Genomic DNA, 57671 nt, shown 5'->3' with positions numbered 1-57671 from the left:
TAATGCATGATACCCGTGCTCAATTCCCTTCTGAAATAGCAGGTCAAAAAGTTATCCGTGTTGATGATTATCTTGCACAGACTTCCTATGCTGATGGTTCTGAATCAAAGATTGATCTCCCGAAAGCTGATGTGCTAAAGTTTCATTTTGAGAATGGATGGATTGCACTACGACCATCAGGTACTGAGCCGAAAATCAAGCTCTACATATCAATGATTACAGATGATATCGCATCACTTGCAGAAGAAATGAACCAGGCTTTCTTCAATTAACTACTAAATAAGCACTTGAAACCTTGAAGGTTTCAAGTGCTTATTTAGTACTTTACACAGAAGGAACAAACTTAAAGAAGTTCAGCCAAGGCATGTCTTTAGTAATGTAAATATAGCTCACCATAATGATGATATATAGAATATGCAACGGGAAGACATCAATCTCTATCTTGTTCATCTCCTTATATGTAAAGAACAGTTTGATCGGCACTGTCATAATAATTAAAAATCTTATCGTATAGATGATCATGACGAATTCTGGGCGCAGATATACACAAAGCAGCTCGATAAGCATAAAGAAATTGTACAGCGTATAGTAGCTGATCGTATCTACAAATACTTTATAGAAGTTGTTACTCCGATTTAAAGCAAGCATCTGAATTAAATACGTCATTAAAATAGCGATTAAAGCAAACGTACCCCCGCTGATTACATAATTAATGCCTTCCAGGTTATTAAACGTACGTAGATGAAATGCACCAAGCAGATAGAGCATACACAAGAAGATGCAGTAGTTACTAACCGCAAAATAAAAATATTTACTACTTTTGCTGTTATCTATTATTTTATTCGGCATGACAAATGAGCGATAAGCATAGTTCAAGAAAGAATCGATATGGTAATCAAATTCTTTAATCGGTTGCTTTACTTGTGCGATTAACTTTTTTCTTTTGCTGGTCTTCATATGCTGCCAGTCCAATGAATCATTGACAACATTCTTTTTATCGTCATCTTCTTTAATAAACTTATTAATGTGGTCCCATTTGCCCATTTTCTCACCTCAAAAAAATAAAACTGTTTAATGATAGTATACATTAAACAGTTTCTTTTTGCTTATAAGTTATCACGCCAGTTAATTAATCCTTCAATATCACTTTGTTCAATCTTTCCTGTCTCACTTGCAACCTCAACGAGACTATCGAAATCAGAAAGCGTATAGTATGGATATCCAGCTTGTGCTAATCTTTCTTTCCCTTTGCTTAATCCGTATGTAAATATTGCAACGATGCCTAATACATCCGCACCATGCGCTTGTAATGCATCCGCTGCTTCAATCGCTGATCCCCCAGTAGATATTAAATCTTCTACGACAACAACCTTCTGCCCTTCTAATACACGGCCTTCAATTTGATTTCCTTTACCGTGTTTTTTGCTTGATGAACGCACGTAACTCATCGGGAGATTCATCTTCTGAGATGTAAATGCAGCGTGTGGAATACCTGCTGTAGCAGTTCCTGCTAACACTTCCGCATTACTGAAATGTGTTTCAATCAATGACTTTAAACCTTCAGCAATCTGGTCACGAACTTCCGGATAGCTCATCGTTAAACGGTTATCACAATAAATCGGGCTTTTAATACCAGAAGACCATGTAAACATATCATTCGGCTGTAGTGATACTGCTTCAATTTCAAGTAATGCTTTTGCGATTTCTTTATTTAACATTTGATTCCCACGCTTTCTTAATTTGTCTATATTTTTCTACTGGATTTGCGTCATTAGTAATTGAACGTCCTACAACGATATGCGTTGAACCATTTTCTGCGGCAGATTCAGGCGTCGCCACACGTACCTGATCACCTTTATCATCTGTAAGTGTACGAATACCAGGTGTCACTTTCAGGAATGATGCCCCTAATGCGTCTCTGATCATTGCACTTTCGTTCGCTGAACACACGACACCGTCAAGACCAGACTTCTGTGCTAACGTTGCATAGCTTAAAATACTGTCATTAATGGAAGACTGAATGTTCTGCTCCTGCTGCATCATGAGTTCTGAAGTACTTGTCAGCTGTGTTACTGCAATGAGTGACGCGGTGCTCCCACTATCACGTAACCCTTCCAGTGCACGCTGCATCATGATGGAACCTCCTGCTGCATGTACATTTACCATCTGAATATCAAGTTTTCCTAAACCTTTCATTGCCTGACCAACTGTATTCGGAATATCATGTAACTTTAAGTCCAGAAAGATCTCATGACCTTGATTACGAATTTCTTTAATGATATCCGGGCCATTCTGTAAATAAAGTTCCATCCCTACTTTAACAAATAACGATTCTTCAAAAGGACTTAAAAAGTTTCTGACTGCATCCATATCTTTAAAATCTAATGCAATAATCGGTTTACTCATTTAACTGCCTCCTGTGTGCGACCTTTTAATTCATGAATATGATGAACGCCTAATTTATCCAGAAGGCCTGGTAATGCATCAATGATATCTTTACAAACTGTAGGATTCTGAAAGTTAGCCGTACCTACGGCAACAGCATCTGCACCAACTGAAATATAGTCGATAACGTCCTGTGCTTCTGTAACGCCACCCATAGCAATAATCGGAATATTCGGCAATGCGCGACGCACTTCATAAACCATACGCATCGCAACAGGCTTCACAGCAGGCCCACTTAACCCACCGATAATGTTTGAGATAATCGGAGTCCCTGTTTTTTCATTAACCCTTAGTCCAACCAACGTGTTAATCATCGTAATACCATCTGCATATTCAGCAACTGCTTTCGCCATATCTACAATATTAGTCACGTTAGGAGAAAGCTTGACGTATACAGGGACACTTGAGACTGCTTTAACTTTACGCGTTAATTCCTTCGCAGTGTCAGGGTCTGTTCCAAACTGAATACCGCCTTCCTTAACGTTCGGACATGAAATATTAAGTTCCAGTGCACACACATTCGGAGCCTTTGAAATCTTCTCTGCAACTTCAACGTAATCTTCAACTTTAGAGCCTGCAACATTTGCGATGATGGGTGTTTCAAATTGTTCCAGCCATTTCAATTCATGCTGAATAATATGATCGACACCCGGATTCTGCAATCCTATCGCATTGATCATACCACTTGATGTTTCTGCAACACGCGGCGTCGGATTACCGAATCTGCGTTCAGGTGTCGCAGCTTTAATCATTATTGCACCGAGTTCATTTAAGTCCATAAACTGGGCATACTCCTTACCGAAAGCAAAACAACCACTTGCAGGCATTACTGGATTTTTTAATTTTAAACCTGGCAATTCAACATTTAATCTCATAGTGCCAGCGCCCCTTTCTCAAATACTGGGCCATCCGTACAAATCTTCACGTAGCCATCTTCATTATCCGCTTCACATACACATGCATAACATGCCCCGATACCGCATCCCATACGCTCTTCTAATGAAACATATCCAGGCGTGTTCGGTAGAGTTTCCTGAATCGCCTTAATCATGACGATCGGACCGCATGTGTAGAACGTATCATAGTCGACCGGTATCGCATTTACAACGTCTGTTACAAAGCCTTTCGTACCATAAGTCCCATCAACTGTCGCAACATGCGTCGTACCAAGCGCTTCAAACTGTTTAATATAAAACATATCTTCAGCCGACTGAAAGCCGAGCACGTGGATAGTTTTAATACCACGTGCATTGAGTTGCTTAGATAATTCATATAATGGTGGTACACCGATACCTCCACCGATGAGTAATGCTGTTTTCTGTGCAGCTTCCACCGGAAAACCATTACCAAGAGGAGCTAATATATCTACTGTATCTCCTGATTTCAGTTGTGATAAGTGCGTTGTACCTTTTCCTTCAGCACGATATAAACACGTTAAAGTCTGTGCTTGTTGATCTACTGAGCAGATAGAAATTGGACGTCTCAGCATAAACTCTGAACTATTGCCAACACGCATATGCACAAATTGTCCCGGCTTTGTCATATTTTTTGTAATGCCACCTTGTAAAACGATTTCATATATATTTCTTGCGATACTTGTTTGTTTAACGACTCGCATCTCTTCCTGCATCAATAGACCCCCTACATTTGATTCATATTAAATGTCATGCTTTCAATGACTTCAAGTAATGCTCGTGCTGTATCAAGAGATGTTAGACATGGTACACCGTTATCAACTGAATCACGACGAATCTGGAAGCCATCACGTTCAATTTGTTTCCCTTTCGTCATTGTATTGATGACGATCTGGACATGTCCGTCACGAATAACATCAAGTAAGTTAAATTCGTTACCAATCTTACTCACTTCAACAACCGGAATATCATTTTCTTTAAGCAGCTTCGCTGTACCACTCGTAGCCATAATGCGATAACCTACTTCATGGAAACGTTTTGCAAGCCCTAATGCTTCTGCTTTATCTTTATCAGCAACTGTAATAAGCACAGTTCCATGATCCTTAACTTGAAGTCCACTTGCAACCAGCCCTTTATATAGTGCTTTTTCTAACGTAATATCTTTACCCATCACTTCACCTGTAGATTTCATCTCAGGTCCGAGTGTAATGTCAACGTTTTTAAGTTTAGAGAAGCTGAAGACCGGCGCTTTGACATAAACACCTTCCTTGTAAGGAACGAGTCCGTCTTTGTAACCTTTAGAAATTAACGATTCACCTAAAATTGCTTTCATCGCTAAGTTTGCCATCGGTACGTCAGTAATCTTACTTAAGAATGGTACCGTACGGCTCGCGCGTGGGTTTACTTCAAGTACGAATACTTCATCATTACTAATAACATATTGAATGTTCAGTAATCCTTTAATCTCTAACCCATGTGCTAAACGCTTCGTATAGTCTTCCAGCGTCGCAATTTGCTTTTCAGTTAATGTTTGCGGTGGATATACCGCAATCGAGTCACCAGAGTGAACACCTGCGCGCTCGATATGTTCCATAATACCTGGAATAACGACCGTCTCACCGTCACAAATCGCATCGACTTCAATTTCTTTACCTGTTAAATATCTATCAATTAATACAGGATGCTCAGGACTCGCTTTAACAGCTTGCGTCATATAATTGATCAGTTCTTCTTCGTTATAAACAATTTCCATCGCACGTCCACCGAGTACATATGAAGGACGCACAAGGACAGGATAGCCGATAAAGTCTGCATTTGCTACTGCTTCTTTAACAGAAGTTGCAGTTTTCCCCAGAGGTTGCGGGATTTCAATTCTCTGCATTAACGCTTCAAATTCTTTACGGTCTTCGGCACGATCTAAATTTTCTAAAGATGTCCCTAATACTTTCACACCATATTTCGTTAATTTTTCAGCTAAGTTAATTGCTGTCTGTCCACCAAACTGAACCACAACGCCTTCTGGCTGCTCTAGGTTAATGATGTTCATCACATCTTCTTCCGTTAAAGGTTCGAAGTATAGTTTATCTGAAATAGAGAAGTCTGTTGACACTGTTTCAGGGTTATTGTTAATGATAATTGCTTCATAACCTGCTTCACGAATTGCCCATACGGCATGCACAGTTGCATAGTCAAACTCTACCCCTTGACCGATACGGATTGGTCCAGATCCAAGCACAACAACTTTCTTCTTATCAGAACGAATAGATTCATTTTCCGTTTCATACGTTCCATAGAAGTAAGGCGTATTCGATTCAAATTCAGATGCACATGTATCTACCATTTTGTATACAGGTAAAATATGATTTTCATGACGGATATCATAGATTTCTTTTTCTGTCATATTCCAGCGATGAGCTATCACTTTATCACTGAATCCGTATTTCTTAGCCCAGATTAAGTGATCGATATCACCGACATTGTCCTTTAGGTCATGCTCGATATCAATGATATGCTGGAACTTATTTAAGAAGAAACAATCAATTTGTGTCATCTCATGAATCTCTTCTAGAGTCACACCTCGACGGATTGCTTCACCGATGAAGAAGAGACGTTCATCATCTTGTTCACCGATTCGCTGTTTAATGAAATCAAGTTCAAAGGCTTCACCGTTTGGTAATCCAAGGTGATGTACACCGTACTCTAACGAACGAATTGCTTTAAGCAATGATTCTTCATATGTTCGTCCGATCGCCATAACTTCACCAGTTGCTTTCATCTGCGTACCTAGCACACGTTCACCTTTTTCAAATTTATCGAATGGGAAACGCGGAATCTTAGATACAACGTAATCAAGTGCCGGTTCAAATGCAGCATAGCTTGTACCTGTTACAGGGTTCATCATTTCATCAAGCGTTAACCCTACAGCGATCTTCGCGGCAAGTTTCGCAATCGGGTAACCTGTAGCTTTAGATGCAAGTGCTGACGAACGTGATACACGTGGATTTACTTCTATAATGTAGTAATTGAATGAATGCGGATCCAGCGCTAACTGTACGTTACATCCACCTTCTATCCCTAATGCACGGATAATCTTCAGCGATACGTCACGTAACATATGATATTCTTTGTCTGTCAACGTCTGACTCGGTGCGACAACAATTGAATCTCCTGTATGAATTCCAACTGGATCGATATTCTCCATATTACATACAACGATGGCATTATCATTTGAATCACGCATCACTTCGTATTCAATCTCTTTATAACCTGCTATGGATTTCTCAATCAAACATTGTGTCACAGGTGAATATTTCAGACCATTTGTCACGATTTCAACGAGTTCTTTTTCATCGTGACAGATACCGCCTCCTGTTCCCCCCATCGTGAATGCTGGACGAACGATTACCGGATAACCGATACTTGTCGCAAAATCAATCGCCTGTTGAACCGTATTAACGATATCACTTTCAGGGACAGGTTCATTCAGTTCATTCATTAAGTTACGGAATAAATCTCTGTCTTCCGCTTGTTCTATAGAAGACAATTTCGTTCCAAGCAGCGTAACATTATTTTCTTCCAGAATTCCTGCTTCATGCAGCTGAACCGCCATGTTTAATCCTGTCTGTCCACCAAGTGTCGGCAGTAATGCATCTGGCTGCTCTTTACGAATAATACGTGAGACAAAGTCTAACGTTAATGGTTCGATATAAACTTTATCTGCAATTTCAGTATCCGTCATTATCGTTGCAGGGTTTGAATTCACTAATATTACTTTATATCCTTCTTCTCTTAATGCCAGACATGCTTGAGTACCTGCATAGTCAAACTCTGCAGCTTGTCCAATAATAATTGGACCTGAACCGATTACGAGAATTGTTTTAATATCATTACGTTTAGGCATTTGTGACACGCTCCTTATTTTCTTTCATTAAGTCGATAAACTGATCAAATAAATAGTTTGGATCATGAGGACCTGGTGACGCTTCCGGATGATACTGCACCGAGAATGCAGGTAATGATTTATGCTTCAGCCCTTCTACTGTTCCATCGTTTAAAGCTGTATGTGTAATTTCAAGGTCTGTGTTTCTGATCGATTCCGGATCCACTGCGTAACCATGATTCTGAGATGTGATTTCAATCTTACCTGTTGCTAAGTTTTTCACTGGATGGTTTGCTCCGCGATGTCCAAACTTCATCTTGAATGTCGTTGCACCACTTGCGAGTGCGAATAGCTGATGACCTAGACATATACCAAAGAACGGTACTTTTCCTAATATTCCTTTTATCATTTCGATTCCTTCAGTTACAACTTCTGGATTCCCTGGTCCATTGGATAACATCACACCGTCCGGTCTCAGCCTGATAATCTCCTCAGCTGTTGTCGTATATGGCATTACTGTTACGTCACAGCCACGTGAGTTCAGTTCACGGACAATGTTTTCTTTCTTACCGAAGTCGATAAGCACGACACGCAGATCGTTACCTGTAGACACATATGCACTCTTCGTTGATACTTGTGCGACTTCATCTGTAGGTAGCGTTTCTTCTTTTAAACGTTCAATTGTTGCATCAATATCCTTTTCATCATTGATAAGGGCTGCTTTCAATACGCCGTGCTGACGAATTATACGTGTTAATTTTCTAGTATCTACACCGTCGATCCCCGGAACGTCATAGCTTTTTAACGTTTCATCGAGTGTCGCCATATTGCGAAAGTTACTCGGCAAATCACATGCTTCACGAACAACCATACCTTTAAGAGAAGGGTTTAACGTTTCGAAGTCATCACGGTTAATCCCGTAGTTTCCGATCAACGGATAAGTGAATGTAATGATTTGTCCTGTATATGACGGATCAGATAATGTCTCCTGATAACCTGTCATCGCAGTATTAAATACGATTTCCCCTACTACCTCTTTGTCACTTCCAAATCTATATCCTTTAAATGTAGTGCCGTCTTCTAATACAAGATATCTTTGTTTACGCATGTTGCCCCTCCTGATAAGCGATTTGTCCTTCCACAAGTGTTAGTTTCACATTGCCGTAGACATGTTCTCCAATAAATGGTGTATTACTTGATTTTGATAAGAAGTCTTCTGATTTAATTTCATATTTCTCGTCCAGATCAATAACTGCGATATCTGCGATACTGCCAACTTCTAAAGATTTTCCGTATGGCAATCCAAATACTTGTCCTGGTTTTAGTGCTAAATAATCAATAAGCTGACCTAATGTCCAATCCCCATTTTTAACGAATCTTGTGTACAGCAACGGAAATGCTGTTTCACTGCCAACAATACCGAACGGTGCTTTTGTCATCGGTTGATTCTTCTCATCTGCGGTATGAGGTGCATGGTCTGTTGCGATAAAGTCGATTGTGCCATCAAGTAATGCTTCTATTAAAGCCTGATGATCTTCCTCACTACGAAGCGGTGGATTCATCTTAAGAATCGCATCATCTTCTGTAATTGCAGTTTCATTTAACAACAGATGGTGTGGCGTCACTTCTGCCGTCACCTTAATACCTGCACGTTTTGCATCACGTATGACACGCACACTTTCTTTACTCGATACGTGGCACACATGATAGTGACAATCCGCTGCTTCAGCTAACAGTACATCTCGAGCAATCTGTACAGCTTCACAGATTGAAGGAATACCAGGGATATTAAGGGCTTTTGATACTTTCCCTTCATGCATTGCACCACCGTAAATGAGTGAATTATCTTCACAGTGGGCGACAATCGCCATATTAAGTTGTGCAGCCTGCTGCATCGCTTCATACATGATGGATGCTGTCTGTACACCGACACCATCATCTGTAAAAGCAAATGCACCGTGTTCTTTTAGCGCCTTGAAATCGACTAAGTCTTTTCCAAGTTGTCTTTCGGTGATAGATGCGTACGGTAACACACGCACTTTCGCATGCTGTTTAATCGATTGATTTAATGCCTCAATATGTTCCACACTGTCAGGAACTGGTCGTGTATTCGGCATCGGACATACTGTTGTGAATCCACCGCGTGCTGCTGCACGTGTGCCACTTTCAATCGTCTCCTTATGTTCACCACCAGGTTCACGTAGATGGACGTGTACATCAACAAATCCTTGTGTTACAAACTTACCATCAAGTTCAATAATCTCTGAATTATAGACGTTTAACTTTTCACCCATCTCTACTATTTTCCCGTCTTCTATTCGAATATCCTTTGAAACAAGTTCATCATTAACTAATACTTTTCCGCCTCTTAATAAAGTTGACATATTCAACACTCCTATCGATTATTTTCAATGACTTGACTTAAAATACTCATACGTGTGTAGACACCGTTTTCCATCTGCTTAAAAATACGTGACTTCGGCGCTTCGACAAGCTCACTATCAATCTCGACATCACGATTCACCGGGGCCGGGTGTAATATGATAGCTTCCTCTTTCAACCTATCATACCTTTCTCTTGTTAACCCATACATCCTGTTATAGTTGACTCGAGAAAAGTTTGCAGCATCTTCATCATGACGTTCATGCTGCACACGTAGCAGCATACAGACATCAACCTCTTCAATCGCATCATCAATACTGACATATTTAGCATCCAATGAATGATCCTGCCAAATTTCAGGTGCAACAAATTTAACTTGTGCTCCCAGGCTCGTCAGCGCATGATAATTACTTCTTGCTACCCGAGAATTTAAGATATCTCCACAGATGATTATCTTCAATCCTTCAAACTTCCCATATTCTTCATAGATGGTCATCAAATCCAGTAGACATTGTGTCGGATGCTGGCCACTGCCATCTCCTCCGTTGACTACCGGTATGTTAAGCTCGTGTAACTGCTCGTAATAGTTATTCTCAGGATGTCTGATTACCAGTACATCGCAACCGATACTCTCAAGCGTCTTACAAGTATCATACAGACTTTCACCTTTCGTTACACTTGAAGTACTCGTTTCAAACGGTATGACTTGAAGGGCGAGCTTTCTTTCAGCCATCTCGAATGAGCATTTTGTGCGCGTTGAGTTCTCAAAGAAGAGATTTGCCGTATAAATATTTTCATAGCGTTTTATTTCACCATTCTTAATCATTATTGCACGTTCAATCGTGTGCATAATTTCATCGTTAGATAGTTCAGTAATCGAATGCAGATGCTTCATTGTTCCACCCCTTAATAGTCTTCATGTACTTTTGATTCAGGCAATATCACATTAAGTAATATTCCAGCCAGTGCTGCGAGTGCCATACCTTCGATATTTAAGTTAATTTGACCGATACTGAAGTCAAGATGTGCTTTACCGATACCCAGCACTAATATGACTGAAGCAATCACTAAATTGCGTTTATCCCCAAAATCCACTTTGGATTCGACGAGCATCCTTAAGCCACTTGAAGCGATAATCCCGAATAATAATATTGAGACACCACCCATAACCGGTGTCGGAATACTTGATACGAGAGCTGTAAACTTACCTACAAATCCAAGAATCACAGCAAGCACCGCTGCTCCTCCGATAACCCATATACTATAGATACGTGTAATCGCAAGCACCCCGATGTTCTCACCATATGTCGTGCTCGGGGGTCCACCGATGATTGAAGCGAGCATCGTTGAAACACCGTCTCCAATTAAGCTGCGATGTAATCCCGGATCTTTAAAGAAGTTACGTCCAACAATCTTATTAATCACAACCTGGTGCCCGATGTGTTCACTCACTGTTACGAAGACGATCGGCAGCATAATAAGGACAAGCATCCAGTCAATGCTCGGTGTATAACTTACGAACGGAACATGTACATCTGGAAGCTGGAACCATTTTGCTTTTTGAATGCCGCTTAAATCTACGACACCAAGAACTATTGCTGTGATATATCCGACAATTATGCCAATGAGTACTGGAATGATTGACAGGAAGCCTCGAACGAGCACCGAGAAGATAATCACTGTAACGAGTGTTACGAATGCAATAAATAAATATTTAATGCTATATCCTTCCATTGTCCCACTATTTGTATACATCGCCATGTTGACAGCTACAGGTGCTAGTCCAAGTCCGATGACCATAATAACAGGTCCGACAACAACAGGTGGCAGTAATCTAAGCAGCCAGTTCACACCTACAAACTTGATGACTATTCCGATAATCACATACATCAGACCACTCATAAAAAGCGCCATCAACATTTCACCTAGACTATGTGTTTTTAATCCCACTATAATCGGTGTGATAAATGCAAAGCTTGAGCCAAGATATGCAGGAATCTTTCCTTTAGTAATCAATATATAGAGCAAAGTTCCTAACCCTGAAGCGATAAGCGCTGCTGATACAGGTAGCCCCGTCAGAAAAGGTACAAGTACAGTTGCACCAAACATTGCAAATAAGTGCTGAGAACTTAAGAGTAACCACTCACTTGCTTTCGGTTTCTCATGTACATCTAATATTGGTTCAACTGTTCGTTCATAAATTTCTTCGTTTGTCATAATGTCCCTCCATATAATAAAAAAAAGTCTCTTTGCGTACGCAAAGAGACTTAAGTGTCTGTTATCACTTAAACCCTTTGCTGGTCTCTCGTACCAATTTAAAAGGATTACTTAATATATACTTGTGTTTTGTCGTCAACTTCATCCAGCATCACAACAATTTCTTCACTTAATGCTGTTGGAATATTCTTACCGATAAAGTCTGCACGAATCGGAAGTTCACGATGCCCTCTATCAATTAACGTAGCTAAGCTGATACGTTTTGGACGTACATGATCGAGTATCGCATCAAGCGAGGCACGTACTGTTCTCCCTGTGTAGAGCACATCATCAACGATGACGACATGTCTATTATTCATATCTGTATCAATCTTATATGCAACGACATCCTGTGAGACACGATCTGTGACATCATCACGATATTGTGTTACATCTAATACACCTGTAGGCACAGTAATTCCGTCAATCTTCTCGATCTTAGACTGAATGCGTTGTGCCAGATAAATACCACGCGTTCTAATACCGAGTAATACAAGGTCATGTGCACCTTTATTATTCTCTAATATTTCATGTGCGATTCGTGTCAACGTGCGGTCAATTGCCTTGTCATCAAGAATAATACGCTTATCCATAGTGTCCCTCCTAAAAAACCTCACGTCAAATAGACGTGAGGTTTTCTCGACGCCTTATAAGTCTCTCTGGACTTATTTAAAAGCTTAACGTGATTGATTTAGATTAATATTAACACTCTGAAATATTTTGTCAATCGAAAAAGTAAAATTACATACTATTTTCTTAACTTTGTCAGCAGTTCTTCAAAGTATGCTGGAAGCGGTGCACTGCGTTCAATATATTCTCCAGTAACAGGATGTTCAAAACCTAATACCCCTGCATGTAACGCTTGTCCTCCGATATCCATCGTCTTCTTCGGACCATATTTCGGGTCTCCGACAAGTGGGAAACCGATATGCTTCATATGTACACGAATCTGATGTGTACGACCTGTCTCCAGCACACATTCCACAAGTGTATACTTATCAAATGTCTCGAGGACATTAAAATGTGTCACTGCGTGTTTACCATTGTCAACAATAGCCATTTCCTGACGATCTTTCTGATTACGGCCAATCGGCGCATCAATTGTACCAAATTCATGCGGAATCACGCCATGAACCAATGCTGTATATTTACGCGTGACAGATTTATCCACAAGCTGATCGACTAGACCACGATGTGCGATATCATTCTTGGCAATCATCAATAGTCCTGAAGTATCCTTATCGATACGATGTACGATACCTGGACGAATCTCACCATTGATACCTGACAAATCAGTAATAGCATACATTAAACCATTCACCAACGTTCCATCTGGATGTCCTGGTGCAGGATGTACCACCATACCTTTTGGTTTATAGACAATAGCAACGTCCTTATCTTCATAATAGATTTCCAGACCTAAGTCTTGTGCTACGAGATCAATCTCTTCTACTGGTTTCTCAGTTACTGAAATTTCATCATTTAAACGCAGCTTATAATTCGATTTAATGACTTTGCCGTTCACTAAAACGAGCTCATTTTTAATCCAGTCCTGAATCTGACTGCGTGACCAATCTGGATTTGCATCCGCAAGAAATTTGTCAATACGTATGCCTGTTTCTTCTTCGTTTATTTCAAAATTAAATGTTTCCATGTGATTTCTCCTCTTTTTGGTTAAATAAAAGCTCATAAAGTAAAATAAATACGCCGATTGTCAGACAACTATCTGCAACATTAAATATCGGAAAGTCATAGTTAATAATCTTCGTATCGATAAAATCAACAACATTCCCTCTAAATAATCTGTCGATAAAGTTTCCGATTGCACCTGCAAAAATAAGCATTAATCCACACTGCATCAGTAGGTTATCTGCTGCTTCCTTATAATAAAAATAGATGAGTGCAATGAGTACGATGATAGTAATAATATAGAAGAAGATCATCTGATTTTGAAGCATTCCCCATGCAGCTCCGTAATTACGATGAGAAGTTATTTGTAATACCTCACCGATTACAGATATGCTTTCTCCGATATTCATTGTCTTTACAATAATATATTTTGAAATTTGATCCATCAATATTAATATGGCTGTGTATAAAGTCATTGGCATAATGCGATATTTACGATTCATGTCCTCACTCCAATCTTTGTTATTTTAACACATAAACGTCGTTTCGTCTTCAAACTTATTGGTTTACATAATATTTTTATTTAATTTTAAAACACTAAAAAAAACCAGGAGATCCTGGTTTTAATATTATTTAGATTCAAGTACCGATAAACATCTTGGACACACATGTGGGTGTGCGTGGCTTTCTTCTGTAAGTACTGTAGCATAATTCCAGCAGCGTTCACATTTCTCACCTTCAGCATGCTTTACAAGTACGTTACTCAAGTTATAATCTGTTCCTTGCGGTTCATCAACAACTTCTGCATAAGATGTGATGAAGAGTTGATGCAGATTATCGAATGATTTGAGCAATGCCTGGTCCTCTTCGTTTTTCGCCTGAATATATACAGCCGCTTCAAGTGATTTACCGATTACTTTGTCGTTACGTGTTTCTTCGATTGCTTTTAATACATCATCGCGAATCTCTAGGAAATGATTCCATTTACCGATCAACGCTGTGTCTACAGACTGTACTTCTGGCATATCTGCTAAATGTACGCTTTCTTCAGCCACATGTGGCGTATGGCTCCAGATTTCATCAGCAGTATGCGGAATAATTGGTGCTAATACTTTCGTTAATGATGTTAATACTTCATAGACAACCGTCTGCATACTACGACGGACATGACTATCCTGTGCTTCGATATAAAGGATATCTTTACCATAATCCAGGTAGAAGTTACTTAATTCAACGTTGATAAAGTTCTGTAACTCTTGATACATAAATAAGTAATCGTTATTATCATAATGTTTATGTGCATTATTAACGAATGTATATAATTTATTTAACATAAACTGATCGATCTCTACAAGTTCTGCATAAGGAACGGCATCCGTTGCTGGATTGAAATCATTAACATTTCCTAACAGGAACTTAAATGTATTACGAATCTTACGATATACTTCAGAGACTTGCTTTAAGATATCATCAGAAATACGAACGTCTGCTAAATAATCTACTGACATTACCCATAGGCGGATAATATCTGCCCCCATCTGTTTGACAACTTTCTCTGGTAATACTGTATTCCCTAATGATTTACTCATCTTACGTCCTTGTCCATCCATTACGAAACCGTGCGATAATAACTTCTTATAAGGAGACTTACCACGTGTAGCAACTGCTGTTGTGATCGATGAGTTGAACCATCCACGATACTGATCACTTCCTTCGAAGTACAGATCAGCTGGGAATGATAATTCCGGACGCGCTTCCAATACACCACGGTGAGATGAACCTGAATCAAACCAAACGTCCATGATATCTTTTTCTTTTGTAAATACTCCGTTCGGACTACCAGGATGTGTATATCCTTCTGGTAATAAATCTGTCGCTTCTCTTTCGTACCAGACGTTCGTCCCGTGCTTTTCAACAAGCGTCGCAACGTGTTCAATTACCGCTTTATCCATGATGATGTCACCATTTTCGGCATAGAATACTGGAAGTGGTACGCCCCATACACGCTGACGCGAAATCACCCAGTCGCCACGGTCACGAATCATATTGTAAATGCGTGTCTTACCCCATTCTACTTTAAATTCTGTTTCTTCGATTGCATCCAGAATATCTTGACGCACTTTATTAATCGATGCAAACCATTGAGGTGTGGCACGGAAGATAACAGGTTTCTTCGTTCTCCAGTCATGTGGATATGAATGCTTGAAGAAGTCAAGTTTTAATAGATGACCTGACGCTTCCAGCTTCTCAGTGATCACTTTATTTGCTTTGTCATAGTACATCCCTTCAAATTCACCAGCTTCACTTGTGTAAACGCCTTTACCATCCACAGGTGAGATCACATCTAACTCATATTTCTGACCGACGATAAAGTCATCTTCCCCGTGTCCTGGCGCAGTGTGTACACATCCTGTACCAGCGTCTGTTGTAACGTGATCTCCTAAGATGATTAAAGACTCACGATCGATAAATGGATGACGTGCTTTAACAAATTCTAAGTCAGCACCCTTGAATGTCTTCTCAATCTGAACACCTTCTTTATCCCAGCCAACTGCATCACAAACATTATCTAATAAAGCCTGTGCTACGATATATGATGTATCGTTTACACGTACTTGTACATAGTCTAAATCTTTGTTTAACGCAATCGCAACGTTCGCAGGTAATGTCCAAGGCGTTGTTGTCCAGATAACAAATTTCACGTCATCATCCACTAATCCTTTACCGTCTAACACATCAAATGCAACATAGATTGAAGGAGATACTTTATCTTGATATTCAATCTCTGCTTCAGCTAATGAAGATTCGCTTGAAGGTGACCAATAGACAGGTTTTTTACCTTTATAGATATATCCTTTAGCAGCCATGTCACCGAACAGACGAATCTGCTCAGCTTCAAATTTTTCCTGCAATGTAATGTATGGATTCTCCCAGTCACCATTAACACCTAGTCGTTTAAAATCGGCCTTTTGTAATTCAATTTGTTCTAAGGCATATGCGCGACATAGTTCGCGGAACTCCGCTTCAGACATTGATTTGCGGTCCACTCCTTTTTTCGTCAGTGCCGTTTCAATTGGAAGACCATGCGTATCCCAGCCAGGTACATAAGGCGCATAGTACCCATTCATAGCTTTATAACGCATAATCATGTCTTTAATAATTTTATTTAATGCATGTCCCATATGAATCTGTCCATTTGCGTATGGAGGACCGTCATGAAGAATATAAGGCGTTCTACCTTCGTTCTTCTTTAATATTTTTTCATAGAGCTTCTTTTCATCCCACTGCGCCTGAATTTGAGGTTCTTTGTTCGGTAAACCACCACGCATCGGAAAATCTGTCTTCGGCATTAATAATGTGTCTTTATAATCCATAGTTCTTCTCCTTTAAAAAAAAACGAGTCTATAATCATTAATCAGGACGACAATTGCCGCGGTACCACCTGGATTAACTCTTATAGAGCTCGCTTTGTGTTTAGTATAATTTTTTTGAGTAGACTGATCTGATCAAAGATGGTATGCCAAGGCTCACACTATCCCTCGTTCGCTTTCATAACAGTACTTCAATCCGGTTCTACATATTTGTTATTCCTAATATTAACATGAAACATTAAAAAACGTAAGTCCTAGTTTTCAGAACTTTCATTTTTATCTACTGATCCGCCACCTTGATTTACAGCTGGATCTATTTGAGGGGCAGCATCTTCTTGTAAAGGACGTGTATCCAGTTCATAGTTAAGCAGATAATCCCAGTCTTCAGTTTTAAGAAGGTCTAGCTGCGCTTCAACTAACAGCTGGAAACGTGATCTGAAAATCTTAGACTGGCGCTTCATATCTTCTGTCTGATAAGCAATTTCACGCGCTTTTTGCATGGCATCATTCACGATTAGATCTGCATGACTTTTTGCATCCTTAATGATGACATCCGCCTGCATACCTGCAGCTGCCTTAATTTCATCGCCTGCACGTTGTGCGACCAGGATAGCATCAGAAATTGTATTCTCTACATTCTTAAAACGATTGATATTCTCGTCTTTATCAGCAATCAGCTGTTCCAGCATCTTCTTTTCGCGACGTAACGTTTCAAGTTCATTGCTTAATTCTTCCAGATAGTTACGGACTTCATTTTCATTCAGGCCTTTATGTACTACGTTGAACTGTTTTAACTTAATTTCTTCTGGACTATATTTCATTGTCTCACCTCGTACTATTGATTAAATAATGTTTTATATGTAATTCTGTTTTTATTCTTTTTTGTTAAATCTCCTATTTCAGTGAGCTGTGCACGACCATAGCCTTTAATTGAGAGTGTATCCCCAGACGCAATAACGAAGCTTACTTTATCTATTATAACATGATTTACCTTAATATGACCTGCTTCGATATGCTTTTGCGCTATCGCTCTTGATTTACGCATCATTTCAGCAACAACCACATCGAGCCTTAAGCTAGAAACTGTGGCATGATGTGATTGATATGTTTCAATGGCCTCATTCAATGTATCTGCATCTATAGCAATGAGTTTCACAGTCGATCCTTTAAGTTTTGTCAGATGCTGTACTAGATAATCATTTAAATGAGAAGCAATTACAATCTGTAATTCATCACCTGTAATAATATCGCCGAGATACTCACGTTTAAATCCAAGTTGCATGAGTGCACCAAGAACATTGCGATGGGTTAACGTTACAAACTTCTGTGCATATTTAACTTTAAAGGCACTGACCTCGAAATCTTCTTGCTGTACTTCATAGTATTCTGGATAAATGAGTGCACGGACACGCTCTCTTTCGCCACTTCCACCATAAAAAGCTACGTTTAGATCCGTTCTGTTGACCAGCGTCGTTAAAATAAACTGCTGTCTTGGATCTAAAAAGTGCGTGAGGATTGGTGCGTACTGACTTTCTGCCTGTGCGACCAGGTCTTCCAATACTTTAACAGTTTCAATTTCTTCATATCTGAAATGCTGATAAATACTCATAAATTTCCTTCCCCAAACATAATTTACCGGTCATAATAGTTTATAAGTAACAAAGCTATCATAACCGGTACGACTTATGCCAAACTGTTTAATATGATGGTGAATATCGCTGCGATGCCTTTCATGAAAAAGCGCAAAACAATCAATGCCGCTATTGACGAAATATCAAACATACCTAGTGGCGGAATCACTCTTCTAAAGGGTTCTAGTATCGGCTCATATACCTTACTCATCATGCGACCAATCTTTGATTCTCTTGCTCCTGGCAGCCATGACATAAAGAAGTAGATGATCATACCCCAGTAAAATATTTCTAAAAATAGCATTAAAAATTTAAATAGATTATAAGCAATCATATATGTACTCATTCATTCTCCTCTTCCGGTGCTTCCAGCATTTCTGTAATCGTACCTGCTACTTCAACATTGTCAGGTGTACACAAAAAGATATCCTGACCGATACGCTGTATATCTCCACCAATAGCATACACCGTACCACTTAGGAAATCGATAATACGCTTTGCTGATATTTTATCGATACGCTGGAGGTTTACGAGCGTTGCACGTCTATTCTTTAATTCATCTGCAATATCTTGAGTATCAGAAAATACGCGTGGTTCAAATAAACACACTTTCGAGCTTACATTCACTATATCATCATGCATATTGACAACATTCGCTTTCGTCACTTTTTCTTCATTCACTTTCATCTTAGGTTTCGATTGTTTTTGGAAACTTTCTGTACGTACAACCTTTTTTTCAGGAACATAAGTTTCTTTGACAACCTTTTTTTGCGCAGGTTCTCTTACTTTGTCACTTTGTTCCTCTACATAAACTTCTTCATCTTCATATGCAAAGAATCCTTTAAATACATCTTTAAAAGCCATTATATCCTCCTAACCGACGAGCTTCGTACCGATACGAATAAACGTCGCACCTTCTTCTACTGCAATTTGATAATCATTACTCATGCCCATCGATAATTCTGTACATGGTGCATAAGATAGGTGTGCATTCTGAACCTCTAGCTGCAGCTGCTTCATCGTCTTAAAATATCTTCTTAGTTCTGATTCATCTGCAGCTGCTGGCGCCATCGTCATTAAACCAACCACTTCAATTTGACTATAAGATGCTAAGCCATGAATAAAGTCCATCACTTCATCTCTCTTAATTCCGTGTTTACTCTGTTCATCGCTAACATTTACCTGTACAAAACATTTGATCGTCTTTTCAGCACGTTTGTCAATTTCCTTTGCAAGAGACAATCGGTCAAGTGAATGCAGATAATCCACCTGATTGATGACCTCCTTAACTTTACGTGATTGCAATGTGCCTATAAAGTGCATCGTCGCATCCCCTAAAGCTTCACGTTTTTCAAGGAAGCCTTCAATTCTATTCTCGCCAAGATGACAGATACCTGCTTCCATCGCCTCTTTTGCTCGGTCTATTGTAACATATTTTGTCACTGCAATAATAGTCGGAACTTTGTGATCAGCAGATTTCTGAAGTGCACTTTCAATTTCCTGTTTAATTATGTCAAGATTCTTTCTGACTTCCATTGTTATCCCTCTTTCCGATATAAGCTAACATCCTGCCGGTATTACCTGCTTCTTTTCGATATGAGAAGAAATCCTCATTTCCTGTTGAGGTACAGCGCTGTGAGACATGGATATGCGAAGCGGCAATACCAGCATGCTGCGCGATACGTCTATTGATTTCTTTCAGCTCTATTTCATACATATCACCATTCGGTTTAAAGCAGTCTTCCAGCTGGAGATTCAGTGACATAAACTTTGCTCTGATGTCATCATTAACGACATATGCCTTGCCACTGATTGAAGGTCCGATCACACAATGCAGATGTGTCTTATCACCTTTATATACATTAATGAGCTTTTCGGTGATCATTCCTACAGTACCACGCCAACCCGCATGTCCAAGCGCGATAAAGTTATCGGTCGCACTATAGATATAGATGGGTACACAATCTGCAAAACACATGGTCAATAATACTTCTCTATCATATGTATAGAGGCCATCCACATCGTCCAGGGCAGTGGTCAATTCAGTAATATTTATCCCTCTGTCTTCTAATGAAACTTCTTTAATATGATTTCCATGCTTTTGAATTGGAAATACCCACTTTGAAGTATCAAAATTGATTTCTTGAGCAACACGCTGTTGATTGCGAGATACATTTTCTGGTGCATCTTCTATATATCTTGCCATATTCAAAGAAAACTCTGGATAGTCACTGACACCACCATTGCGACCTGTAATACCAATTATATGTTCATCATCCTTATAGTTAAACGTAACAGCTTTTCTTTTAAATATATCCATAACGACCCCCAATATTGAAAAAGGAGTGGAACATGAGAATGGTCCACTCCTAATATTAAAGCCTTCATTATCTTCTTGATCGACGTGTTCTTGAACCACGATCACGGATAAAGCTTGGTACATCTAGTCCTTCATCACTTGATTGACGCTCTCTTGCTTCCTGCACCGGTGTTTCATTGCGTACTTCACGCTCAGGAGCTGGTGCTGAATGACCAAATGAGCTTGCAGGAGATACCGAACGTGTCGGTTTGTCATTGAATCCTGTTGCAATCACTGTTACAACGATTTCATCTTGCAATTCTGGATTGATCACCGTACCGAAAATCATATTTACATCTTCGTCAGCTGCATCCTGAACGATGTCTGCTGCTTCTTGTGCTTCGAATAACGTTAATGATTCTCCACCAGTAATATTCATTAGAACCCCTTGTGCACCAACGATTGATGTTTCAAGCAATGGAGAAGAAATCGCCTTTTTAGCTGCTTCGATTGCACGGTTTTCACCGCTTGATACACCGATACCCATCAGTGCTGAACCTTGGTTGCTCATGATTGTTTTAACGTCTGCGAAATCTAGGTTTACTTCCCCAGATACTGCGATTAAATCAGAGATACCTTGTACCCCTTGACGTAATACGTTATCCGCTTCTTTAAATGCTTCCATCATTGGCGTTGACTTATCAACAATATCTAATAGACGATCATTTGGGATAACGATTAACGTGTCAACTGCCGCTTTCATGGCTTCAACACCTGCAGCAGCCTGTGTCTGACGTTTACGACCTTCAAATGAGAATGGACGTGTCACAACACCAACGGTTAATGCTCCCATCTCTTTTGCAATCTTAGCAACAACGGGTGCAGCACCAGTTCCTGTTCCGCCACCCATCCCGGCAGTAACGAATACCATATCCGCACCTTGGATTGCATCTTCGATTTGTTCACGTGATTCTTCTGCTGCTTTCTTACCGATTTCAGGGTTAGCGCCTGCGCCAAGACCACGTGTTAACTTTTCACCAATTTGAATCTTTGATTCAGCTTTAGATAAGTTTAAAGCCTGGCCATCCGTATTAATCGCAATAAATTCTACGTTGTTCATACCGTGATCGATCATTCGGTTGACGGCATTGTTACCGCCTCCTCCAACACCGATAACTTTTAAAGTTGCTAAGTGATTAAAGCCTTGTTCAAATTCTAACATTGTTTTTCCTCCTAATATTTTAAATGGCCATTTTAATCAAATAATGATTTCATTATCTTTTTCATCATACTTGGTTTTTCTTCATCATTGTCAAGCGCATCTTGACGACTTTCTGCTGGTACAGCGTTCGTTTCTTCTTTAGAAGTATAGACACGCGTTTCAACATTGTCTTTCTTACGTTTGAATAATCCATCTAATGCGCTTTTCTTCGGTTCAGCTTCAACTGCTTGTTCTTCTGTTTCAGAAGGCACATCATGATTATTAATTGTAACATAATCTAATAATTCATCAAATACTATACCGCTATTGATCGTCGAGATTGCTGAAGTAAATTCAGGCTTTCTAATGCCCATCTGTTGTGGAATATGAATTCTTACCTTCTCGCTTACCATATCGGAAAGTAATTCCTTGATTCCGAGCATATTACTCGTTCCGCCTGTAAGTACAAAGCCACCGTTAATTTTATTTAATCCCATTTCCTGCAGTAATTCAAATACTTCAAGAAAGATTTCTTCTGTTGTACCTTCAATAATATCGCTCAGATCTTTCTGGCTGAAGCTCACGGGCGATTCGGCATCAATCTGTGTAACGTTAAATACATCTTGTTCGCTCGCCAGGTCATAGAACGCATGTCCATATTGTTCTTTAACTTTTTCAGCTTCATCAAATGTAATATTCAGTTCTTCAGAGATATCTTCAGTAATATCACTACCTGCAATCTTAATATGATCTGCATCAAATAATGTACCGCGTTCATAATAAGCCACCTGCGTCAGCTGGTCACCAATATCGATGACACAAGTGCCGAGTTCGATTTCGGTCGGTGACAGGATGTGCTGATAGTTATAAGCGTCCGAATAGACATCCAGAACATGCACGCCACTGCTTTCGACGCATTTTAAGATATTGATAAGTACACTACGCTCGATTGTGATAACGCCTGCATCTACTGCCAGGCTTTGTGTCGCAACCATTTCTTTTGGATCCGTTACTTCATGCAGATCATCAACTTTAAACATCTTCGGATAGACACCGATAATCTCGATATCTTTTGAAGCATTCTTAGCACGAATGCCATCCAGAACATCTTCAATATGTTCACCTGTTATTTCAGTTGAAGCACCTTCAAATTTAATCTCATGCACTACATCATGAATTTCAGAATAAATAATCGGCATCTTTAAGAATACATCCTGAATTTCAATTCCTGAAGCAATCTGTGCCTTTTTAACTGTATCTTTAATCGCATGCTGTGCGACATCAAAATCATCAATCATTCCATTTTTAATACCTGTAGTAAAGGTCTGGCCTGTACCTATCACATTAATGCCATTGTGAAACTTTTCCCCTACCACTACTTTTACACTCGATGAACCGATATCAATTGATACGTAATAATGTTCTTCCATCGATAGGCACCTCCTAAAAACATTTTATTCAGTCATACACTATTCTTATTATAGTCGTTATTTTAAAAACTATAAACTGTTTTATGAATATTAGACTCTTTTTTTTGAAAATTGATACTTTAGCTGTTCTTTTTGACCTGATTTAACTCTTTCTTCAGTTTTTCTACAGATTTTTCAAGTTCAGCTTTATCTTTTTCAGAGCGTTCTTCCATCGCTGCTTCTAATTCAATTCTTCTTTCCTCGGCTTGCTTCGATTCATAAGGGATAAATACCGCTCCTATCTCAAGATCGATAATTCCTGGTTTCAGTATTCGACCGTTACTATCTTTTTTGAGTTTGCTTGCCATTGCCGGGAAGTAATTCAGTTTGTTATCGATGGTACGCATATCACCGATAACTTCCAGTCCATTTTTCATATAGAATTGGACGCGGTTAGAAGCTTCTACTTTCGGTATGAAGTTAATCTCTGAAATTTGATTGATAATTGCTGTATCAGAGGCACGTAAAACTTTAACAAGCTGATTCAGTGCTTTACTGCTAAAGTTATTTATAAGGGGTACTTCTGATGGTTCAGCGTAATTATGCTTATGCAGAATCTGTCCATTTTCTAGCGCAGGATGGTAGTGCTCACCATCCTTAACGACACCAAGCACATCATATTCTTCTACATTGATACTGACCGTATTCGGAAAATGACGTCTGACAGTAACTGATTTTACCCCATCAAGATATTCAATGTTTGACACAATTTGTTTTGTATCCAGACTGTAGATGCGCATATTGGATTGAATACCTGATTTCTCTTTGATTGTCTTTGTACTGTTAATTGATGTATCATTAACTGATATTTTCTTTACATAGCTGATGCTCGTAAACATATAGATAAGAATCAATGACACGATCGCAACGATGCTTAAGAAGATAAATAGCTGCAGTCTCTGACGTTTCTTTCTGCGCATTCTTCTTTGTTCATCAAAACGTGGTGTATGAATAATTTTATCCTCCATCATATCACCTCTAAATTAATTTGACCTGACTGATAAAGTGTTCTCCTCTTACTTCGTACGTTGGATATTGATCCCAGCTGGCACACGCTGGACTGAGTAGCACTACCTCACCGCGCTCAACATATGATGCAGTTTTAAGCACTGCATCTGTCACATCTTTGCATATCGTATAAGGGATATGATGTTGTGCTGCAAAAGCTGTAAGTTTTTCAGTTGTTTCTCCAAAGATATACATGTGCTTTACATGATCAATATGTGTGTCTAATTCTTCAAACCCATTCCCTCTATCTAGTCCTCCTGCTAGCCAATGCGTCGGTTGATGAAATGAATCTAACGCAAAGCTTGTTGCTAATGTATTGGTCGCTTTAGAATCATTGTAATATTTCACACCATCTATCTCAGTTACAAACTGCAGGCGATGTTTAATGCCTTCAAACGTCTTTAATGTATCACAAATATGAATGTTATCTATGCCCGCAAGTTTTGCAGCAGCAATACTAGCCAGCACATTTTCAAGGTTATGTACGCCCGGCAGAACGATGTCTTTCACATCAATGATAAATTCATCATAGAAATAAACTTTATTTTGATCTATGTATGCCCCCTCTACTTTTTCATCGGTAGAGAAATATACGACTTTAGACTTTATATTATAGTTCTGCAACAATGTACGCTGCTTATCATTGAATATAAGGTAATCTTCGCTAGTCTGATTTTTAGTAATTTGCATCTTTGCATCAATATAGTTTTGCTGGTTACCATGATAATCCAGATGAGCAGAATAAATATTTGTAATGAGCGCAATATGCGGTCTGAATTCTTGAATTCCCATCAGCTGGAACGATGATAATTCCATAACAAGTGTATCATGAGCACCTGCATTCTGTGCAACTTTCGAAGCTACAAAACCGATGTTTCCACATAATAACCCTGCATGTTCATGCGCTTTAAACATATCTCCAATGAGGGATGTAACAGTCGTCTTACCATTTGTACCCGTAATACCGAGAATCGAGCTTTCAGTAATTTCATAAGCTAGTTCTACTTCAGTAATAATAGGGATATTCATTGTTTGTGCCTGTTCTATTAACGATAAAGTGTAAGGAATACCCGGATTCTTGACGATGAGTGTCGTATGTTCAAGCAATGAAAGGGGATGATGACCTCCGATAATAGTAATCCCCATCTCTGTCAGTTCGCGATATTGCTCTGTCTGCGATACATCCTTACCATCATTGACAGTAACTTGTGCCCCAAGACGATACAGCAGTTTCGCTGTTTCATAACCACTTTTTCCAAGCCCGAGAACAAGCACCTTTTTCCCTTGATACTTTTGTATGTGTTTCATCTAATTCACTCCTAAATAAATTCCGATGAGTCCAGTTAATATACCGACAATCCAGAACACGGTTACAATCTTCCATTCACTCCAGCCCACCATCTCAAAGTGATGGTGGAGCGGACTCATCTTGAAGATTCTTTTACCCGTAAGCTTGAACGATGTGACCTGCATCATCACCGACAATGTCTCAACAACAAATACAAACCCTATGAAAATCAATGTCAATTCCTGATTCAGCATAATCGATACTGTCGCGATAACGCCACCAAGTGCCAATGACCCTGTATCTCCCATAAACAGTTTCGCCTTGTTCTTATTATAGAGCAGGAATCCGCATAGACTCCCGATTAAGATTGCTGAGAAATAAGCCATTGCTGTAGCACCTTGCACCATTGCAAGATAAAAATAACAGCTGAATGCAATAATTGATAATCCTGTTGCCAGTCCGTCAAGACCATCCGTTAAATTGACTGCATTTGAGAAACCTACTTGCCAGAAGATGATGAAGATAACATAGAATATAGATAATGGGATTCCAATATCCGTAAACGGAATATTAATTTCGTTGCTAAGTGATAGTAATCCAAGGACATTACTTACGACATAGAAAAGAATTGCAATAACAATCTGGAATAGAAATTTCTGTTTCGATGTCAGGCCTTGATTGTTCTTTTTTACAACGATAATATAATCATCGACAAATCCGATAAGTCCAAACCCTACTGTTACGAGTATCAATAGTATCAATGGTCCATTGTCTTCAACGAAGAAGCAGGCGATCGCACTCAATAAGATTGTACTGATTAAAAACGTCAGCCCTCCCATCGTCGGTGTGCCACTCTTAACCATATGGCTTTTCGGTCCTTCTTCACGAATCGACTGACCAAACTTCATTCTTTTTAATAAAGGGATAAACAAAGGGACAAGTATTGCGGTAAGTATAAATGCAATGACTCCAAAATAAATTTCATTCATAATTTTCACATATCAGAATTACTGATTTCCTTTCTTTTAATTCGAATTTTTTTGTTTTTCATCTTTTATCTGTTCTTTTAACACTTCTTTTTCCTGTTGCAGCTGCGCTTTAATAACATCATTGTAGACTGGAGATTGTTTTAGCGGGTCTAATGAATCAAGTTCAACTGTCAGCTTATCACCTTGCTTTATTGGATTATTTACATCAATAGACTGATTGATGGCGTAACCGTTACCTTTGAACTGTATCTCTATTCCGGTCAATGTGCTGAACATCAGGAGATCACGCTTACTCCATCCAGTAATATCCGGCATCACTTTTGCCCCTTCAGTCAGAATAAATACTTTGTCATCAGCTAATAACTTCGTTCCTTTAGCAGGCAACTGGTTCGTCACGGTACGGCCGTTTCCAATTCGAACAGGTTTAAGCGAAGCATTTTCAATCTCAGTAGATGCCTTATCATCCTTGCTTCCGATGACATCCGGTGTATTAAATATAAGCTTTGCATTATCCTTGTCAGGTGATCCTACATTCAAATATTTTAATGTGTTTTCCATAAGGGGTGTATACCCTTTTGAAACCCCTTGTGCATATGCTTCAGCATCATTCTTCTGTGCGAGACTCATACCGTAGTAGATGATAACTTCAGGGTCTTTGGCTGGTGCATACCCCATAAAGCTGACCATATATGGATTAGCCCCTTGGACGTAGCCGCCTTTTTCCGTATCCGGCACTTGTGCTGTACCAGTCTTACCAGCAACTTTATAATCCTTTAGACCATAGTTAATCGCATGCATCTCCTTACCATTTACAACATCGTAGAGCTGCTGCATCGTTTTTTGTGCTGTCGATTTTGAAATCGGTTGTCCAGTAATATCTTTCTTACCTGTATAAATATTATTATTATCCTGACTCTTAATGGACTTCACAAAGTAGGGCTTCAGCATCTTACCTTCATTGACGATTGCACTCTCAGCCTGTAACATCTGAGCCGGAGTTACGGTTGTAGACTGTCCGAATGAGCTTACTTTTTGACTCAGTTCATCATCCCACGAAATATGTCCGCTAGCTTCTGAATCAAAGAGTGATTGCGTCGATCTGCCAAAACCAAACTTTTCATAATATGTCTTCATCTTGTCGATGCCTACCTTATCTTGCAGTTTCATCATCAGCACATTCGACGACAATTGGAACCCTTTGCTCATCGTGATTGTTCCCCACCCAACGTCATTCCAGTCAGAAATCGTTATGCCGTCTATTTCTCGCTCACCTGATTCATACTTTGCTTTTGGGTCATATTGATTTTCTTCAATTGCTGCTGCAAGACCGAATGTCTTAAAAGTAGAACCTGGCTCATATGTATTCTGGTACAGATCGTTCGCCCATTTTTCTCCGAAGCCTTCTCTTGTCTGAGGATTAAACGTTGGTCGTTGACTACTTCCTAATATTTCTCCTGTCTTTGCATCCATCACGACAGCAAAGATGTCTTTCGGTTTATAGCGTTTGACCATCATATCGAGCGAGTCTTCCACAAAGATCTGAATGTTCTTATCAATTGTCAGCGTAACATCATCCCCATCCTGTGCCGGCACGACATTGCCTGACTTAGGCAGTACATAGTTCCATATATCCTGTTTAAAGGTCGTTTTACCTGGTTTTCCCGATAGATAAGAATCGAATATCTTCTCACTACCAAGCATTCCGGTCATCACATTTGTATCTCCATTTTTTTCTGCAAAACCAATTAAATGAGAAGCGAAATTCCCATTTGGATAAAATCTTTTCTTCTCAGAGAAGAATGTGAGTCCAGGCATCTTCAAGTTCTGTATCTTCTGTTTCTGCTCAAACGTCAAGTCTTTACCCGCCTTACCGAATTCGACCTGAAATGCTTTCTTATTGCTCAGCACTTTATAAATATCCTTTTCATCCATATCAATGATGTCAGCTAAAGCTTTAGCTGTCTTCTTCTTATTAACGACATGTCTCGGTTTTTTACTCCCTTCCGAAAATCGTTTATCGAGGATGGCGACGAGTTTATAGGATTCAATATCCTCTGCAAGTACTTGTCCATTGCGATCTAGAATCTTACCACGTTCAGGCTGATTGACAATATTCCGAACATATTTCTCGCTCGCACGCATTTCAAGATCCTGGCCACTAGACTTTCCTGTAAGCATGATCATGCCATATTTAAAAATCAATGAAAAAAAGAGCAGTCCGAATAACATGATCAAGAGGACTGCTCCTATTTTGTTTTTCTTAAGTTTTAGTTTACTTCGTGACATCTTTTTGCACTACCTTTACGTTATCATTTTTCAAGCTTAATCCGTATGATTTCGCTTTACTATAGACACGTTCGTATGAAGACTGTTTCATCACTTCAGAATTTAGTTCTCCATTGACACTTTGCTGGTGTACAATCTTTCCTTCGATTGCTGCAATTTGAGTGTTCATCTGATACGCATCGTATTTCAAAGATAGCATATAGATGCTTACAAACGCAATCAATGACACTAATGTTAAATAAATTAATTTTTCAAGCTTTGAAAGGGAAACAACATGTGTTTTTGGAACAGATTTAACTTTAACTTGTTCATTGACCTGATTGTAATAGTTCGGATTGATATACTCTACTGCCATGTTGTCACCTCTTTATTTTAAAATTTCTACGACTCTAAGCTTTGCACTTCTCGCTCTATTATTATGTTCGAGCTCTTCATTTGAGGATGTAATTGGTTTTCTAGTGATTTTCTTTAGTTTCGGCTGGTATTCAGGGGGAACGACCGGTAATCCACGAGGGATATCTGGTCCTTTACTGTATTCCTGAAAGACCTGTTTACATAAACGGTCTTCTAAGGAATGGAATGTTATCACTGAAATTCTGCCACCCGGCTTAACACTATCAATTGCTTGCTCTATCGATGATTCAAAGGCACCTAATTCATCATTGACAGCAATTCTTATCGCCTGGAAGACACGCTTAGCGGGATGTCCTCCTGTTCTTCTTGCGGGTGCCGGAATTGCTGCTTTAATAATTTCAACTAGTTCAGTCGTTGTTTCGATTGGCTGTACCTCACGTTCAGCTTCAATCTTTCTTGCAATTTGTTTAGAAAATTTCTCTTCACCATAACGGAAAAATATAGAAACAAGCTTTTCGTATGGCCACGTATTGACCACTTCATAAGCTGATAGTGTCTGTGTCTGGTCCATGCGCATATCAAGCTTAGCTTCTTGATGATAGCTGAAACCACGTTCTCCTACATCCAGCTGTGGACTTGATACTCCTAGATCATATAAAATCCCGTCAACCTTCTGAATATCAAGATGTGCAAGGATATCAGAAAGATTACGAAAATTATCCTTAACAAACGTTACCTTATCCAGATAATCTTTTAGTATGATGTGCGCGTTATCAATCGCAGTCTGATCCTGATCAATCGATATGAGGTGCCCTTCCTGCAACTGCTTCACAAGATATAGACTGTGTCCTGCTCCACCTAACGTACAGTCGACGTATATCCCATTTGGATCAATATTCAGCTGATCGACCGTTTCTTCTAATAATACTGTTACATGATGGAACATAGAATCCTCCTAAAAATCAAAATCAATTAATTCTTCTGCAATTGTTTCAAATTCTTCTTCTGTCTCTTCGTAGAAATCAGACCATAACTTGCGATCCCAAATTTCTATCCGACTAGATACACCGATAACTGTAGCTTCCTTAGATAGACCCGCATATTCCATCAGATGTTTCGGAATATTGATACGTCCTTGCTTATCCATCTCGACTTCTACCGCACCGGAGAAGAATATACGCATAAATTTTCTAGCATCTCTTCTTGTGAGTGGTAATGCTTTTAGTTTTTCTTCAATAGCTGCCCACTCGGTTAATGTATATCCAAAGAGACATTTGTCAAGGCCACGTGTAATCACGAAATGTTCAGTTAATTCTTCGCGAAATTTAGCAGGCACAATCATTCGGCCTTTCGCGTCAAGCTGATGCTGGAATTCACCCATAAACATTTCGATTCACCTCGCCTTAAATATAATTTACCACACCCCCCCACTTTCCTCCACTATTTATGCAAATTTTTTTATAATTAATTGTTTGAAATAAAAAAAGCCTGTTACATTGTTGAAATCAATGTAACAGGCTTTGTCTTATTCATTTGTTTTAATTATTAAATGATTAAACTGATATGTTTCAAACGTATCGATAACATCAGAGAACACGTCCAGGCCATAACGGTTCAATAATTGTGCGGGGTGCATGATACGCTCTTGCAGCCCTCCAGGTGTCAGCTCATTGCGCAGCTTATTGAAATGCTTCATCTCAGTATTATGTCTGCGTTTAATCTGCTTGCGATATGTCTCTAGAAAATAGTTGAACTGCCTATGATGATGTTCAAGATTCTTTCGCGCCAGTTCTGTTAGCTCTGCATCATTATCTAGCTGATGAATCGCTTTAAAAGAGACATCCAGCTGCTGCTGCATGGCTTTAATCTCTTGTTCAACCAAATAATTTTCTTTTGACTTCAAGAAGTTTTGCTCAAAATATTCTATACCTTCCTCAAACAGTCCTTCTATTGTTATATCATAACGCGTCATAATCTTTAACAGTTCCGGAGTAATATACGTAATACGCATACGTGGTACAACAACCGGCATGTTAATATCCGCAAGTTCGAATACTTGTGTCAGTTCTCCCCAATATTTAATCTCTGAAGGTCCACCGATAAAAGCGAGCGTATTAAAAACAAGTTCCTGCATCAGCGGTCTTGTCACGACATTGTTTGAGAATATTTCTGGTGACGTGGCAATCATCTGCAAGATTTCTTCTTTATCAAATGAGACCTCTGACTTTGGTAACACATACTTACCCGCTTCATACTTCAGTAACTGACGGATACCATCATACTGCATGAACAAATGAACATTCGTATCCGTGACAATCTGACGTTCCCCTATAGCTTCAGCAAGTTTGTCCTGACCCTCACGGAAAGCACGGTCAATCTCAAGATGGTGTTCAAACTGCCAAGTTAACAGTTCTCGCTCTAACTGTCTCAATTGACTGTAATGACTATCAATAAACACAACACCATAAGCCTTAAATAGCTCGTGTACAATCCTATGAAAGTGTTCTGTCCAGTTATCTGCAAGCTGAGAGAGCATTGCAAAAAGCGGTTTCGTATGTTCAGTTTCATCCAGTAATGAAATCAGCTTGTTTAAGGCTGCATTGAAGGCCTCTGTTTCCATCTGAACGTTACTGACAGAGTCCGTTACCTCTTGTTTCGGATAATATTTCACGCGATGAATAACGCTTTCGTTATCGTAAATATTTGCGTGATTCACTTCATCAAAATCATGATCCTCTCCTGCAATCCAGAATACCGGTACGATATGCTTTCCAAGTCGCTTTGACTGTTCATTCGCCATAACAATAATAGAGATAATCTTATGTATCGTATACATCGGGCTGACAAAGAGTCCCGCTTGCTGTCCACCGATAACGACTTGATGTCCTTCTCTTATTGCTGCAATGTTTGCGCGCTGCGCATGCGAGATGTCATCACCCATATATTGTGCAATGACATCGCTCAGTTCTTGTTCCCTACCATTAGGACGTACGCCACTTCTAGCCTCTAACCCCGTCTCGTTTACTGCATAATGATAGAATGCATCCAAATCTGTATGTATATATCGATCAATAAACGATCCTGATGACTCTTCTAAAAATTTATAATGTTCCACTATCTACACCTCGCATATAATCACTACTTAGTATAATGATTATCATCTTAAAAAACAATTTAACGGCTTATAAATATGCAACCTCAGTCAGCGATGACACAATAAAAGAGACCGGAACGCGTTTCCGGCCTCTTACAATCACTCTTATTTAGATACTACTTCTTTACCATTGTATGAACCACATGATGGACATACGCGGTGAGATAACTTCATTTCTCCGCATGATGGACATTCAACCATACCAGGCACTGATAATTTGAAGTGTGTACGACGTTTTCTTTTCGCTGTTTTAGATGTTCTTCTAAATGGAACTGCCATTGTTTTTGCCTCCTATCACTTATTGTTCAGACATACTGTCTTTTAAAGCTTGAAGTTTCGCTAACCTAGGATCAACCTTAGGTAATTCCTCTTCTAATTGACTTTCATCAATAACTTCCCAACCGTTACCTTTCGTTAATGTCAGATCAACATCATCCTTTACCACACGTGCAGGTTTGTTGAGTACGACTAACTCCTGGATAACAGGTTTAAGGTCAATCACACCATTCTCTAATGGATGTCTGTTATCTTCATAGTCAACTTCAAATTCACTATCATCAAAATACTCAATCGATTGGATATCGAACGGAACAATTACATCTTCAAGTGACCTTGCACACGTCATTACATAATGACCCGTAAGATGTAAGTCAGCGATAACTTCATTAGACTTCGGCGTCAGCTTACCTTCAACATGTATTAGAGATAAATCGACTAAGTCCAGACTTTTGATTAATTCATTTAAGTTGATTTCTGAATCAACTGACAAAGCATTATCACGATGCTTTCTTAATTCAGTTAATGACCATTTCATATGGTTTCACCTCTTACAAACACAAAATTTATTCTACACTTTATATATGTACTTTGTCAAGATATTTTCTTAACAGATAAATCTGTTACAATGTCATTATAAACGCTGAAAAGGAGAAATACTAGTGAAGGCAGTAGCAATCATCGCAGAATATAACCCATTTCATAACGGACATCTATTTCATATCAATAAAATAAAAGCAGCATTTCCTGAGCATGTTATCATCGCAATTATGAGCGGACAATTTACGCAGCGCGGCGAACCGGCATTTGTCAGCAAATTTCAGCGTGCACAGATGGCCATCCATCATTGCGATCTCGTCGTTGAATTACCGCAGTTCTATGCCATGAGCTATGCAGATGATTTCGCCTATGGCGGCGTATCAGTAGCACACATGTTACATGCTGATATATTATCATTCGGAAGTGAAAGCAATGACCTACAAGCGCTCACTCATGAAGCGATGCGCCTTGATAATACAGAGCCGACACGCAGAGATATCGGATACGCAGAACTCATGTCAAACGGCCTAAAGAGTAACGACATCCTTGCAGCACAATATATAAGGCAGGGCGCACACAAAGGACTCTCGTTCTTTCCCGTACAAAGAGTCAGCAATGCTTATCTTGATGAATCATTAACCGGAGAAATTTCAAGTGCGACTGCAATCCGTAAAGCCTATTATAACGCAGCACACTTCCAGCATGCACTACCTCAGTCATCATTACAATATATTGCACATCCCTTAAATAAAGACGTGCTCTTTCAGCTGTTAAAATATCGCATCGTTTCCAGTGACTTAAGTACACTGCGCACAATATACACGATGTATGAAGGTCTGGAATATCGCATCAAGAAATATATTCATGAGGCTCAAAGCTACGACCACCTTATAGAACGCTTAAGTACTAAGCGTTATACGAAAGCACGGATTCGAAGACTGCTCACCTATATCCTGCTCAATGTATCAGAATCAAGGCCTCAGATTGAAGCAATCCGTGTACTTGCTATGAATGAACAAGGAAGACATTATCTTAAACAGGCAAAGACTTTCTGTCCTGTCCCAGTTTTCACGAATATTAACAAGCAGAATGCCCATTACTTCTCACTGGAAGTTAAAGCTACTGATGTATACAACATACTGACGGATCAGTCACAGACGGAATTCAATACTCCAGTAATCTACAGAAGACCTTAAATTAAGGCCTTCTGTTTATTTCTGCATATTTTTGCTTTAAAGCAAGTTCAACATTCGGAGGTACGATACTTGAAACGTCGCCACCATACTTTGCAACATCTTTTGTCATACTCGATGAAATAAATGAATACTGATTATTCGTCATCATATATAATGTTTCAAGGTCATCATCAAGCTTCTTATTCATACTTGTCAGCTGCATCTCATATTCAAAGTCACTCACTGCACGTAGGCCACGCACGATCTGTTTTGCACCTACTTTGTTACAGTAGTCCACAAGGAGTCCTTGAAAATACTCGACTTCAACATTCGGAATATCTTTAACCGCTTCACTAATCATTTCGATACGTTCTTCAATCGTAAAGAACCCTTGTTTACTTGCATTGTTCAGCACTGATACATGAACTACATCAAAGAGAACCGCACTGCGCTTGATGATATCAAGATGACCTAAAGTAATCGGATCGAAACTGCCAGGTATAACTGCTATATTCTTCATTCTATCCCTCTTAATAAGATTAGTTTTGTAATGCCATAATTATCATGCTTCAGCACTTCATAATCTAACGTATCGATTGTTTCGTGCTTTTCACATTCTATCATAATTAAGCCACCTGGTTTAAGTAACTTGTTTGTGCGAATGAACGGCAGTGCGTCATCAATAATCCCTTTATCATATGGAGGATCTAAGAAGATGATATCGAACTGTATCTCTCGCTTAACAAGCGCCTTGAGCGCACGTTTATAATCGTTCTTATAGACTTCAACCTGTTCATCAAGATGTGAAACATTCTTCTTGATGACCTGGATGGCCTGGAAGCTGCCATCTACAAATACAACATGCGTTAGTCCCCTACTTATCCCTTCTATTCCAAGGGCCCCACTGCCAGCAAACAAATCAAGTCCGCTCCCTTCCAATGGGCCAATAATATTGAACATCGTCTCTTTTATTTTGTCTGTCGTCGGACGACTTGTGACACCTTTTAACGCTTCTAGAGGAAAGCGTTTATATTTACCCCCGATAACTCTCATAATACTCCCCCATATTCCATAAAAAATTTAGTATACTTAATTTATCACCTAAAAAAGGAGTCAAACGATGAAACAGACATTTATACCACTAGGAACAGGATTAAGCGACCTGTTCGAGTTTGAACAGCTGATGAAATATAATCACGAACGTGTTCACTGTCTATTATTTCTGCATACGACACTCGAAGCAGAGCCGAAGACATCCTGTATACTGATTATGCATCCAGCACAGGATAAGTTTCAGGCGATGTACAGCATATTTGAATGTATCAAATATCCATATCATGGTCAAAGCAAGAAATATGATATGCTCAAGAGCTGGGCACATCAGTACAACATTGACATAGTAGAGCATGAGATAAAAAGTAAACAGCACTTTTATGAAGATGAACTCTACTATCAATATTTAACAGGTGTATTACGTCTGCAACGTATTATTCCACCGATGTATTAGAATAATCCTTCTTCAGTAATTTGTATGACGAACTTACGACGTTTGTAACGAACTTGAGTTTTTCAAGCTGTTCAAGCGTCCATTCTAGTTTATCGTTATTAATGTACATCGATAACCATTTTTCACTACGATTAATATGCACGATATGTCCGAATTTGCGAAGCTGTCTTTCGTGTTTCGGACTCTTTATATAAATTATGAGTTGTGTTCTCTCAACGATGGACATCATCATATTCCTCTCTTTCATTTCTTTAATAGTACCATGTGTTCTGTTAAAATTAAATTATCAAAATGATTCGGAGGTCAAACAGTTGAATAAATATATGAAACTACTTGCTATAGGTGGCGCTTTCTACACCATCAGTACGGTACTTATCAGCAGAAGAAAAGCGCCGGCAGCCAAAACTGTCAAACCGTACTTTAAAGGTCGCGCACCTTATATATTTGCACATCGTGGTGGGCTGCAGTTACGTCCTGAACATACAATGCTCGCCTTTAGGCACGCCCAGACACTTGATGTAGATGGCTTTGAGATTGATATTCGCCTAACGCGTGATAATGAGGTCGTTGTGCTGCATGACGCCACGGTTGACCGCGTGAGTAATGGATCAGGACCTGTATATGATCACACATTAGCAGAGTTACAGATGCTTGACTTTGGCTATCGATTTACAGATATTAACGGTGAGCATCCATTTCGTGCCCATCCTGATGCAAAGATCGTAACATTATCAGACCTTATCCGCACATTCCCGGATATTCGTATTAACATCGATATTAAAGATGGACCAAAAACAGCTGCTGGCAAACGAATCATCGATGCATTATATGCAGTCATTGACGATGCTCAAGCTTTCAACCAAGTATTAATCACTAGTTTCTATGATGAGCAGATCAGACGCTTCCGTAACCGAAGCGATAAAGAGGTTGCGTACGGTGCCGGAGAAAAAGAAGTCGCACGTACTTTCCTGCTTTATAGTACCAACTATAAAAATATGGCGCATGTACAGGCGGACACGTTTCAGATTCCTGCACATTTTTATGGCATTTCATTGGCACAACCTCGGTTTATACAATTTCTGCAATCTCAAAATGTCGCCCCCGGCTATTGGGTGATCAATAGCATCGATCAGATGAAGCAGTTGTTAGATGCCGGTGCACATACAATCGTCACCGACCGACCAGACATTGCGATGAGACTTAAACGAAATAGCAGTAACTAATATGATAATAAATAACATCGTGCGTATGCACGATGTTATTTATTTTCTTATAAGCTCATAAATCAACATATTTTTATATGCAGTTTCCTGTGTCACCGTCAATATAGTATTTTGTAACAATGTCTCAAGATTCAACTTTGTATGTAAAATACCTTTACGCTGAAACAGGATGATACACCCCTTTTTCTTTGTCACACGCTGCAATTCATGGATGAGTGCCTCATGTTCATAGAAGCTGTCAAAAGGCTGATTGATAATCACCTTATGAAACTTACGTTCTTTAAAGGGAAGATGCGCATCAGAAATATCATAGTTGAAATGCGGATAAAGATGCATGGCATACTGGAGTTGACGTACAGATTGATCGAGTATATATCCTTTGATATTCACCGTTCTATCGATATCACTAACCCACTTTCCACCATGACAACCGATACATAGCACCTTATCATGATAGTTAAAATGAATATATTTAAGTACATAGGTACTCATCCACTGTGTGTAGAGCAAATCTGTACTTCGACTACGATAAAGCATTTCATCCGGCCGATTCAAAAATGCCTTCTTTCTTATCCATTTTTGAATCAACTTATCCTCATTCATATATCCTCCTAACTACAGCCACAACCTGAACTGCAAACATGATCTACAAAAAACGGATTCCCTCTTTCGACCTTTACTTCATTTGAAATCGCATGTGCAACGATGGTAATAATCTCATCTAGTAACTGCTGCAATTGCGTTTCCTTCTGTTTAAACAGGACGACAAGCGGATGCATATCATACGCCTTCTTACGCTTTCTTGTCTCCATCATAATCTTCGTATAGTCTGGATGATACCTGCCAAATCGTTGAACTTCCTCATACTGTATTTTTATCTTCAGAAAGTCACGTTTCAGCTGCTGAACGTCTTTATTTTGTTCGATTTCTATATAGCTATCACGGTATTCATGATAGGCGCTACTGTGCTTTAACATCGTATTGATGTGTTCAGCACCTTCAATACATTCAAATATTTCTTCTGTATATAACAAGACTCCACTTCCTAATCTTCTTTCAATGATAAATCCTCTAAAAATATAAGTGAATTATAGCTCCCTGAAATGCCTCCACCCATGGCATTGATATTTTTATTCAATAGACTGTTACGATGTTCCACCGAATTCATCCAGCTATTGATAACGCCTGGTACATCTTCAAAGTTATAAGCAATGTTTTGAGAAAGATGATGATAATCGATACCTTCAGCCCTGAGTTTAGAACCGATTTCATCTTCTACTGATGTCACCTGCTGCTTCTCATTGCTGAGCTTAGCTACTTGAAATTGAGCAGTATGATTGATGATTTCATTTGTATCTAAAGGCTCAAGTGCATTCAGTTCACGCATCGTGTTCGTCAGTTCGAACATCGTCAGGACCTCATTACTGTTGATGGCAATTTCTTCTATTCGATGCACTTCGTCCTTGAGCTTCTTCTCTATCGTCTTTCCGTTATAGCTCATTGCATAAGGCTGCATTTCTACTAAAGTATCTGGAGAAAGATACCTCACAGCCATCATTTTACCTGTAAATCTATCGATAAAGACCTGCATAAAGAGCCCTTCATATTCCACAAGTGCCTGCGTCTTTATGTCAGCTTCAGATAACTGGAACTGATAATCTCCGTCCTTTGTAGAAATAATAGGTTCTGATACAATATTGCTACCGTCGAATATTTTGCCGGAAGGACTTAAAATTTGATACGGTGCAACATCTGCATGCTTACCTGTCGCATAGATCATCTTGATGCGGTTGTCTTTCACTCCTACAATATAATAGGCATCCTTCAATTTGTAAACAAAATTTCTGTAGCTGAAGTTCGAACTATAGATACGATTCGGATAGCCAAATTTATTCGTCAGTACATCGATAGATTTACCGATATACTGGCCGATTCCCTCGGTTAAAGCAGGTTGCTTTACTGAATGGGTTATTCTCTTTTCAATTTGTTTATGCGAAACTTTATCCTTCGCTGGATTTTCTAATATATCAAACTTGCTCGACGGAGAATAGAACAGATAAAATAAAAATACCGAGCCAAGCAATATAAATAATAGCTTTATCAATATACTCTTCAAAAATACACCTCAATTTCTAACAATCTTCCTTTATTCTATAACTATTTTAACATTATTTAAAATCAAATGAATATTCGATTGCAGAAAGTATGATTTTATCATAAAATTAAAAGTAGAATGACTTAGGGAGGAACTATAATATGGTATTCGCAAATTCAGGCATTGAATCAATCGTTGCTGATCAATCATTAATCCAGCACGTAATGAATAAGCATGGCTTTGTTCTTGGCGGGCATTGGGATTACGAACGTGTAACCTACGACTTAAAATACGAACTTGATGAAGGAATCTACTACCTACGTATTCCTGGTTACGCAGTTGAAGGGGATGTTGGAGCACGTGATGCCAAACTTCAGATGATGGACCCTTATTTAGGTAAACATTATTATCCAACAGGTATTGAATACGGAGAAGATGAATACTTCTCAGATAAGCTTGTGGATCATTGCAAACGAACAATCAATAAAGTATATAATGATATCGTAGCAATTCAAAAATAATATTAAGTATAGCCGAGTGATGCATAATTTTCTATGTTTCATTCGGTTGTTTATTATAGAGGTGATGCAATGTTCAAACGACTAATGACAAAAAGAAATATCGTATTCTTAGCGGTTGCGGTCATCGCACTGCTCTTCTTCTACTTTATCGTTCCAATATCTATTCCGCTCATCGTCGCACTTATTCTGGCACTGATGATAGAGCCCTTTGTAAAGTTGCTGGAGCAAAAGGTAAAGAGCCGTAAATGGAGTGTAACGATTGTTTATACTTCTATCCTATCGTTCATCCTGCTATGTATGTATTTATTCTTAACAAAGCTTATCCAGCATATTATTCAGTTTTCAAAAGATTTGCCGGACAAGATGAACAATATATTAAATGCATGGACAATATTTGAAGCTCGACTCGCTAAAATGATTCCTGAAAGTGTTTCTAATGCACTATTTGATGAAACTCAGAAATTTCTATTTAATCTACGAGATGCTATATTAAACTATTTTAACGCTGAACGCATCACTAATTTAGTGGCGAGCTTACCAGAAACTTTTATTTCCGGACTTGTGTTCTTAGTCGCCTTATTTTTATTTATGCTGGAAATACCGAATATGCATACCTTTGTCAGAAAGCATACGTATGACAAAACCTATGAAAAAGCGATGTATATATGGAAAAGAGTATCCTCATCAGTATTTGGTATGCTGCGCGCGGCATTTATATTATCAGGCATCACATGGCTCTTCACCTTTATCGGACTGCTATTTATCACACCGAAAAATGCACTCGTATTAAGCTTTATCATTTGCCTGGTCGATCTGCTACCTATACTCGGTGCTACAGGTGTGACTATTCCATGGGCACTCTATGCATACATTACAGGAGACCCTTCACTCGCTGTCAAACTCATCCTATTATCGGTCTTCCTGCTCGTTCAAAGAAAAGTATTAGAACCGAAAGTGATGGGTAAAGGCGTTGGGCTTAGCCCGCTCCCTACGCTTATTGCGATGTTTATCGGATTAAAGCTTATGGGCTTTATCGGCTTCTTTATCGGTCCGATTGTGTTAATCATCATACTCATCATATTAGAGTCAGGTGCCTTTAATTTAAACTTTAAAGTGTAATCCTCTAAACCTTTATGCATATAAAAAACGATCAGACATTGTGTCTGATCGTTTTTTTAGCCACCTATAATCGCTTTAATAACCGATGTTGTCTCTCCGCCTTCATAGAATACATAGAGCAGTAAATATACAGCTACACCTGTGATCGCTGTGAAGAACCAGATAATTGAGGCAATCGGTCCTAATCTACGATGAATCTTTAAATTATCTTTAAGACCCGTAATAATATTGATTAATCCAAGTACCCCACCGGTAGTTGCAAGTGTGATATGGAAAATCAGAAAGATCGTGTAGTACATTTTGATATTATCAGGACCGCCAAATGCTGTATTTCCAATGAACACTGTTCTAGTAGCATAGATAATAAAGAATGTAAGGGCCGCTGCACCTGCTAGTAGCATCGTCTTCTTATGTCCTTCGATATCTCTTCGTGCGATTTTGAACCATCCGATTGCTACCAGTATGGCACTGATAACGATAAATGTCGTACTGATTGTAGGTAAAATTGGTAAATTCATATTCTTCTCCTATCTGTATTGATTAAAATAAGCATCTTGCTGTAACTTTTCATCCAAACTTCTCTGTGTTATTTCTTCAGAACTCATTCTTTCTTCTCTTGACCATCTAAAGAAAACATGGAACAGCATGAAGCCAAAGAATATTTCCTGTAGCACCTTCATAATCACGCCACCGGTCTGCTGATCTTCTTTTGGTGTCATATTTGTGAAATACTGCGGACCACTAATACTCGAATTTTGAACGATATCCTGTAATGTTCCGGTAGGTACACAAAGGCTCATAGCACTCATCCATGCCGCTGGATCTGTATATGTCTTATACATTGCATGACTGGCAAAGATAATCAGACCACACGCCGGCGTCAAAAGTACACCGATTGCGAAGATATAGCCAATCTTCACAAGACCTGACAGCTGCTTACGCTCAAGCGCTGTCTTATTAAATATTGGATACCACATAAAAAATGCAGTAATAAACAAAAGAATTGTAAACAATGAGTGTAGTGTCGCATTCTGCTTTAAACCATCCAGTATCGCTGGAATGTGATAGATTGAGAACAGTCCATTAAACGTAATCAGCGCTATAATCGGACGCGTCAGAAAATTAAAGACACGTTCAAAAATAGGCAGTTTAATACAATAATCAATTAAATATTCCGGTATCGCAAAGAATAATAGTGGCACTATAAGTAAATAAAGGATGGCCATCTGTAACATATGGAAGCTAAAGATAATATGACTGAGCAAGTCAACTGGCGCACCTTTCATTGCATACAGTAAAAACATACATATAATAAATGTAACTGCTTCTGAACGTTTTAACGGTCGATTGCCAGGAATATCATGACGCCATCTCCCTGTTATCAAGAAAAACACGATAGTCGTGAAAATAATGGCAACTAAAAAGAAAGGACTCCAGTTCGCTAAAAATCCGAATATCCTGATAGAACTTATACTACCCATAAAATCACTCCAAAATTTATACTTCATTCATTTCTATTATAGCGTACAATTTGAAGAATAAAGCACAATATTTCAACTAATTTGTGGCAAAAATAAAAACCCGGATTGCTCCGGGTTCACTCTTATTTTAATGGGTCACCTAACCAAGTTAGGTAAAGTGCCATGACAATAAAACTACCTGCGATAAACAATCCAGTTAACATGAATAACTGAGCTGTTCCATGTCCTTTATGTTTCATATGCATAAAGTAATAGAATTGAAGAATAACTTGAATAAGTGCGAGTAATAAGACTGCTGGTATAACGAATTCTTTGCTTAATCCTGCTGCAACCATTGCAAAAGCAACAAAGGTTAAGAAGATCATGATTGCAAAAGTTGTTACCTGCATTCTCATTTCTTCTGTTCTTGAACGTTTCTCGAATTCATAGCGTTCTTGATTAAATTTGGTATGATTAATTTCGTTTGACATTATCCTAACACCCCTAACAAGTAAACTACTGTAAAGATGAATACCCAGACTACGTCGATAAAGTGCCAATATAACGCTGCTGTATTAAATTTCGCTGCATTATACACGCTTAAACCACGTTTCATATTGCGTACGATTAACAGAATAATCCAAGTTAATCCGATGATAACGTGGAATCCGTGTGTTCCTACTAAGAAGTAGAAAGCTGAACCGAAAGCACTTGAACGGAAAGTATGACCTTTATGAACATATTCAACAAACTCATAAATTTCAAGTCCTAAGAATCCTAACCCGAGAAGTACTGTGATAATTAACCAAGTAATCATCTTTTTAAAATCATAGTTCTTCATGTGATACAGTGCATACACACTTGTAAGTGACGAAGTTAAAAGTAACATCGTCATTACAAATGCAAGCGGTAAATGGAATAAATCTTTCGCTAAAAGATGATCCTCGCTAGGAACATGATCTTTAAGTGCTAAATAAGTTGCAAACAATGATGCGAATAGTGCTGTTTCTCCACCTAAGAAAATCCAGAATCCTAATAATTTGTTCTTACCTTCTAATGAAGCTGTCTCAGGATGACTCGGCCATCTCTCAACCGTCATCTGTTCTTCATGATGTGCCATTATTTAACACCTCTTTCGTACTCGATAAGCTCTTCTTTAGTAATGTGATAACCGTGATCATCAACTACTGAACGTGCAATCATTGCTCCTGCTGTAATCGCTAAACCTAAAACTAATACAAATGGAGCCCATGGTTGAGCCGGTAAATCTTTAACTGCATCAAGTGCCCATTTTTGTCCATCTGCTAAGTATAAAGCACCAAATGCTGCAACGAATAATCCTAATGACTGAACGAATGGTAAGATTGAGTTATTTGGCATATGAACATCACCTAATGACTCAGCTGGTAAGATTTCACCATTACCTTGTTTCTTCTCAAGATCAAATGCATCTAATCCACGCACAAGTGGTGTTTGTGCAAAGTTATAAAATGGTACTGGGATTGGTAATGACCATTCTAAAGTACGGCCATCGCCCCAAGCGTCACGTCCTACTTTAGGACCTTTCACTGTAGTTAAGATAATATTTATCAATAAAATAATGACTGCTACGGCCATCGTTAAAGCACCGATAGTAGAGATTAAGTTAAATGTGTCATAACCTTGACCAGGTAAGTAAGTGAATACACGACGTGGCATACCCATTAATCCTAAGAAATGTTGTAGGAAGAATGTTAGATGGAAACCGATAAAGAATAATACGAAGGAAACTTTACCTAATTTCTCACTTAACATCTTACCGAACATTAATGGCCAGTAGAAATGCAACCCTGCAAGTAACGCGAATACTACCCCACCAACGATTACGTAGTGGAAATGCGCTACGATAAAATATGAATCATGATACTGATAGTCAGCTGGTGCTGATGCCTGCATTACACCAGTAACACCACCCATTACGAATGAAGGGATGAATGCTAATGCATATAACATTGGCGTCGTAAATTCGATACTACCACCCCAGATAGTAAGCAACCAGTTGAAGATCTTCACACCAGTTGGTACGGCGATTGCCATTGTCGCTACTGCGAAAATCGCGTTCGCTGTTGGGCCTAGACCTACAGTGAACATGTGGTGTGCCCAAACCATGAATCCTAAGAAACCGATTAATACCGTTGCAAATACCATTGCAGAATAACCGAATAAACGTTTTCTAGAGAATGTTGCAAATATTTCAGAGAAAATACCAAAAGCTGGTAATACTAATATATATACTTCAGGGTGACCGAAAATCCAGAATAAGTGTTCCCAGATAATTGTATTACCACCTTGTGATACTACAAAGAATCCTGTTCCAAACATTCTATCGAAAATAAGTAAGAATAATCCGATAGTCAGTGGAGGGAATGCGAATACGATTAAAGCTGAAGCAACTAATGTTGTCCAAGTCATTAATGGCATACGCATAAATGTCATACCAGGCGCACGCATGTTAATAATGGTAACAAGGAAGTTAATCCCTGCAATTAAAGTACCAGCACCTGAAATTTGTAAACCTAATGCATAGAAGTCGATCCCATGCCCTTCTGATGCAAGTGATAGTGAAGCATATGAAGTCCACCCTGCATCTGGTGCGCCACCTAAAATCCAAGATAAGTTTAAGAATATACCTCCGAAGAAGAATAACCAGAACCCTAATGCATTTAGGAATGGGAATGCAACGTCACGTGCACCAATTTGTAACGGTACTGTTGCGTTCATATATGCAAACAGTAATGGCATTGCTGCCAAGAAAATCATTGTAGTACCGTGCATCGTAATCATTTCATTGAATAATCCCGCAGAGACGAAATCATTTTCAGGAACTGCAAGCTGAAGACGAATGATCATCGCTTCGATACCACCCATGGCGAAGAACAATCCACCCATGATTAAATAAAGAATTGCAATTTTTTTATGGTCTACTGTCGTTAAGTACTCCATTAGTAAACCACGCTTTTTTTGTGTAGCCAAATGTGTAACCTCCCTTTATTTACTACTTTTCAACTTTACGTTCCATTAAGTATTTAGCTAGAGCATCAATTTCACTGTCTGAAACTTTGTAAGCACCTGTCATTTTGTTGCCAGGTTTTACAGATTCAGGATCTTTGATCCATTTTTTAAGGTTTTCTTCATTATGATCCATAACACCAGCAACGCGGTTACGGTCACCAAATGTTGTTAAGTTAGGACCTTTAGCGCCTTTACCAGTTGGTGTTACAGCATGACAACCTTGACAAGACTGCTTGAATACTTTTTCGCCCTCTTTAGCATCTGTTGTTGCTACAGGGTTTTTGATAGCTTTCATATCAGATACCCAAGTTTTAAACTGATCTTTATCCATTGTTTTAACTTTAAAATCCATCAATGCGTGAGACGGTCCGCATAATTCCGCACATTTCCCGTAGAACATGTTTTTCGCGTCTTGCGCTTTCTTACCATCAAACACTAAGTAGAATTTATTGATGTTTTCAACGTTTGTATCCATCTTACCACCCACTGCCGGAATCCAGAATGAGTGTTTTACGTCAGCTGAATGCAGACGGAAATAAACTTTTGTATCTGTAGGAACAACAAGTTCCTGACTTGTTACGATACCTTCATTTGGGTACTCAAATTCCCACCAGTATAGATTTGCAGTTACATTAACAATCATTTCTTTATTCTTACCTTTAGCATCAACCTTATCCATTGCCTTCGTATCTGCTAGTTTAAATGTTAACATAACAGTTGGTATCGCTAAGATGATAAGTAAGATGATTGGAATCGTTGTCCAGATCACTTCTAACTTATGGTTCCCATGAACATCTTTCGGTACAAAGTCTTCACCGACTTTACCGCGACGGAATTTAAATACAGCTAAAATAAAGATAGCTACTACTACAATAATAACGAAAACCATAATACCTACCGCAAGCATCATTAAATTAAATTGATCCTTTGCAACTTCCCCTGCAGGACGTAAAGCAGACAGTTCATTTTTACCACAACCTGCTAAGGTCATTAACAATAATGAAAATAAACCGATCAGCTTTACATTTTTTAAATTGTTCTTCATTAAATTCTAACCCCTCTTTCACCATTCATAATCAAATCGTTTGAATTAATGTAACTACTACTATCATAACAAAAAATATCATCAAATAGTTTAAAGAATATACAAACATTGTCATTGCCCATTTATTCTCTTTAACATTTGATCTAAATCCAGAAATCGCTAATAACAGCCATCCTAGATTTAATACCGAAGCAAGTACCATAAATACCGTGCCGAGTTCCTGCATAAAAAATGGTGTCGGTAACAACAGCATCACCCAAAACAGCATGGAAAGCCTTGTACGTTTAAACCCTTTAACTGAAGGTAGCATCGGTATACCAGCAAGTGCATATTCTTCACTACGTTTAATTGCAAGCGCGTAGAAATGCGCAGGCTGCCATATAAACATAATGACGAAAAGCATCCACGCTGTGCTGCTAAGAGATGGTTCAATCGCTGCATAGCCAACAAGCGGTGGAATCGCACCTGGAAAACTTCCTATTATTGTGTTGGACACAAGATGTCGTTTAGACCAGACCGAATATAAGACAACATAGCCAAAGATGCCAAGAAATCCAATGATCCCTGTCTCGATGTTAATCGTGAACAAAAGCATCTCTCCAACGATCATAAGCACAAGACTGAGCTGTAGGATTGAAGCTGTAGAAACTTTACCGGTTACAGATGGTCGATTTTGCTTACTTGGCATAATACTGTCAATATCCTGGTCGTAAAAGTTATTCAGCGCACAACTTCCTGCCATAATTAGTGTAGTGCCGAAAAGCATCGTTAAAAGTTCAGGTATACTACTTAAAAATGAACGACCGCTTAACATAATTGCAATAAACGCACCTGCAAATGCCGGTATTAAATTGCCTTGTACGAGTCCAAGCTTCACAATCGCTTTTACATCTTTAAAAGTCAGACGCCGTTCAACTGATTTAACACCTTTTAAAATGTGTTCATTCTGCATTTTCACCCTCCTTTTACAATACTAACGCATATAATAACAATAATATATGAAAACTGTCACATTTTCTATACATTTTCGAAATTAAATTGTGACATTTTTCTTTTTTGCGAGTAATTTCAATTGTTCACGAATGTGACACATTTACTTATCTCTATGATTGATATACTATAACTTAAGTATATACTATTTAGAAATGAGATAAAATGACATTATCTACAGATGTTAAGAATATAGATAGAGGTGTTTTTGTTGTTAAAAGAAAAGAATTTAAAATGGTTATCATTGTTTACGACTGTGCTCATGCTATTTGTTCAGATTGGTGGTGCACTCGTAACAAAAACAGGATCTGCAGATGGCTGTGGTAGCAGCTGGCCACTCTGTCACGGAAAGTTTGTCCCGACACATATTCCGAAAGAGACCTTGATCGAGCTTGCTCACCGTGGCGTATCAGGCCTCGCACTATTATCTGTGACATGGCTTGTTATACTCAGCATAAAATATATTGGTCATAAGAAAGAAACAAAGTTCCTTTGTTATATGAGTATCGGATTTATCTTTGCACAGGCTTTGATCGGTGCGGCAGCAGTGATGTGGCAGCAGAATGGTTTTGTACTTGCACTGCATTTTGGAATATCACTGATTAGCTTCAGTGCTGTATTTCTGCTGACACTGCTTATCTTTGAAGTCGATCAGAAATTTGATGCAACTAAACTCATATTACAACCAAAGCTTAGACGTCATACGATCGGGCTTACAAGCTTTATCTATTTTGTTATCTATAGTGGTGCACTCGTGCGCCATGAGAAAGCAAGCCTCGCCTGCTCCAGCTGGCCGCTTTGCCGTAAGGGGGCGTTTATACTGCCCCAGAATTTCTATGAGTGGGTGCAGATGAGCCATAGAACACTTGCTTTCATTCTTTTCATATGGCTGACATACGTTGCATTTCATGCTATGCGAAACTACGCGCAGTACCGCGTTATTAAATACGGTTATATGATTGCTTTCATATTAATCTGTTTACAAGTAACAACTGGTGCATTAACGATATTTACAGCGGTAAATCTCTATATCGCGCTACTCCATGCCTTATTTATAACTTTACTATTCGGCCTTTTATGCTACTTTATCCTGCTTATTAGCAGAGCAAAATAAATGATTTCACATAAAAACAAGCGTTGGCAATGTAATTATTGCCAACGCTTGTTTATTTTATTCAAACTCGACTAACAAATCGCCTGTCTGGATAGCCGTTCCTGTTGTTACATGGATATGTTTCACCACTGCATCTACAGGTGCCTGCACACTCGTCTCCATCTTCATCGCTTCAGTGATCATCAATGTTTCACCCGCACGAACGTGTGCTCCTGCTGTCACTTTAATTTCTCCGACGGTTCCCGGCATCTGCGCTCCAATATGCTTGCTATTCTTAGCATCTGCTTTAAGTAATGTATTGACACTTACTTCAGCTGCATTATCCTTCACACGCACTTGCCTTGGCATCCCGTTAAGTTCAAAATATAATGTACGATATCCATCTTCATGCACATGTCCGATACTCAGCAGTTTCACGATCAGCGTTTTGCCGGCATCGATCTCTATTTCTACGGTTTCGTTTTTGCGCATGCCATAGAAGAATGTAGGTGTGTCGAGCAATGAAATGTTGCCATATCGTGCTTCTGTCTCTTTATATACTTCAAATACTTTCGGATACAATGCATAACTGAGGACATCTTCCTCATTGACCGCTTGAAAACGTTCTGTAAGCGTCTGCTGCAGTTCATTGAAATCTACATGTGCTAACGCTTCGCCAGGTCGGACAGTAAGCGGCGCTTTTCCCTTTAATACGACGTCCTGCAGTCTTTTTGGGAAGCCATTTGCCGGTTGTCCAATCTCTCCTTTAAAGAAGGATACGACAGAATCCGGGAAATCGAGATTTTCTCCTCGTTCTATAACTGTCTGTTCATCAAGGTTGTTCTGCACCATGTATAATGCCATGTCCCCGACGACTTTGGATGATGGCGTGACTTTAACAATATCACCGAACATTATATTTACTCTTTTATACATATCTTTAACCGCTTCGAACTGGTCGCCAAGACCTAAACTTTTCGCTTGCTGTTCAATATTTGAATATTGTCCTCCGGGCATTTCATGCTGATATATTTCAGTGTTTGGCGACTGTATATCACTTTCAAAGTTATGATAGAACTTGCGCACCACTGACCAGTAGTGCGATAGTGCTTCAAGTCCCTCTATATCTGCACTGAGCTGTCTCTCTTTTCCTTCTAAACTGTAATAGAGACTATTCAACGAAGGCTGACTCGTCAATCCACTCATACTGGAAATCGCAGTATCAATAATATCAACTCCTGCATCAATGGCTCTATTATACGTCATGATACCATTGCCACTCGTATCATGCGTATGCAGATGAATTGGCAGTGATACTTCTGCTTTTAATGCCTGAATTAATATATAAGCTGCTTCAGGTTTCAACAGGCCAGCCATATCTTTTATTGCCAGGATATGGAACCCTTCTTGTTCCATTGCTTTAGCCATCTTTAAATAATAGTCCAGCGTATAGACATCTGAACGCTTTGGATTTAATATATCGCCGGTATAACAGATGGTCCCTTCAGAAATTTTACCCGCGTTCAGTACCGCTTCATTGGCTACTTTCATCTGATCGAGCCAGTTAAGCGAATCAAATATTCTAAAGACATCGATGCCATTATCACTTGCAGTTCGGATGAACTGCTGTACAACGTTATCTGGATAGTTCTTATAGCCGACAGCATTAGATGCTCTTAAGAGCATCTGAAATAATATGTTTGGTACAGCTGTTCGTAACTTTGTGAGCCTCTCCCACGGATCTTCTTTCAGAAAGTTATATGCTACATCAAATGTTGCACCGCCCCACATTTCTAATGAGAAGCTATCAATTAGATGATGGTTGGTCTGTGATGCGATCGCAAGCATATCTTTTGTACGTACACGCGTCGCCAGCAATGACTGATGCGCATCTCGAAATGTTGTATCAGTAATCAGTACTTCGTGCTGCGCTTTGATCCAGTCGCTGACATAAGATGGCCCATGTTCGTCCAGCAGCTGCTTCGTTCCAGATAAACCAGTGGTTTTAAAGGTCCTGGTAAGCGGAAGTTCAAAGTCAGGTTTCTCGGTCTTATTAATGCCAGGAAAACCGTTCACTGTAATGTCGGCGATATATGCTAACGTCTTCGTCCCTCTATCTTTAGGGGCTTCTATGTCAAATAATTCAGGATAAAGTTCGAGAAAACGCGTATTGTAATTACCTGCAGTAAACACAGGGTGCTGAACTACATTCAGAAGAAACTGCAAGTTCGTCTTAATACCACGGATCCTCATTTCTTTTAATGAACGTACCATCTTTTCTTCAGCCTGCTTGAAAGTAAGGGCATGCGTAGATAATTTAACGAGCAGTGAATCATAGTAAGGAGAGATTTCAGCGCCCTGGAAGCCATCGCCTGCGTCAAGGCGCACACCAAATCCGCCACTTGAGCGATACGCTGTGATACGACCTGTATCCGGTAAAAAGTTATTAGCAGGATCTTCTGTCGTAATTCGACATTGAATCGCATAGCCATGTGTTACGATTTCGTGCTGCTGCGGAATTGCAATACGTTCGTCACTTAGCTGTGCTCCATCAGCTATCAGTAGTTGTGCCTTAACGATATCTATTCCTGTGACCATCTCTGTAATCGTATGTTCTACTTGAACACGCGGGTTTACTTCTATAAAATAAAAATCCTCTCCCTGAACTAAAAATTCTACCGTTCCGGCGTTGACATATGAAATCTGCTGCATCAGATCAACCGCAGCATTACAGATGTTCATTCTTACGGTATCACTTAATCCGACTGATGGTGCAACTTCAACTACTTTCTGGTGTCGACGTTGTACTGAACAATCTCGTTCAAAGAGATGAACAATATTGCCGAACTTATCTCCAATAATCTGAACTTCAATATGCTTTGGCGCATCTATATACTGTTCAATATAAATTTCACTGCTTCCAAAGGATTTCATTGCCTCTGATTGCGCACGTGAAATGGCTTCTTCCAGTTCTTCAGCATTGCGCACGATACGCATGCCCTTTCCACCGCCACCAGACAGTGCTTTTATCATAACCGGATACTTATCATGTGCAAACTGCACCGCTTCATCTAAACCTTTAATTGCATCCTCTGTTCCAGGTATCACCGGAAGTCCAGCCTGGATTGCTGTATTACGTGCTTTTATCTTGTCACCAAACATATCAAGGTGACGGATCTCCGGACCGATGAAAATGATATCCTCTTGTGCACAGCGCACTGCAAACTGCTGATTTTCACTTAAGAAACCATACCCTGGGTGAATTGCATTTGCACCACATGATTTTGCAGTCTCTATAATCGCTTCGATGTCAAGATAGCAATCAGATGGACTTGCGCCTTCAATGAGATAAGCCTCATCAGCCTTATATCGGTGAAGCGCACCTTTATCTTCTTTAGAATAGATTGCGACAGTGGGAATATGTAGTTCTGTAGCAGCCCTAAAAATACGTATTGCAATCTCACCACGGTTAGCAACAAGTAATTTCTTAATCGTTTTCATATACAGCCTCCAATCATTTCATTTCTTTTATATTATATTATAAATGTTAAGAACATTCTGCTTTTAGCCATAATTGACACGAACTCGTCATATTGTTACCGTTTTCACATGGTTGTATAAAAAAAGAGAAAGGCATTAATCATCCAGTCTCTAATGTATTTCTATACTTTTCTTCGTTCATTATCTCGCTTAATATCCTTCGATGTCATAAGCAGTAATCCGATTGCAATAGATAAACTCATCAAACTCGATCCACCATAACTTAAAAATGGTAACGGCACTCCAGTTAAAGGAATTAATCCGGAGATCCCTCCGAGGTTAATAAATGTCTGTATCCCGATATAGCTGGATACGCCGACACAGATCAGCTTATGAAACATTGTACGCGCGCTTGCTGCATAGACAAACCCTTTAAACACAATATAAAAGAGCAGACTGATGATGACGATCACACCGAGCAGCCCTAGTTCTTCAGCAATCACGGCAAAGATGAAATCGGTATGCGGCTCAGGCAGATACCCAAGCTTCATCACACCGTTACCTAATCCTTTACCGAAGAATCCACCATTACCGATAGCAAGCAGTGAGTTGGATAGGTGGTATCCAGCGCCGCTTTCATCTTTAAAAGGATTTGCGAGTACTTCAAAGCGTTGTTTCTGATGGGCACCGAGAAAGTTAGTAAGGCCAGTACCTAGAGAAAATAATGTGACGGTCACTAGGCTCACAGCGACTAATGCCCCCATCTTCAGTACTGTCTTAATAGCAATACCTGAATACAGGAAGATGCTGCCAACGATCATCAGGATCAGTGCTGTGGAACCGAAATCATTCTGCATCAGCACTAGGCCAGAACAAAGTCCTACAAGAATAAGTGGTGCAATGATATCCGTACTCAGCTTATCAAGGTTACGTTTCTTATTATAAATATATGCCAGGTAGATAATCACCACAATCTTCAGCAGCTCAGAAGTCTGTAGCTGCATAAACCCTAAGTTCAGCCAGCTCTTCGCACCATTGACCTCACGTCCGAAAATTCGAGTGAGGATAAGCAGCGCCATGACGCCAAAGATTGCAAACTGCTGTAATTTCTTGTTGTACAACAGATTAATCGACATAAAATAAGTCATTACAAAAACGATACCGAAGCTAAGGATAATTGCAAACAACTGTCTAACATAGAAATAGTTTGCATTTACAGGCACACCACCCGTCAGTGTCCCTCTTGTCGCCGCAACCATGCTCGCACTGTAGATCATCACAAGCCCTGTAAGCGCAAGTACAACATATGTAATCAGCAACGGAAAATCCACATATTTAGTATTGTGCTTAACATAATCAAAAAATTCTTTCAAGTAGTTCATCAAATCCGCTCATTTCTAAAAAATAGTCTAAAGCGTGTGCTTTAGACTTAAATATTGGTAAAGGCATCATGTAGCTTAGATAATTCCTTCTCAAGCGTCACAAGTAATGCTTTCCCTTCATCGGCGTCCACAAGTCCTATTCTCACTGCAAAATCAACTTCACGGCTTAAACCGAACATCTGTGTATCTAAAACTTCCTCATAAAGTGGACATTGAGGCATCGTTAAGTTATCCATCTGAACTTTAATCAGCTGCAGGATCTTATCTGCATCTTGATTAAGCTGGTCATATGCCTTTTGTTTGTAATCATTATTCCCCTGCATAGCATACTCCCTCATTTCATATTCTATACTTTAAAATTCTATAGCACGCGCCTTTAAAAATCAAGCATTTACTAATCGACAAATGTATATCATAATATGGTTGAAAGGGTGAATGCGATGATAATTCAAATTAAGGGAAAAGTAAAATTTAATATTACACTGGATCCTTCAACTTTTATCTTTGATGATCGTAAAGTTGAGATGGATACAATCAAGAATACGATTAAACTTGATGATGATACTATTTCATTTCAGGATAATTATGAATGGAATCGAGAGATACTAGAAGGCGGTTCAAAACCTCCGACACTTGTTTCAGAGAAGAAATATAAGAAGCAGCAGCTCCTTGAAGGGACATTCTTAATGAACCTTGAACCATTTATTACGAACGCTGAACCCCATGAGGATGCAACTCGTATAAGGCTGACAAACGAAACTGACAGTGCTGAAATTCACTTAGATGCATTACCGTATTTTTATGTTCAGTTTTCTAAAGATGGTAAACGTCTATATGACGATGGTATGGTCGATGCTTATTTACTTGAAGATACACTTAATCTAAAACTTGCCCATGTAACGGGAATTGAAATTATATAGACATAAAAACAGAGATCAGGCTGCTACCTAATCTCTGTTTTCTATTTTCTGATTACGTTCTTTATGCAGTCGATAGCGATATAATCCCAGAACAATGGCTGCGATGATCAAGCTTTCCCCTACCGGTAGAAATACCGCAAGGAAATTAAGTATGATACACCCTAAAAATAGCATGATATAGATCACTACATTCTGCCATGGCTTTAACTTACGTGCAAAGCCCAGGTTATAGACGATTGCACTTAAGATAAAGATTGCGATAAGCAGATACCACATGCCCGCTTCTGGATTTTTATCTACTGCAAACAGTTTTGCGAGAAATGACATTCTTTGTTCAGGATCCGTGCTTACGTTCCCTATAAGAAAGTTCATTTAATCACTCCTATTCTTCTTCCTGTAATGCAGCTTTCGCTTTCTTCTGTTCTCTTTCACGTTGAGATTTATCTAATGTTTTCTTTCTTAGACGAATAGACTCTGGTGTAACTTCCACTAGCTCATCATCGTTTAAGTATTCTAACGCTTCTTCAAGTGTTAAGATTCTTGGTTTCTTCATCGTTGTTGTCTGTTCTTTTGTCGCAGAACGAATGTTGTTCGCTGCTTTCACTTTCGTAATGTTAACCGTCAAGTCATTATCACGTGAGTTTTCACCAACGATCATACCTTCATACACTTCTGTCCCTGGTTCCATGAAGTTTACACCACGGTCTTCAAGCGCTAAGATGGCATAAGTACTTGCTACCCCTTTATCGATAGATACAAGGACACCATTACGACGGCCACCGATACGACCTTTAAGCAACGGACGGTATTCATCAAAGGTATGGTTAAGTATACCGTAACCACGTGTCATCGACATAAATTCAGTACGGTATCCAATGAGTCCACGTGCAGGTACGTTAAAGATTAAACGTGTCTGACCGTTTCCACCATTAACCATATCTACCATTTCACCTTTACGTACTCCAAGAGATTCTATAACTGATCCTGTATGTTCTTCTGGTACATCGATCTGCACACGCTCATACGGTTCATATTTCTTACCGTCGATTTCCTTTACGATAACTTCAGGCTTTGATACTTGAAGTTCGAAGCCTTCACGACGCATATTCTCGATTAAGATGGATAAATGCAGTTCCCCACGACCTGATACAGTCCAGCTGTCTGGTCCTACAGATTCTACGCGTAATGATACATCTGTTTCAAGCTGTGATTCAAGACGGTCTTGAATGTTACGCGCTGTAACGAATTTCCCTTCCTTACCTGCAAATGGTGAGTTATTTACAGAGAATGTCATCTGTAAAGTCGGCTCATCGATGCGCAGCACAGGTAACGCTTCAGGATTGTCAACTGGCGCCACAGTTTCGCCTACGTTAATATCTTCCATACCAGAGACTGCGATTAGATCTCCTGCATATGCTTTTTGGATTTCAACACGTTTTAATCCGAAGAAACCGAAGATCTTCGTCACACGGAAATTCTTGATTGTACCATCTAATTTGATCAATGATACTTGCTGACCCACTTCCATCGTTCCACGGAATACACGACCGATACCAATACGACCAACATAGTCATTGTAATCCAGTAAGGCAACCTGGAACTGTAGATCCTCTTCACGGTTATCAACCGGTGCAGGGACGTAATCGATAATTGTTTCGTATAAGCTCTGCATGTTCTCATCTTGCGTCGCTGCATCTAGACTTGCAGTTCCATTGATTGCTGAGGCATACACTACAGGGAAATCAAGCTGCTCATCATTAGCTTCCAGTTCAATGAATAAATCATAAACTTCATCCAGGACTTCTTCAGGACGTGCTGAAGGCTTATCAATCTTGTTGACTACAACAACTGGCTTTAAGTTTTGTTCTAACGCTTTCTTCAATACGAAACGCGTCTGCGGCATTGTTCCTTCGTATGCATCAACAACAAGAATAACACCATCTACCATTTTCATGATACGTTCCACTTCTCCACCGAAATCGGCGTGTCCCGGTGTATCCAGAATGTTGATACGCGTTCCTTTATAGTCTATTGCTGTATTCTTTGCTAAAATCGTGATACCACGTTCTCTTTCGATATCATTTGAATCCATTGCACGTTCATCGACCTGCTCGTTTTCACGGAATGTTCCCGATTGCTTTAATAGTTCATCTACTAAAGTCGTTTTCCCATGGTCGACGTGGGCTATAATTGCAATATTACGTACATCTTCTCTTAATTTAGTCATGTGGTCTTTCCCTTCTTAATCAACTTACAGTTTTTATGTAACTGTGATATTATATCATATAATACGATATTAATATATCATGGAATTTATAGAAAGCAAAAAGGAGTAAATTTATATGAAGAAAAGTACAATTACACAATTTGCACTCGCATGTTTCGCAGTACTGATGCTTATCCTCTTCAGCATTGGACTTGCTGAAGGTAGCTTATTACTTATGGGCATGGCAGTGATATTATTTATCGCCACTTTTGGCGTAGGATTCACCTTTAAGAAGAAGTTCCGCGAAAATGGTGAACTTTAAAAAAATCTTCTCAATCTACCGCTTTTTAAATTTGAGACGCTATTTTTTTATCGTTCATACTATTTTTAATTAATCTCACTAAAATTTTTAAATTTTAGTGTTTTTTTTTTGCAATTTTTTAAAAATAGCAATTTGAATATCTCCAATTGAATCGCTATATTAAAACCATCAACGTAAAGGAGCACTGATATGCACGTCAAACCATTAAGCAAACCTCATACATTAACTGCACTGGAATCGCTTGTCCATCGTACATCCGATACGCACTGCGCCGCACAGCTATATGAGCTGAACAAACGTTATCAGCTTGAGCACGCCTTTATGGCGCTTTTGAATCAGATTGACCATACCCACTTTGAATGCATATGGCAGTATCAGACGCATCACAATATCTATATCAACCTGATTATTATCACTGATATTGCCGTACACTTATTTAAGTTCAACGATTATAGCGGCTTACATCATATTGACGGTGACGGTATGCTTATAAATAGCACGACCTATACCACACACGCTGATATTTCAGAGCTGCATTGTATGAAGTATTCTGTTATCAATGTGATGCCTGAAACTGCAACGCAGCTACCCGTGTATACAAAATGTGTGATGTTCAGTGAGAACTTCATGCTAGATATCCATAGTCACACAGGCGATATTCTGCTAAAGGATCAGATATTACCTTATCTTGAGCGCATGAGTATCTGCTC

At 39.1% G+C, this 57671-nt stretch carries 60 protein-coding genes (1 of these 60 running past the window's edge); 10 read left to right on the top strand and 50 right to left on the bottom strand.

The window, feature by feature from the left end:
* Window positions 1-272, top strand: the final stretch of a protein-coding gene (locus CD152_RS09255) for a phospho-sugar mutase (protein WP_232237482.1). Its footprint begins 1375 nt before the window's first position; 272 of the gene's 1647 nt are visible here — the last part of the coding sequence; the start codon falls outside the window, past its left edge; its stop codon occupies window positions 270-272.
* Window positions 273-324: 52 nt separating this feature from the next.
* Here the strand turns inward: CD152_RS09255 and CD152_RS09250 are convergent, their stop codons facing one another.
* The 32 genes from CD152_RS09250 to CD152_RS09095 form a co-directional block, all read right to left on the bottom strand.
* The gene (locus CD152_RS09250; RefSeq protein WP_086038525.1) at window positions 325-1044 is read right to left on the bottom strand and encodes a hypothetical protein; all 720 of its coding nucleotides are present in this window, start codon (window positions 1042-1044) and stop codon (window positions 325-327) included.
* Between the two features lie 62 nt (window positions 1045-1106).
* Window positions 1107-1718: an orotate phosphoribosyltransferase gene (pyrE, locus tag CD152_RS09245; protein ID WP_012656684.1), complete on the bottom strand. Its 612-nt coding sequence runs from the start codon at window positions 1716-1718 to the stop codon at window positions 1107-1109.
* The gene (gene pyrF / locus CD152_RS09240; RefSeq protein ID WP_086038524.1) at window positions 1708-2406 is read right to left on the bottom strand and encodes an orotidine-5'-phosphate decarboxylase; all 699 of its coding nucleotides are present in this window, start codon (window positions 2404-2406) and stop codon (window positions 1708-1710) included. The genes pyrE and pyrF overlap by 11 nt, the downstream gene beginning before the upstream one ends.
* Complete coding sequence (locus CD152_RS09235; RefSeq protein WP_101140545.1) at window positions 2403-3320, bottom strand: dihydroorotate dehydrogenase; 918 nt, start codon at window positions 3318-3320, stop codon at window positions 2403-2405. Before CD152_RS09235 ends, pyrF begins: the two co-directional genes overlap by 4 nt.
* The gene (locus CD152_RS09230) at window positions 3317-4075 is read right to left on the bottom strand and encodes a dihydroorotate dehydrogenase electron transfer subunit (protein ID WP_041635882.1); all 759 of its coding nucleotides are present in this window, start codon (window positions 4073-4075) and stop codon (window positions 3317-3319) included. The genes CD152_RS09235 and CD152_RS09230 overlap by 4 nt, the downstream gene beginning before the upstream one ends.
* 11 nt (window positions 4076-4086) lie before the next feature.
* A complete protein-coding gene (gene carB, locus CD152_RS09225) occupies window positions 4087-7260 on the bottom strand; it encodes a carbamoyl-phosphate synthase large subunit (RefSeq protein ID WP_101140544.1) in 3174 nt (1057 codons plus the stop codon).
* A complete protein-coding gene (gene carA / locus CD152_RS09220; protein WP_101140543.1) occupies window positions 7253-8347 on the bottom strand; it encodes a glutamine-hydrolyzing carbamoyl-phosphate synthase small subunit in 1095 nt (364 codons plus the stop codon). The genes carB and carA overlap by 8 nt, the downstream gene beginning before the upstream one ends.
* Complete coding sequence (locus CD152_RS09215) at window positions 8340-9623, bottom strand: dihydroorotase (protein ID WP_101140542.1); 1284 nt, start codon at window positions 9621-9623, stop codon at window positions 8340-8342. Before CD152_RS09215 ends, carA begins: the two co-directional genes overlap by 8 nt.
* A gap of 11 nt (window positions 9624-9634) precedes the next feature.
* Complete coding sequence (locus CD152_RS09210; protein WP_103214675.1) at window positions 9635-10516, bottom strand: aspartate carbamoyltransferase catalytic subunit; 882 nt, start codon at window positions 10514-10516, stop codon at window positions 9635-9637.
* A gap of 11 nt (window positions 10517-10527) precedes the next feature.
* The gene (locus tag CD152_RS09205) at window positions 10528-11838 is read right to left on the bottom strand and encodes a uracil-xanthine permease family protein (RefSeq protein WP_101140540.1); all 1311 of its coding nucleotides are present in this window, start codon (window positions 11836-11838) and stop codon (window positions 10528-10530) included.
* A 107-nt stretch (window positions 11839-11945) separates the two neighbouring features.
* Window positions 11946-12470: a bifunctional pyr operon transcriptional regulator/uracil phosphoribosyltransferase PyrR gene (gene pyrR / locus CD152_RS09200; protein ID WP_099483236.1), complete on the bottom strand. Its 525-nt coding sequence runs from the start codon at window positions 12468-12470 to the stop codon at window positions 11946-11948.
* A 155-nt stretch (window positions 12471-12625) separates the two neighbouring features.
* Complete coding sequence (locus CD152_RS09195; protein ID WP_101044308.1) at window positions 12626-13531, bottom strand: RluA family pseudouridine synthase; 906 nt, start codon at window positions 13529-13531, stop codon at window positions 12626-12628.
* Complete coding sequence (gene lspA, locus CD152_RS09190; protein WP_012656673.1) at window positions 13518-14009, bottom strand: signal peptidase II; 492 nt, start codon at window positions 14007-14009, stop codon at window positions 13518-13520. The genes CD152_RS09195 and lspA overlap by 14 nt, the downstream gene beginning before the upstream one ends.
* A gap of 126 nt (window positions 14010-14135) precedes the next feature.
* Entirely contained in the window at window positions 14136-16880 is a 2745-nt protein-coding gene (gene ileS, locus CD152_RS09185) for an isoleucine--tRNA ligase (RefSeq protein WP_101140539.1), read from the bottom strand.
* A gap of 251 nt (window positions 16881-17131) precedes the next feature.
* Entirely contained in the window at window positions 17132-17698 is a 567-nt protein-coding gene (locus tag CD152_RS09180; RefSeq protein WP_101035009.1) for a DivIVA domain-containing protein, read from the bottom strand.
* 14 nt (window positions 17699-17712) lie between these two features.
* On the bottom strand, window positions 17713-18486 hold the full coding sequence (locus CD152_RS09175) for a YlmH family RNA-binding protein (RefSeq protein WP_101143201.1): 774 nt from the start codon (window positions 18484-18486) through the stop codon (window positions 17713-17715).
* Between the two features lie 74 nt (window positions 18487-18560).
* The gene (locus CD152_RS09170; RefSeq protein ID WP_101140537.1) at window positions 18561-18854 is read right to left on the bottom strand and encodes a YggT family protein; all 294 of its coding nucleotides are present in this window, start codon (window positions 18852-18854) and stop codon (window positions 18561-18563) included.
* On the bottom strand, window positions 18851-19372 hold the full coding sequence (locus CD152_RS09165) for a cell division protein SepF (protein ID WP_012656669.1): 522 nt from the start codon (window positions 19370-19372) through the stop codon (window positions 18851-18853). The genes CD152_RS09170 and CD152_RS09165 overlap by 4 nt, the downstream gene beginning before the upstream one ends.
* A gap of 9 nt (window positions 19373-19381) precedes the next feature.
* Window positions 19382-20044 (bottom strand): YggS family pyridoxal phosphate-dependent enzyme, encoded by a 663-nt coding sequence (locus tag CD152_RS09160; protein WP_101041691.1) that lies wholly within the window; start codon window positions 20042-20044, stop codon window positions 19382-19384.
* Complete coding sequence (pgeF, locus tag CD152_RS09155) at window positions 20022-20828, bottom strand: peptidoglycan editing factor PgeF (protein ID WP_101140536.1); 807 nt, start codon at window positions 20826-20828, stop codon at window positions 20022-20024. The genes CD152_RS09160 and pgeF overlap by 23 nt, the downstream gene beginning before the upstream one ends.
* Before the next feature lie 67 nt (window positions 20829-20895).
* Window positions 20896-22029, bottom strand: a complete 1134-nt coding sequence (gene ftsZ, locus CD152_RS09150) for a cell division protein FtsZ (RefSeq protein WP_101140535.1) — start codon at window positions 22027-22029, stop codon at window positions 20896-20898.
* A gap of 32 nt (window positions 22030-22061) precedes the next feature.
* The gene (ftsA, locus tag CD152_RS09145; protein WP_101035011.1) at window positions 22062-23438 is read right to left on the bottom strand and encodes a cell division protein FtsA; all 1377 of its coding nucleotides are present in this window, start codon (window positions 23436-23438) and stop codon (window positions 22062-22064) included.
* Between the two features lie 119 nt (window positions 23439-23557).
* Window positions 23558-24445 carry a cell division protein FtsQ/DivIB gene (locus tag CD152_RS09140; protein WP_165980788.1) on the bottom strand — a complete coding sequence of 296 codons (888 nt, stop codon included), beginning with the start codon at window positions 24443-24445 and terminating at the stop codon, window positions 23558-23560.
* Between the two features lie 10 nt (window positions 24446-24455).
* Complete coding sequence (gene murD / locus CD152_RS09135; protein WP_101140533.1) at window positions 24456-25793, bottom strand: UDP-N-acetylmuramoyl-L-alanine--D-glutamate ligase; 1338 nt, start codon at window positions 25791-25793, stop codon at window positions 24456-24458.
* Window positions 25794-26762, bottom strand: a complete 969-nt coding sequence (gene mraY, locus CD152_RS09130) for a phospho-N-acetylmuramoyl-pentapeptide-transferase (protein ID WP_101041690.1) — start codon at window positions 26760-26762, stop codon at window positions 25794-25796.
* A 36-nt stretch (window positions 26763-26798) separates the two neighbouring features.
* Complete coding sequence (locus tag CD152_RS09125; protein ID WP_101140532.1) at window positions 26799-29048, bottom strand: penicillin-binding protein; 2250 nt, start codon at window positions 29046-29048, stop codon at window positions 26799-26801.
* Window positions 29035-29403, bottom strand: a complete 369-nt coding sequence (gene ftsL / locus CD152_RS09120; protein WP_101140531.1) for a cell division protein FtsL — start codon at window positions 29401-29403, stop codon at window positions 29035-29037. The genes CD152_RS09125 and ftsL overlap by 14 nt, the downstream gene beginning before the upstream one ends.
* A gap of 12 nt (window positions 29404-29415) precedes the next feature.
* Window positions 29416-30348: a 16S rRNA (cytosine(1402)-N(4))-methyltransferase RsmH gene (gene rsmH, locus CD152_RS09115; RefSeq protein WP_101140530.1), complete on the bottom strand. Its 933-nt coding sequence runs from the start codon at window positions 30346-30348 to the stop codon at window positions 29416-29418.
* 9 nt (window positions 30349-30357) lie between these two features.
* Window positions 30358-30789 carry a division/cell wall cluster transcriptional repressor MraZ gene (gene mraZ, locus CD152_RS09110; RefSeq protein ID WP_101140529.1) on the bottom strand — a complete coding sequence of 144 codons (432 nt, stop codon included), beginning with the start codon at window positions 30787-30789 and terminating at the stop codon, window positions 30358-30360.
* 138 nt (window positions 30790-30927) lie between these two features.
* Complete coding sequence (bshC, locus tag CD152_RS09105) at window positions 30928-32517, bottom strand: bacillithiol biosynthesis cysteine-adding enzyme BshC (RefSeq protein WP_157820940.1); 1590 nt, start codon at window positions 32515-32517, stop codon at window positions 30928-30930.
* A gap of 144 nt (window positions 32518-32661) precedes the next feature.
* The gene (gene rpmF / locus CD152_RS09100; RefSeq protein WP_041635879.1) at window positions 32662-32835 is read right to left on the bottom strand and encodes a 50S ribosomal protein L32; all 174 of its coding nucleotides are present in this window, start codon (window positions 32833-32835) and stop codon (window positions 32662-32664) included.
* Window positions 32836-32854: 19 nt separating this feature from the next.
* Window positions 32855-33370, bottom strand: coding sequence for a YceD family protein (locus CD152_RS09095; protein ID WP_012656656.1), 516 nt, complete (start codon window positions 33368-33370; stop codon window positions 32855-32857).
* A gap of 124 nt (window positions 33371-33494) precedes the next feature.
* Here CD152_RS09095 and CD152_RS09090 point away from each other — a divergent pair, with 124 nt between their 5' ends.
* A complete protein-coding gene (locus CD152_RS09090; RefSeq protein WP_157820942.1) occupies window positions 33495-34568 on the top strand; it encodes a tRNA(Met) cytidine acetate ligase in 1074 nt (357 codons plus the stop codon).
* A 1-nt stretch (window position 34569) separates the two neighbouring features.
* On the opposite strand, the gene coaD is transcribed toward CD152_RS09090, so the two are convergent.
* Window positions 34570-35067, bottom strand: coding sequence for a pantetheine-phosphate adenylyltransferase (gene coaD / locus CD152_RS09085; protein WP_101140526.1), 498 nt, complete (start codon window positions 35065-35067; stop codon window positions 34570-34572).
* Entirely contained in the window at window positions 35064-35600 is a 537-nt protein-coding gene (gene rsmD, locus CD152_RS09080) for a 16S rRNA (guanine(966)-N(2))-methyltransferase RsmD (protein WP_101140525.1), read from the bottom strand. Before rsmD ends, coaD begins: the two co-directional genes overlap by 4 nt.
* A 67-nt stretch (window positions 35601-35667) precedes the next feature.
* Here rsmD and CD152_RS09075 point away from each other — a divergent pair, with 67 nt between their 5' ends.
* Entirely contained in the window at window positions 35668-36054 is a 387-nt protein-coding gene (locus CD152_RS09075; protein WP_101140524.1) for a DUF7147 family protein, read from the top strand.
* On the opposite strand, the gene CD152_RS09070 is transcribed toward CD152_RS09075, so the two are convergent.
* A complete protein-coding gene (locus CD152_RS09070; protein ID WP_413474399.1) occupies window positions 36035-36286 on the bottom strand; it encodes a DUF2129 domain-containing protein in 252 nt (83 codons plus the stop codon). The genes CD152_RS09075 and CD152_RS09070 overlap by 20 nt on opposite strands.
* A gap of 79 nt (window positions 36287-36365) precedes the next feature.
* On the opposite strand from CD152_RS09070, the gene CD152_RS09065 reads away from it, so the two are divergent.
* Complete coding sequence (locus CD152_RS09065) at window positions 36366-37277, top strand: glycerophosphodiester phosphodiesterase (protein ID WP_103214674.1); 912 nt, start codon at window positions 36366-36368, stop codon at window positions 37275-37277.
* 39 nt (window positions 37278-37316) lie between these two features.
* Here the strand turns inward: CD152_RS09065 and CD152_RS09060 are convergent, their stop codons facing one another.
* Genes CD152_RS09060 through CD152_RS09050 form a run of 3 tightly spaced genes read right to left on the bottom strand, consistent with a single transcriptional unit; the run spans window position 37317 to window position 39393 of the window.
* Window positions 37317-37880, bottom strand: coding sequence for a class I SAM-dependent methyltransferase (locus tag CD152_RS09060; protein ID WP_101140522.1), 564 nt, complete (start codon window positions 37878-37880; stop codon window positions 37317-37319).
* Window positions 37881-37888: 8 nt separating this feature from the next.
* The gene (locus tag CD152_RS09055) at window positions 37889-38311 is read right to left on the bottom strand and encodes a YlbF/YmcA family competence regulator (RefSeq protein WP_232237485.1); all 423 of its coding nucleotides are present in this window, start codon (window positions 38309-38311) and stop codon (window positions 37889-37891) included.
* A gap of 11 nt (window positions 38312-38322) precedes the next feature.
* On the bottom strand, window positions 38323-39393 hold the full coding sequence (locus CD152_RS09050; RefSeq protein WP_101140521.1) for a CAP-associated domain-containing protein: 1071 nt from the start codon (window positions 39391-39393) through the stop codon (window positions 38323-38325).
* Between the two features lie 140 nt (window positions 39394-39533).
* Here CD152_RS09050 and CD152_RS09045 point away from each other — a divergent pair, with 140 nt between their 5' ends.
* Together CD152_RS09045 and ytvI are read left to right on the top strand one after the other, a co-directional pair.
* Complete coding sequence (locus tag CD152_RS09045; RefSeq protein ID WP_086038504.1) at window positions 39534-39893, top strand: YugN family protein; 360 nt, start codon at window positions 39534-39536, stop codon at window positions 39891-39893.
* 69 nt (window positions 39894-39962) lie between these two features.
* Window positions 39963-41012: a sporulation integral membrane protein YtvI gene (gene ytvI / locus CD152_RS09040; protein WP_101140520.1), complete on the top strand. Its 1050-nt coding sequence runs from the start codon at window positions 39963-39965 to the stop codon at window positions 41010-41012.
* Window positions 41013-41068: 56 nt separating this feature from the next.
* On the opposite strand, the gene CD152_RS09035 is transcribed toward ytvI, so the two are convergent.
* The 7 genes from CD152_RS09035 to cyoE all read right to left on the bottom strand — a co-directional run bounded on the left by CD152_RS09035 (window position 41069) and on the right by cyoE (window position 47520).
* Window positions 41069-41530, bottom strand: coding sequence for a DUF420 domain-containing protein (locus CD152_RS09035; protein ID WP_101140519.1), 462 nt, complete (start codon window positions 41528-41530; stop codon window positions 41069-41071).
* 9 nt (window positions 41531-41539) lie between these two features.
* Window positions 41540-42493: a cytochrome c oxidase assembly factor CtaG gene (gene ctaG / locus CD152_RS09030; RefSeq protein WP_232237487.1), complete on the bottom strand. Its 954-nt coding sequence runs from the start codon at window positions 42491-42493 to the stop codon at window positions 41540-41542.
* A 122-nt stretch (window positions 42494-42615) separates the two neighbouring features.
* A complete protein-coding gene (locus CD152_RS09025; protein WP_086038501.1) occupies window positions 42616-42963 on the bottom strand; it encodes a cytochrome C oxidase subunit IV family protein in 348 nt (115 codons plus the stop codon).
* Window positions 42963-43592, bottom strand: coding sequence for a cytochrome c oxidase subunit 3 (locus CD152_RS09020; protein WP_012656642.1), 630 nt, complete (start codon window positions 43590-43592; stop codon window positions 42963-42965). The genes CD152_RS09025 and CD152_RS09020 overlap by 1 nt, the downstream gene beginning before the upstream one ends.
* On the bottom strand, window positions 43592-45454 hold the full coding sequence (locus CD152_RS09015) for a cytochrome c oxidase subunit I (protein WP_103214679.1): 1863 nt from the start codon (window positions 45452-45454) through the stop codon (window positions 43592-43594). Before CD152_RS09015 ends, CD152_RS09020 begins: the two co-directional genes overlap by 1 nt.
* A gap of 52 nt (window positions 45455-45506) precedes the next feature.
* Window positions 45507-46568: a cytochrome c oxidase subunit II gene (gene coxB / locus CD152_RS09010; RefSeq protein ID WP_012656640.1), complete on the bottom strand. Its 1062-nt coding sequence runs from the start codon at window positions 46566-46568 to the stop codon at window positions 45507-45509.
* Between the two features lie 31 nt (window positions 46569-46599).
* Entirely contained in the window at window positions 46600-47520 is a 921-nt protein-coding gene (cyoE, locus tag CD152_RS09005; protein WP_012656639.1) for a heme o synthase, read from the bottom strand.
* 249 nt (window positions 47521-47769) lie between these two features.
* Here cyoE and CD152_RS09000 point away from each other — a divergent pair, with 249 nt between their 5' ends.
* On the top strand, window positions 47770-48672 hold the full coding sequence (locus CD152_RS09000) for a COX15/CtaA family protein (RefSeq protein WP_012656638.1): 903 nt from the start codon (window positions 47770-47772) through the stop codon (window positions 48670-48672).
* A 57-nt stretch (window positions 48673-48729) separates the two neighbouring features.
* On the opposite strand, the gene CD152_RS08995 is transcribed toward CD152_RS09000, so the two are convergent.
* The 3 genes from CD152_RS08995 to CD152_RS08985 all read right to left on the bottom strand — a co-directional run bounded on the left by CD152_RS08995 (window position 48730) and on the right by CD152_RS08985 (window position 53836).
* The gene (locus CD152_RS08995; RefSeq protein WP_103214673.1) at window positions 48730-52152 is read right to left on the bottom strand and encodes a pyruvate carboxylase; all 3423 of its coding nucleotides are present in this window, start codon (window positions 52150-52152) and stop codon (window positions 48730-48732) included.
* Between the two features lie 161 nt (window positions 52153-52313).
* Entirely contained in the window at window positions 52314-53513 is a 1200-nt protein-coding gene (locus CD152_RS08990) for an FtsW/RodA/SpoVE family cell cycle protein (RefSeq protein WP_012656636.1), read from the bottom strand.
* A gap of 47 nt (window positions 53514-53560) precedes the next feature.
* Window positions 53561-53836, bottom strand: a complete 276-nt coding sequence (locus tag CD152_RS08985; protein WP_041635877.1) for an Fpa/YlaN family protein — start codon at window positions 53834-53836, stop codon at window positions 53561-53563.
* A 120-nt stretch (window positions 53837-53956) separates the two neighbouring features.
* On the opposite strand from CD152_RS08985, the gene CD152_RS08980 reads away from it, so the two are divergent.
* A complete protein-coding gene (locus CD152_RS08980; RefSeq protein WP_232237517.1) occupies window positions 53957-54433 on the top strand; it encodes a hypothetical protein in 477 nt (158 codons plus the stop codon).
* 27 nt (window positions 54434-54460) lie between these two features.
* Here CD152_RS08980 and CD152_RS08975 read toward each other — a convergent pair whose 3' ends face one another.
* A complete protein-coding gene (locus CD152_RS08975; RefSeq protein WP_099482101.1) occupies window positions 54461-54805 on the bottom strand; it encodes a YlaH-like family protein in 345 nt (114 codons plus the stop codon).
* A gap of 10 nt (window positions 54806-54815) precedes the next feature.
* A complete protein-coding gene (gene typA / locus CD152_RS08970; RefSeq protein WP_099482100.1) occupies window positions 54816-56660 on the bottom strand; it encodes a translational GTPase TypA in 1845 nt (614 codons plus the stop codon).
* A 115-nt stretch (window positions 56661-56775) separates the two neighbouring features.
* Here typA and CD152_RS08965 point away from each other — a divergent pair, with 115 nt between their 5' ends.
* On the top strand, window positions 56776-56961 hold the full coding sequence (locus CD152_RS08965; RefSeq protein WP_041635876.1) for a DUF5325 family protein: 186 nt from the start codon (window positions 56776-56778) through the stop codon (window positions 56959-56961).
* Between the two features lie 189 nt (window positions 56962-57150).
* On the top strand, window positions 57151-57671 hold a 521-nt coding region (locus CD152_RS08960; RefSeq protein ID WP_205757041.1), incomplete at its 3' end, for a hypothetical protein.

The sequence above is a fragment of the Macrococcoides caseolyticum genome, from assembly GCF_002902665.1.
GTDB classification, from domain to species: domain Bacteria; phylum Bacillota; class Bacilli; order Staphylococcales; family Staphylococcaceae; genus Macrococcoides; species Macrococcoides caseolyticum.
This window is presented reverse-complemented; position numbering and strand designations above follow the sequence as displayed.

Excerpts from the sequence above, each read along its gene's own strand:
- CD152_RS09250 (WP_086038525.1), bottom strand. The coding sequence starts at position 1,044 with ATGGGCAAATGGGACCACATTAATAAGTTTATTAAAGAAGATGACGAT.
- pyrE (WP_012656684.1), bottom strand. The coding sequence starts at position 1,718 with ATGTTAAATAAAGAAATCGCAAAAGCATTACTTGAAATTGAAGCAGTA.
- pyrF (WP_086038524.1), bottom strand. The coding sequence starts at position 2,406 with ATGAGTAAACCGATTATTGCATTAGATTTTAAAGATATGGATGCAGTC.
- CD152_RS09235 (WP_101140545.1), bottom strand. The coding sequence starts at position 3,320 with ATGAGATTAAATGTTGAATTGCCAGGTTTAAAATTAAAAAATCCAGTA.
- CD152_RS09230 (WP_041635882.1), bottom strand. The coding sequence starts at position 4,075 with ATGCAGGAAGAGATGCGAGTCGTTAAACAAACAAGTATCGCAAGAAAT.
- carB (WP_101140544.1), bottom strand. The coding sequence starts at position 7,260 with ATGCCTAAACGTAATGATATTAAAACAATTCTCGTAATCGGTTCAGGT.
- carA (WP_101140543.1), bottom strand. The coding sequence starts at position 8,347 with ATGCGTAAACAAAGATATCTTGTATTAGAAGACGGCACTACATTTAAA.
- CD152_RS09215 (WP_101140542.1), bottom strand. The coding sequence starts at position 9,623 with ATGTCAACTTTATTAAGAGGCGGAAAAGTATTAGTTAATGATGAACTT.
- CD152_RS09210 (WP_103214675.1), bottom strand. The coding sequence starts at position 10,516 with ATGAAGCATCTGCATTCGATTACTGAACTATCTAACGATGAAATTATG.
- CD152_RS09205 (WP_101140540.1), bottom strand. The coding sequence starts at position 11,838 with ATGACAAACGAAGAAATTTATGAACGAACAGTTGAACCAATATTAGAT.
- pyrR (WP_099483236.1), bottom strand. The coding sequence starts at position 12,470 with ATGGATAAGCGTATTATTCTTGATGACAAGGCAATTGACCGCACGTTG.
- CD152_RS09195 (WP_101044308.1), bottom strand. The coding sequence starts at position 13,531 with ATGGAAACATTTAATTTTGAAATAAACGAAGAAGAAACAGGCATACGT.
- lspA (WP_012656673.1), bottom strand. The coding sequence starts at position 14,009 with ATGAATCGTAAATATCGCATTATGCCAATGACTTTATACACAGCCATA.
- ileS (WP_101140539.1), bottom strand. The coding sequence starts at position 16,880 with ATGGATTATAAAGACACATTATTAATGCCGAAGACAGATTTTCCGATG.
- CD152_RS09180 (WP_101035009.1), bottom strand. The coding sequence starts at position 17,698 with ATGAAATATAGTCCAGAAGAAATTAAGTTAAAACAGTTCAACGTAGTA.
- CD152_RS09175 (WP_101143201.1), bottom strand. The coding sequence starts at position 18,486 with ATGAGTATTTATCAGCATTTCAGATATGAAGAAATTGAAACTGTTAAA.
- CD152_RS09170 (WP_101140537.1), bottom strand. The coding sequence starts at position 18,854 with ATGAGTACATATATGATTGCTTATAATCTATTTAAATTTTTAATGCTA.
- CD152_RS09165 (WP_012656669.1), bottom strand. The coding sequence starts at position 19,372 with ATGGCTTTTAAAGATGTATTTAAAGGATTCTTTGCATATGAAGATGAA.
- CD152_RS09160 (WP_101041691.1), bottom strand. The coding sequence starts at position 20,044 with ATGGAAGTCAGAAAGAATCTTGACATAATTAAACAGGAAATTGAAAGT.
- pgeF (WP_101140536.1), bottom strand. The coding sequence starts at position 20,828 with ATGGATATATTTAAAAGAAAAGCTGTTACGTTTAACTATAAGGATGAT.
- ftsZ (WP_101140535.1), bottom strand. The coding sequence starts at position 22,029 with ATGTTAGAATTTGAACAAGGCTTTAATCACTTAGCAACTTTAAAAGTT.
- ftsA (WP_101035011.1), bottom strand. The coding sequence starts at position 23,438 with ATGGAAGAACATTATTACGTATCAATTGATATCGGTTCATCGAGTGTA.
- CD152_RS09140 (WP_165980788.1), bottom strand. The coding sequence starts at position 24,445 with ATGGAGGATAAAATTATTCATACACCACGTTTTGATGAACAAAGAAGA.
- murD (WP_101140533.1), bottom strand. The coding sequence starts at position 25,793 with ATGAAACACATACAAAAGTATCAAGGGAAAAAGGTGCTTGTTCTCGGG.
- mraY (WP_101041690.1), bottom strand. The coding sequence starts at position 26,762 with ATGAATGAAATTTATTTTGGAGTCATTGCATTTATACTTACCGCAATA.
- CD152_RS09125 (WP_101140532.1), bottom strand. The coding sequence starts at position 29,048 with ATGTCACGAAGTAAACTAAAACTTAAGAAAAACAAAATAGGAGCAGTC.
- ftsL (WP_101140531.1), bottom strand. The coding sequence starts at position 29,403 with ATGGCAGTAGAGTATATCAATCCGAACTATTACAATCAGGTCAATGAA.
- rsmH (WP_101140530.1), bottom strand. The coding sequence starts at position 30,348 with ATGTTCCATCATGTAACAGTATTATTAGAAGAAACGGTCGATCAGCTG.
- mraZ (WP_101140529.1), bottom strand. The coding sequence starts at position 30,789 with ATGTTTATGGGTGAATTCCAGCATCAGCTTGACGCGAAAGGCCGAATG.
- rpmF (WP_041635879.1), bottom strand. The coding sequence starts at position 32,835 with ATGGCAGTTCCATTTAGAAGAACATCTAAAACAGCGAAAAGAAAACGT.
- CD152_RS09095 (WP_012656656.1), bottom strand. The coding sequence starts at position 33,370 with ATGAAATGGTCATTAACTGAATTAAGAAAGCATCGTGATAATGCTTTG.
- coaD (WP_101140526.1), bottom strand. The coding sequence starts at position 35,067 with ATGAAGAATATAGCAGTTATACCTGGCAGTTTCGATCCGATTACTTTA.
- rsmD (WP_101140525.1), bottom strand. The coding sequence starts at position 35,600 with ATGAGAGTTATCGGGGGTAAATATAAACGCTTTCCTCTAGAAGCGTTA.
- CD152_RS09075 (WP_101140524.1), top strand. The coding sequence starts at position 35,668 with ATGAAACAGACATTTATACCACTAGGAACAGGATTAAGCGACCTGTTC.
- CD152_RS09070 (WP_413474399.1), bottom strand. The coding sequence starts at position 36,286 with ATGATGATGTCCATCGTTGAGAGAACACAACTCATAATTTATATAAAG.
- CD152_RS09060 (WP_101140522.1), bottom strand. The coding sequence starts at position 37,880 with ATGAATGAGGATAAGTTGATTCAAAAATGGATAAGAAAGAAGGCATTT.
- CD152_RS09045 (WP_086038504.1), top strand. The coding sequence starts at position 39,534 with ATGGTATTCGCAAATTCAGGCATTGAATCAATCGTTGCTGATCAATCA.
- ytvI (WP_101140520.1), top strand. The coding sequence starts at position 39,963 with ATGTTCAAACGACTAATGACAAAAAGAAATATCGTATTCTTAGCGGTT.
- CD152_RS09035 (WP_101140519.1), bottom strand. The coding sequence starts at position 41,530 with ATGAATTTACCAATTTTACCTACAATCAGTACGACATTTATCGTTATC.
- ctaG (WP_232237487.1), bottom strand. The coding sequence starts at position 42,493 with ATGGGTAGTATAAGTTCTATCAGGATATTCGGATTTTTAGCGAACTGG.
- CD152_RS09025 (WP_086038501.1), bottom strand. The coding sequence starts at position 42,963 with ATGTCAAACGAAATTAATCATACCAAATTTAATCAAGAACGCTATGAA.
- CD152_RS09020 (WP_012656642.1), bottom strand. The coding sequence starts at position 43,592 with ATGGCACATCATGAAGAACAGATGACGGTTGAGAGATGGCCGAGTCAT.
- CD152_RS09015 (WP_103214679.1), bottom strand. The coding sequence starts at position 45,454 with ATGGAGTACTTAACGACAGTAGACCATAAAAAAATTGCAATTCTTTAT.
- coxB (WP_012656640.1), bottom strand. The coding sequence starts at position 46,568 with ATGAAGAACAATTTAAAAAATGTAAAGCTGATCGGTTTATTTTCATTA.
- cyoE (WP_012656639.1), bottom strand. The coding sequence starts at position 47,520 with ATGCAGAATGAACACATTTTAAAAGGTGTTAAATCAGTTGAACGGCGT.
- CD152_RS08995 (WP_103214673.1), bottom strand. The coding sequence starts at position 52,152 with ATGAAAACGATTAAGAAATTACTTGTTGCTAACCGTGGTGAGATTGCA.
- CD152_RS08990 (WP_012656636.1), bottom strand. The coding sequence starts at position 53,513 with ATGAACTACTTGAAAGAATTTTTTGATTATGTTAAGCACAATACTAAA.
- CD152_RS08985 (WP_041635877.1), bottom strand. The coding sequence starts at position 53,836 with ATGCAGGGGAATAATGATTACAAACAAAAGGCATATGACCAGCTTAAT.
- CD152_RS08975 (WP_099482101.1), bottom strand. The coding sequence starts at position 54,805 with ATGAACTTTCTTATAGGGAACGTAAGCACGGATCCTGAACAAAGAATG.
- typA (WP_099482100.1), bottom strand. The coding sequence starts at position 56,660 with ATGACTAAATTAAGAGAAGATGTACGTAATATTGCAATTATAGCCCAC.
- CD152_RS08965 (WP_041635876.1), top strand. The coding sequence starts at position 56,776 with ATGAAGAAAAGTACAATTACACAATTTGCACTCGCATGTTTCGCAGTA.